The following is a 55,427-nucleotide window of genomic DNA, read 5'->3' as shown; positions in this document are numbered from 1 at the left end:
TCAGCAGAGGTGATGGACTCGCCGTCGACCGCAGTGATGATGTCGCCCGACTTGATGCCTGCGGTATCAGCAGGGCTGCCCGACGTGACTTCGACGACGTAGGCGCCGCTCGAGGCACCGAGGCTGTAGCGCTGGGCAAGAGACGAGGTGACCGTCTGCATCGTGAGGCCGATATAGGGGTGCACGACCTGCTTGCCAGAGATGATCGTATTCGCGACCTCGATAGCGTAGTTCGAAGGAATGGCAAAGCCGATGCCGGCTGATGAGCCGGACTCGGACTCGATCAGGGTATTGATGCCGACAAGCTTGCCCTCGGAGTCGACAAGAGCGCCGCCGGAGTTGCCCGGGTTGATGGCAGCATCGGTCTGGATGAGGTTCGTATAGATCGTGTTGCCGCTCGTGGACTGCATCATCGTGGAGCGGTAGAGGGCAGAGACGATGCCCGTGGAGACGGACTGCTCAAGGCCGTACGGCGAGCCTATTGCCATGACCCACTGGCCCATGACAAGGGAGGAGGAATCGCCGACCTCGATCGGGGTGACGGTTGCGCCTTCGAGGTCTGCCTTGATGACAGCGAGGTCAGAGGACTCATCGGAACCGACGACCGTGGCCGTATAGCTCTGGCCCTCGATCGTGACGGAGATCTCCTCGGCACCGTCGATCACGTGGTAGTTCGTGAGGATGTTGCCATCCGTGTCGAGGATGACGCCAGAGCCGAGGCTCGAAGAGGAGGATGTCGTCACATAGACAGAGGCGACAGACGGCACCGTCTTGGCAGCGACTGCCTCGGCAACCGTGGCATCCTCGGTATCGGCGTTGATCGTGATGTTCTGGGCCGGGCTCGTGCCTGAGGTCGAAGTCTTCGGGCCTGTCTTCACAAGGCCGAATCCGAAGAGGATTGCAACGATTGCGACAGCGCCGATGACGCCGCCGAGGACAGAAGCCAGGACGACACGTCCGCTGCCCTTCTTGGGCGGCTTCTCGTCGCCTGTGCCGCCCTCGCCCGTCCCGACGGGAGAGGGAGCCATATGCTTCGTTTCCTGCACCTGGGTCTCGTCGTAGCCTGGCACGGGAGGCCTTCCGTCATTTTCTTCGCTCATAAGGCTTCCTTTCTGGATGCCGCCTCTCACCCAGAGCAGACGGATCCGAAGGTTTTACGTCAAGGCACTTTGTACCCAAACAGCCTTCTTCCGGGCACACTTGAAAGCCTCGTCCGCATCCAACATCTGAGCGGCACCATACTTCAAGAATGCTGAAAGCTGGGAATCGCTACGAAAAAGCCGGCCACGAGGCCGGCTCTGTACCTGAGAATATGTATCTATCCTCTAAATCTTGAAGAGGTATCCGACGCCACGGACGGTCACGATGTGGTTTGCGACCTGCGGGCCCACCTTCGAGCGGACACGACGGATGTGGACATCGACCGTACGGGTGCCGCCGCAGTATTCGAAGCCCCAGACGCGGTGGAGCAGCGTCTCCCTCGAGTAGGCACGCGACGGATGAGTCGCGAGGAAGGACAGGAGCGAGTACTCCATGAGCGTCAGGTCGACCGGCTTGTCGTCGATGTGGACCTGGTACGTCGCAAGGTTGATCGTCATGTTGTCGATCGTCACGATATCGGCAGGAGCGCCCTCCTCGCCCGGCCACAGAAGCTGCGAGCAGCGGACCTCGAACTCTGCCTCTCCTGCCGTGGAGAGGATGAAGTCCGCCTTGCCCTGGACAGGCATGTGGAGCTGTGCAAGCTTGTCCTCGTCGGTGATGAAGAGGATGGGGATGAAGCCATTGTCCACGACGTAGGCATCGACAGCATTCAGGATGTCCTGGGAGGCGCCGACAACGTCGAGGATGACAAGATCGAACTCATGGCCCGAGGTAATTGCCTGGTTGAACGTATCGGGCGTCGCCAGAAGCGTCGAGACATCCAGCGCGTGGGAAAGTTCGCGCATGCGGTCGTGATGGCGAGTGGTACGCGCGATGAGGAGTATGTTCTTGTGATGCATCGAGACTCACCAATCATCGATATTAAGAACAATCTGACAGTAGTCAGAGAATAGCACACTCATCGGCCAATGGTTTCCCACGAGCTCCCAATGCCCTGAATATAGGCGCAATTATGGTGAATGGGTGCAGCTACCTGCAAAGGAGCTGCACCATATTCAGCTTTTATGCAGCTTCGCTCATACGATCAGAGCGTGCTTCCAAACCACTTCGTCTCGATCTCGTCACGCTTGCCGGAATCGATGACGGCTTGGAGCGCTTCATTCACCGCATCGAGCAGCGCCTGGTTGTCCTTCGACACTGCCATGCCGTACTGGTCGCCCGTCGGAATCTCGATTGCGACGGAGAGGTCTGTGAAGGACGCCGTGCAGAGGTACTTCACGACCGGCAGGTCTGCGCAGGCCGCATCATATTGACCGGCCTGGACGCCTGTGAGCGCCTGGACTGGGTCATCGAGCGCCACGACGGTCGCATTCACGAGGTTCTCCTGCGCCCATGCCTCGCCCGTCGTGCCTGCCTGAGCAGCAACCTTCTTACCGGCAGCATTCAAGGCTTCCTGCGTGGTCTCCGTGCTGTCTGCCTTCGTGACGACGCCGAGGTTCGAGTCGATGTAGGGGTCAGAGAAGGCGATCTCCTTTTCGCGCTCAGCCGTGATCGTGATGTTTGAGACGCCGAGGTCTGCCTTGCCTCCCTGCTTGATGAGCGGAATGATCGTGTCGAACTTCGTGGCATCCAGCCACGTGCTCTCGAGCCCCATCTCTTCGGCAATGGCAGCCATAAGGTCGACCTCGAAGCCCTTGGGCTCCTTCGAGCCCTTGTCGTAGTAGCTGAAGGGCGGGTTTGCCATATCGGAGACCGACGTGAGCTTGCCATCCGTCACAAGGTTGAGCGAGCTGTTCGCGCTCGAAGACGTATCGGCAGCTGCGCTCGCGCTCGAAGATGTGCCGTTGGAAGACGAACAGGCTGCAAGCCCCATCAGGGCAAGGCCGGCTCCCGTACAGAATCCACGCCGCGAAATGTTCATGTTCATAGCCATCTCTCCTTGGGACCTCTGGTCCCCTCCAAGATCTATTTGATGTTTCCAATGAAGGCTGCCGTACGCTCGTTCTTCGGGTGGTCGAAGACCTCTTCAGGCTTGCCCTGCTCGACGACGACGCCGCCTTCCATGAAGACGACACGATCGGCGACTTCGCGGGCAAAGCCCATCTCGTGCGTCACGACGATCATGGTCATGCCCGAGTTCTCGGCGAGGTCGCGCATGACATCAAGGACGCCACGGACGAGCTCGGGGTCGAGGGCCGAAGTCGGCTCGTCGAAGAGCAGCACATCCGGGTGCATGGCAACAGCTCGGGCAATTGCGACACGCTGCTGCTGGCCGCCGGAGAGCTGGGCTGGCTTGAAGTCTGCACGGTCGGCAAGGCCGACCGCCTCAAGCTGCTTCAGGGCCTCCTTCTCGGCCTCTGCCTTCGACTTCTTGAGCACCTTCGTCTGGCCGATCATGACATTCTGCTTCGCCGTGAGGTGCGGGAAGAGGTTGAACTGCTGGAACACCATGCCGAGGTTCTGGCGGAGCTTGCAGACATCGGTGCCCTTGGCCGTGATCTCCTTGTCCTCGATGAGGATGTGTCCTGCCGTCGGAGTCTCGAGCAGGTTGATGCAGCGGAGCATCGTGGACTTGCCGGAACCGGAAGGTCCGAGCACGACGACGACCTCGCCGGGCCAGACATCGAGATTGACATCGCGCAGGACCTGCGTCTCGCCGTCGAACGTCTTGTTCAGATGCTCGATGCGCACGATCGGGTGCTCGCCCTTCTTGAAGGCATGATGCGAAAGAGGCAGGTCATGCTCGAAGGCAAGCTCTGCTGCCTCGTCTGCCGGGAGAGCCGCCGGCACCTGGGGTGCCTGGATGTGGTGGTGCTTAGGCATTGTCGAGACCTTCTTTCAGGGAGTGGGAGCGGAAGGGGGCAGAAAGTGCATCGAGGATGGAGGAAGAGTCCTCGTCCTTTGCCTCCATGTGGCTCGCCCCTGCGTCCACCACAGCTTCGTCCCCGGATGCATCAGAGGCAGCGCGGACAGCTCCGCCCTTCGGACGGGGGCCTCCGCCCGCTTCCGAGCGGGCAAGGCGCTTCTCGACGATGGAGACGACCTTGATGAGCGGCAGCGTGACGATCAGGTAGTAGATCGCTGCCGTCATGTACGGTGTGATGTTGCCGGTGACGGTCGTCAGGTTCTTCGAGTACATCATGAGCTCCATGACGCCGACGGAGGACAGAAGCGAGGTGTCCTTGTAGGCCGTGATGAAGTCGGAGGTGACGGTCGGAAGGACACGGCGGATCGTCTGCGGAAGGATGATGGAAAGCATCGTCTGGCTGTAGTTCATGCCGAGAGACGACGCTGCCTCATACTGTCCCTTCGGGATGGACTGGATGCCAGCACGGAAGATCTCGGCCAGGTAGGCAGAGGAGTTCACGGCCATTGCAATGCCGCCCAGAAGATAGTTGTTCACGTTGATGTTGAGCATCGGCAGGCCGAAGAAGAGGATGTAAATCTGCAGGAACAGCGGCGTGCCGCGCAGGATGTTGATGTAGATGACAGCGATGGCACGCACGACCGTGTGCTTCGAGATCTTCATGAACGCGAAGAGCAGGCCGAGCACGATCGCGAACGGGTAGCAGAGGATGACGATCGTGAGGCAGACGAGCCAGCCGGAGAAGAGCGACGAGAAGGATTCGAGCATGATCTGCGGCTTCAGGAACATGTTGAGGAACGGCACAGAGTTCCATGCCTGGACCCACGCCTGGTTGTCGAGCCAGTTCACGGCTGCCTGGAGCGGCGTATTCGCGATCGTCGTGATGGCAGGCGATGCGGCAAGCTGCTGCTCGCCTGTATCATTGGTATAGGTGCCCGTGACCTGGACGTCTCCGCCCTCGGTCGGGAACTTCATATCCTCGATCTCGAGACGCAGAAGCGAGCCGGAAGCGACAGGCTCTGCGAAGTCGATCTTGATCGTGTTGCCGGAAGGCGTGGCCGTGGCATCGGTCGAGATGCGCTTGAGTCCCTCGAGCACCGTGACCTTCGTGGACGAGCCATTGAATGTGCCATCATCCGGCAGCTGGAGCGTGATCGAGGAGACCTCCTCTCCGTCGTCGACGGTAGCCTCCCAGGTAAGGCGCGTCGCGATGCCGCCGATGACAGAAGATCCGCCATCCTCGTTCGGACGTGCAGTCGCATTCGAGACAGTCAGCGCCTCGGCGGTCATGGGCAGGCAGGCGAAGGCAAGCGCCACTGCTGCCATGATGGCAGCAAGAAGCGCCACAAGCCGCCTTCCGCCTGTCTTCTCTCTCAGTGTCAGATCCATGAAATGAAGCTCCTCTAATGCTCGATGGGGCCTTCGCTCCCGCAAAGACCCCATCGGATTCCTACGTCTATCGAACCTAGATCGTGGTTCCGAACCAGGTAATCTCGAGGTTGTCGAGCGTGCCATCATCCTTGATGGCGGCAAGCGCCTCATTCAGCGCCTTCGTGAGGTTCGGGTTGTCCTTCGAGACGGCAATGCCGTACTGCTCGCCCGTTGCGATCTGCTGAGAGATCTGCAGATCGGTATAGGAGTTGGTAATCATGTTCTCGGAGACCGGCAGGTCGCAGACAGCTGCGTCATAGAGTCCGGTCGAGACGCCCGTGAAGCACTGGACGAAGTCATCGAGCGGCACATAGGTTGCCTTCGTGAGGTTCTCCTGTGCCCAGTCGCCACCGGTCGTGCCGGACTGTGCGCAGATCTGCTTGCCTGCGACATCGAGCTCGTCCTTCGTCGTGGCCGTAGCGGTCTTCGAGACGACGATAGCCTGGTTGGAGTCGAGGTAGGGATCGGTGAAGTCAATCTCCTTCTTGCGCTCGTCCGTAATCGTCATGCCCGTGATAGCGACGTCGGCCTTGCCGCCCTGCTTGATGAGCGGAACGATCGTATCGAACTGCTGGGAGGGCAGCCAGGTGGACTCGAGGCCCATCTTGTCGGCAAGAGCAGCTGCGAGATCGACATCGAAGCCCTTGATCTCGCCCGTGTTCTCATCCATGGACTCGAACGGCGGGAATGCTGCATTGCAGACGCACGTCAGCTTGCCGTCCGTGACGAGCTTGTAGGAACCATCGTCAGAAGAGGAGCTCGAAGAAGAAGACGAGGAGCTCGAAGAGTTCCCGCATCCGGCAAGCATGCCAGCTGCCGCCATTCCACCTCCGATGGCTGTGGAGACCTTGAAGAATTCCCTGCGCGACAGACTGCTCATGATGTATACGACCTTCCTTTTATAGCGAGTATGACCGTGGGAGAAAGCCTATCCCGGACCGTATGTCCATAGCCAAGAGTTTCGGTGTTTCCGCCGCGGATGGAGCAGAATGTATCATCCTTTAACTCAATCTTCATTAAGCGACCTGCGGATATGCCGAATGTAACAGGCATTTTTCTTCATATTTTCACGATTGTATACATGTTTCATCGCGCATTCAGACTCTTTGCCTTCATGCCTTCGCACGTCAGACAGAGAGTTTTACTCTGTCACATTCGTGAAATGTTGGATGCTGAAACCGAATCGAATCCTTTCAGCCAGGAGCTCAGCATTCCTGGCTTCCTATCAAGAATTGAGCTAGTTCCCTTAACCGAAAAGAGGGCAGGCGCCGAAGCGTCTGCCCTCTCCAAGGTTCATATATTCCAAATCCTAGAAGCCTGCGTAGTAGTGCTCGCGCTCCCAGTCCGTGACGGTCGTGTTGTAATCGTCCCACTCGCGACGCTTCTCCTGGACGAGGTAGTCGCAGATATGGTCGCCCAGAACCTCGCGGCAGAAGTCGGACTTCTCGAAGTTGTCACATGCCTCGCGCAGATCTCGCGGCAGGCGCTTCACGCCCTTCTTTGCAAGCTCGGCCTCAGTCGCCGTGATGTCTTCCTGCGTCGCCTCATCCTGGAGCTTGAGCTCCTCCTCGATGCCACGCACGCCGGCTGCGAACGTGATAGCAAGCGCGAGGTAGGGGTTCGCCGTAGGGTCGGGCCCGCGGAGCTCGATCCTCGTGGACTGGTGCTTGCCCGGCTTGTGCATGGGCACGCGGACAAGAGCAGAGCGGTTGCGGTGTCCCCACGTCGTGTAGCAGGGCACCTCCCCCATCGGGCGCATGCGCTTGTAGGAATTGACGGTCGGGTTCGTGATGAGGGTGTACTCCGGTGCATAGCGGAGCACGCCTGCGATGAAGTGGTTGGCAAGCTCGGAGAGATGGTCGGGGTACTTCGAGCTCGGGCCCCAGAACAGGTTGTTGCCATCGTGGTCCATGAGAGACTCATAGAGGAACATGGCAGAGCCCTCGGTCTCCGAGAACGGCTTCGGCATGAACGACGCGAACATGTCGTTCGCGAAGGCCTCCTGCTTGATCACCAGGCGGGCGGTCATGATGTTGTCGGCGCAGCTCCTGGCCTCGGACCAGCGGAGCTCGATGCCGTTCTGGGACGGTGCCTGGGCGTGGAAGGAGTACTCCACAGGGATGGACATGCGCTCGAGCATGAGCGTCGTGTCGCGGCGCAGATCGCGGGCGGAGTCCCACGGCGTGAGGTCGAAGTATCCTGCCTTGTCCTGCGGAATCGGCTTCACGGAATCGCCGAAGTAGAAGTACTCGATGCGCGGAGCTGCGCAGGGCACATAGCCCTTCTTGTCGAGGTCCTCGAAGACACGCGTCAGCACGGCACGCGGATCTCCCTCGAACGGCCGGCGGCCCGGCGTCTTGATGTCGCAGAACATGCGGGCGGCACCATTCTGGCTCGGACGCCACGGCAGCACCTGGAAGGTATCGGGTGCCGGGAAGGCGAGCATGTCGGACTCCTCGAGCTGGGCGAAGCCATCGACGGCCGATCCATCGAAGCCGACGCCCTCATCGAATGCCTCTTCGAGGTCTTCGGGAGAGATCGCGAAGGACTTCAGGTTTCCGAGCACATCGGAGAACCAAAGACGGATGAAGCGGATATCGCGCTCCTCTACGGTACGCAGGACGAAGTCGACATTCCTATCGTTTGACATTATGAACCCCCCGGTCAAGCAGCCATGCTCCTATACGCATGCTTCCGCCACCGAATCTCGTATCCGTTCTGAAACTCTGGCATACACGTGTTTCATCCATGTTTCATGGCAAGAAGCTACGCGGAACCGAAACAAAGGCCAGCTCAAAGCTGCCATTCAGGCTCATACGTCTACCGCTCGCCGAGCGTACAGAATCCACACGGACGGCCATCATACATCAGTTTTTGAAGCGACAGCGAATCTGCGCATCAGCGCCCGTTCTGGACCTTCGGGAGCTTTCCCTCATCGACCGCCTTCTCAGCACGTGCAAGCATATCTTCTGCCGCAGGGCAGGGGCTTCCGGTCGCGGCAGCAGTGCAGGAACCCCTGCTTCCGCACTCGGCGCAGCCGTTCTTTGAGCCTTTGATGAGCGAACGCACAGCAAGGGCAAATGCAAAGACGACCGCAAGTATGATAAGGACGTCTAGAATATTCATAGCAACCCTCCTGATGGAGCCGGAATGGCATCTGTTAGCTACGGGTTACTATACCCTTCTAGGCAGTTCCCGGACGGGGTATGGCCCGGGTCCGGCAAAAGTTCGCATTGGCGCAACGAGGAAAGGAACGCTATGGCAGACGATCAGAACATGCATCTTGTCATCATTCGTCACGGTGAGTCTGAGTGGAACAAGCTCAACCTCTTCACCGGCTGGACGGACGTCGACCTCACCGACACCGGCCGCGCTGAGGCTGCAGCTGGCGGCAAGGCCCTCAAGGAGCAGGGCTATGACTTCGACGTGTGCTACACCTCGCTTCTGAAGCGCGCCATCCACACGCTGAACATCGTCCTCGACGAGATGGACCGCGCATGGCTGCCTGTCCACAAGACCTGGCGTCTCAACGAGCGTCACTACGGCGCTCTCCAGGGCCTCAACAAGGCAAAGGCTGCCGAGGAGCACGGCGAGGAGCAGGTCCTCATCTGGCGTCGTTCCTTCGACGTCCAGCCGCCTGCACTGACGCCGGGCGACGAGCGCGACCCGCACGTCCAGCCGATGTTCCGTGACGTCCCGCAGGAGGACCTCCCCTACACCGAGTGCCTGAAGGACACCATCGCCCGCGCATGGCCGTACTTCGAGCAGGAGATCAAGCCGCAGCTCGAGAGCGGCAAGCGTGTCCTCATCGCTGCTCACGGCAACTCCCTGCGCGCTCTTGTCATGCAGCTCGAGCACCTCACGCCGGAAGAGATTCTCAAGGTCAACATCCCGACGGGCGTTCCTTGCTCCTACACCTTCGATAAGGACTGGAACATCCTCGACAAGCACTACATCGGCGATCCTGCCACGATCGAGGCAAAGATCAACGCTGTTGCCAACCAGGGCAAGGCCAAGAAGTAGTTCATCTCTCAAAGAGATGCCAGGAGCCGGAAGCTTGCACGCTCCCGGCTCCTTTTCTATCTCTCTATCGTGGCGAATGCTGCATCAGACCGTTTTGTCCTGAGAAGCAGCAGGCAGCGTGATTGTGAACGTTGTCCCATGGCCCGCTTCGCTTTCGAGACCAATCGTGGCGCCCGTCACATCTGCTGCCCTCTTCGCCAGTGCCATGCCGAGGCCATTGCCCTTTGTCGCATGCGATGAGTCGCCCTGATAGAACTTCTCGAAGACGCACCGCTTCGTCTCCTCGTCCATGCCGCAGCCCGTGCCTGCGACCGTGACCATGGCCCTGCCTTCGGCTCCTCATGCATCCCGATCGATATCTTCCCATCAGGACACGAGGAGCCGGAAGGCCTGTGCCTTCCGGATCCATTCCTGTCGGATTCCAGGCTGGAGGTCATCTCGGGTGCAGGTCCATATCCTGCCCCGGGCGATACAAGGGCGCAGCCGCCCGGAGCAGCAACTACTCTCTGTTTCTGCTGTCCTTCCTGTCGTTCTTCTTCCCATGCCTCTCGAAGAGCCGCTTCACGGCAAAGATGGCAAGGGCTGCAAGGGCAAACATCCCGAAGATCCAGAACATGACAAAGACTTCCGCAGGACCGGGCATGGCAGCCTCCTATCGCGCGTCTTCTTCTACACTGCTGGTGCAGGGCATGCAGATGGATGCCGATATATATAGCATCTTCAGGCGCTTTTTCAGAACACAAGGCAGCCGCCGGCGATAGGGAGTCGCCGGCGGCTTGATGTCTGCCCTTCATGGCATCGGGGAGAGGGTCCGCTGCCACAAGGGCCGTATCAACGGATCGGATGCTACTGGGCAAGCTTCTGGCCGAGAGCCTTGAGCTCCTCGAGCGCATCGTCTTCAGGCTCGCCGTTCACAGCAACGGCGGAGACGACGTTGACGCCGGCATCTTCAGCCTGGGACTTCCAGGTATCCAGATACTCGCCGCCGCCCCAGCCATAGGAGCCGAAGAGCGCGACAGGCTTCGAGCCAAGCTCAGGCACGCACTCATTCCAGACGGGCTCGAACTCATCGGGCTCGATCTCCTCGGAACCCGTTGCCGGGCAGCCGAAGGCAAAGGCATCGTAGTTCTTTGCATCTGCAGCGGAGAACGAAGAAACTTCGATGGCCTCGGTTCCCGCCCCTTCTGCCACCGCTTCTGCCATGGCCTGGGTATTGCCGCTCTGGGACCAGTAGACGACTGCGACCTTGCTCATGGAATCCTCCTCGGGAAGCGGAGCGCTGCTCCGCGTCGATTTGTTTGCTATGACTAACTTAGCAGAGATGCCAATGTGTTAGCTCCGGTTTACTTGTCTCCATAGACTGTCCACATATGGAAAGAGGGCTGGATGGAAGCCCATCCAGCCCTCCTGGCTCAAACGTATGAGGCTCTTCCCTACTCGGGCAGATGCGAGGTGATGAGGGAAAGCGTCCCCTCGAACTCCATCGTGCCCGCGTCGGCAAGAGCGAGGAAGTGGGAGCCCTTCTTCAAGGGGTAGCGCGTGCCACATACCGTGACCGCGCCTTCGCCTGCATAGACGCTCACGCACATGAACGGCCACTTCTGCTCGATTGACTTCTTCCCGTCGATGCGTACGCGATCGACAACGAACTTCGGGCAGTCCATGAGCTCGGTGACGCCGTCCACCTCAGGAGCGCGCACCTTTCCGTCCTTCGGTGGCACCTGGGCGTAGTCCACGACATCGCAGGACTGGTCGATATGGAGCTGGCGCTTCGTGCCATCCGGCTGCACACGGTCGTAGTCATAGACCCTATAGGTGACATCGGACGACTGCTGCGTCTCGATCACGAGCGTGCCGGCGCAGAGGGCATGGATCGTGCCCGGCAGCACCTCGAAGAAGTCTCCGGTGTGGATGGGGACCTTGTTGAGAAGCCTGTCCCACTCCCCTGCCTCGACCATCGAGCGGAACTCCTCGGCATTCTTGGCATGCTGGCCGATGATGATCTGGGCACCCTCGTCTGCATGCACGACATACCAGCACTCGCGCTTGCCGAGCGAGCCGTTCTCATGCGCTCCGGCATAAGCATCATCCGGGTGCACCTGGACAGAGAGGCTGTCGGAGGCATCGAGGATCTTGATGAGGAGAGGGAAGCGTCCCTGGTCGCCTTCGCAGTTCGCGAAGAGCTCGCGGTGCTGATCCCAGAGCTCGGAGAGGTGCATGCCGTCAAAGGGGCCGCCGGTGATCGTGCAGTCCCCTGCCGGATGGGCGCTGATGGCCCAGCATTCGCCGATCTTCCCATCCGGAATCTTGTAGCCGAACTCGGTCTCGAGCTTCCTTCCGCCCCAGATCTTCGGCACGAAGATCGGCTTCATGAAGACGACGCCCACAGGCGCCGCGGTATATCCTGCCATGCGACTCTCCCTTGTTCCGCAATTGGATGCCACTGCATCCTGCCTGCATAAGCGTAAGGGGCTTGCCGCTGCTATGCAAGCATATTGCACATGTCTTCTTTATTTCTGTACATGTCTTTTATGCCCATATAGGAGAGGCTATCCGGATTGTCTCCAGACAGCCTCGCGGAATGTCCTATGTCTCCAGAGGGCAGGACAGGAGCTTCCCTTCAGCCTGCAACGCCTCTTTCTGCCAAGGTCCTGCTCCTCCAGGCATGGGGCGTCTCCCCCATCGTGTCAGAGAAGGCCTTCGTGAACTTCGAGGGATTCGCATAGCCCACCGAGGAGGCGACCTCTGCAATCGTGAGATCGGTCGTCTTCAGGGTCTCTGCCGCCTGCTTGATGCGGTAGGCACGGTACCACTGATAGATCGGCTGGCCGAAGGTCTCGCGGAACGCTTCCTTGAGCACGGTCGACGAGGTACCGCACATCGTTGCCAAGGTCGTGATCGTAATCGGCGTCGCGAGGTTGCCCATCATGATCTGCTGAGCCCTTGAAGCCAGCTCGACGTGGGAGAGCCTCGTCGTCCTTCTGTGGCCCATGTCCTGGGGCTGTGCAGCCTTCGGATCTGCCTTCGTGAGCAGCTGGAGCGCCTCGACCGCCTTGAGCCGGTACATGCTCTTCGATGCCTCGGCATGGCCGAAGCACAGAAGCTCGAACGTGCCGACGAGCTCGGGGCGAGCCGGCACCACATGGAGCTTCTCCTTCTCATGCGCAAGCGAGCGCACCGCTGAGGGGTCCACCCCGAAGGTCATGAGCACACGCCGTGCCTCGGCACGCATCGCACGTGAAAGGACGATTGCGCAGCCTTTCACATAGCCGACAGGGCACCTGAGCACAAGACGGCGCTCATCGGATGCAGCGATGCCGACCTCGCCGATCTGGACGACGGAAGAGAGCTCGTCTTCACGGTCGAACTCAGCTGAGCCCTGCTTGATGTAGACGATATCGATCGTATCATGGAGGTTCAGGCGCGCTGGCACCTCATAGAACTCGCCCAGAACCTTGCTCTTGAGCTCGAACTGCACAAGCGAGATGCCGGGGAAGAGCTCAACGATCGTCGCTTCTCCACGCGTGCCGTCATCTGCTGCGACCTGGTAGTGGACCGTGCTCGCGGCACGATGTGCCTCGTTCGTGAGCGAGAAGCTCGTGACAGGCTGAGCGCTGTTCCAGGCACGTGGCTGGTTCGTATCGTCCATCACAGGCTCCTTTCCAGCCGGTCGCGGATCGTGACGCAGGCAAGGCTCACCGCAGAGGCGAAAAAGACTGCATCGAGAAGTTCCATAAGGTGTGCTCCCAACATAGCAGAAGCGCTGCCGCTGTGGTGCGGCAGCGCTTTGCCAAACACGTACGGTGACTAGGCGACGTCTGCATCCAGCGTCGTCAGGATCTTGTCTTCTTCCTTGTCCCACTTCGGCATCGGCTTGAAGAGCTGATAGAGGATGAGAGCCAGAAGCACGAACGCGACGACGGTCCAGAAGCCGAAGTTGCCGAGAACGAAGAGCTCCCAGAGCTGGTTGATGATGCAGCCGACAACCCAGGCGAAGCCGCACTCATAGCCGATTGCGAACCAGAACCACTTGGGGTCGTTCATCTGGGAACGGATCGTGCCCATTGCTGCGAAGCACGGAGCGTCGAGCATGTTGAAGGCGACGAAGGCGCACATGGCACCGGCGTGAAGGACGCCAGCAGGATCGGTGAACATGGCAGCGAAGCCATTCCACATCGTGACGGAGTTCTCCGTTGCATCGCCCAGGCCATAGAGCGAGCCGAACGTGCCGACGAGGTTCTCCTTTGCGATGAGGGCGGAGATGGACGCAGCAGTTGCCTGCCAGTAGTCGCAGCCGAGCGGCGCGAAGATGAAGCCAAGAGCGTTGCCCACAGCAGCGAGCAGCGAGTAGTCCATGTAGTCGTCGCCGGCGCCTTCCATGCCCTCGAGGAAACCGAAGGAACCGGAGCCGCCTTCCCAGGAAGCGAAGCCGAAGCGCGAGAGCACCCAGATGCCAACAGCTGCGGCGAAGATGATCGTGCCTGCCTTCTTGATGTAGGCGCTCACACGCTCCCACACATGCAGCCACCAGGAGCGGATGGACGGGAAGTGGTAGTTGGGAAGCTCCATAACGAAGGGAGCAGGCTCGCCTGCGAAGGGCTTCGTCTTCTTGAGCATGATGGCGGAGATGATGATGGCAGCAAGGCCCATGAAGTAGAACATAGGCGCGACCCACCACATCGTGGAGCCGCCGGCAAGGACGCCCATCACAAGAGCGATGATCGGGGTCTTTGCGGAGCACGGAATCATGGTCGTGAGCATGGCCGTCATGCGGCGGTCTTTCTCGTTCTCGATCGTCTTCGTGGAGAGGACGCCCGGAACGCCGCAGCCAGAGGAGACGATCATCGGGATGAAGGACTTGCCAGAGAGGCCGAAGCGGCGGAAGACGCGGTCCATGACAAAGGCAACACGGGACATGTAGCCGCAGTCCTCAAGGAAGCAGAGAAGCACGAAGAGCACGAACATCTGCGGGATGAAGCCAAGGACGGAGCCCACGCCGCCGATGACGCCCTCGACCACAAGGGAGATCACGACGTCGGATGCGCCGGCTGCCGTGAGGGCATCCGTCACAGCGTCAGGGATGGAAGGAACGAAGCCATCGTAGTCGGCAGGATCGGGCTCGTCTGCCATGCCGTCGACAGCCGTCTCGAAGTCTGCGAGCGTGACCGCATCGATCGCATCGACCGTCTGGCCGGCAGCTGCAACAGGGTTGCCATCAGAGTCGAGCGTCGTGATCACATTGCCGTCGGTATCGGTGTAGTTGCCATCCTCGTCCGTCGTCGGGACGTCCGTGGCAACGACACCTGCTGCACCTGCTGCTTCCTCGAAGTCAGCGATCGTGACTGCATCCTCGTCTGTCGGATCCTCGGCGTCGATGGCCTCCTGGACACCATCGGTGTCGACGCCTGCAGCGTCAGCTGCTGCGATGTAGCCAGAGATCTGGTCGGCGTAGTGGTTGTCGGTCCACGCCTCGTTGTCCTCGTCGTAGGCATCCTGGCCAGCGGCGCTCACGAAGAAGCCGTCGCCGAAGAGCTGGTCATTGACCCAGTCCGTGGCAGCCGTGCCGACCGTGCCGATTGCGATGTAATAGACAAGGCAGATGACAGCGACGAAGATCGGGATGCCGAGCCAGCGGTTCGTGACGATGCGGTCGATCTTCTCGGACGTCGAGAGCTTCTTCGGTGCCTTCTTGACGCAGGACGCCATCACATCGGCGATCCAGTCATAGCGGTCGGACGTGATGATGGACTCGGCGTCGTCGTCGCGCTCCTTCTCGAGTGCAGAGATGACCTTCTCGCAGGCGTCGAGCTCGGCCTTGGAGAGGCCAAGGGGCTTGATGGCCTGGGCATCGCGCTCGAAGACCTTGATCGTGTACCAGCGGAGCTCTTCAGGCTGTGCCTTGCGCTCGATCGTCTTCGAGATCTTGCCCAAGGCCTCTTCGACCTCAGGAGAGAAGCACTTCGTGCCCGCAGTCGCCTTGCCAGCCTTGGCTGCAGCGATGGCCTGCTTCACGAGCTCGTCGAGGTTCTTGCCGTGGAGAGCGGAGACCTCGACCACAGGCACGCCGAGCATCTCGGAAAGCTTCTTCGTGTCGACGACGTCGCCGCGCTCCTTCAGAAGGTCGCACATGTTGAGGCCGACGACGACCGGACGTCCTGTCTCCAGGACCTGGGTCGTGAGGTAGAGGTTGCGCTCGAGGTTCGTGACGTCGATGAGGTCGATCACGGCATCAGGACGATCTCCGAGAAGATAGTCGCGGGAGACGACCTCCTCAGGAGAGTACGGGGAGAGGGAGTAGATGCCCGGCAGGTCGACAAACGTCACGTTCTTGTCTTCTCGCCAGTCTGCCATCTTCTTCTCGACCGTGACGCCCGGCCAGTTGCCGACATAGCCGTTCGATCCGGTCAGCTCGTTGAAGAGCGTGGTCTTGCCGCAGTTCGGGTTTCCTGCAAGACCGATATAGATGCTATCCGCCATTTCCTGCCTTCCTTGTGGAGCGAATATGGTGCCACGCTGTGCCCACCTGTTAGCCAAATGCTACTTTGTTGGAAACAATTGTTAGTTATGGCTTACTTGTTGGGCAAATAAAAAGGGGGTCTCCCCCTAGCGCTCTCCGTCTGCGACGTCCTTGACCTCGACGCAGGCAGCCTCGTCCTTGCGGACGGAAAGCTCGTAGCCACGCACGGTGAGCTCGATCGGGTCGCCGAGAGGTGCCACCTTCTTCACATAGACATCGGTGCCCTTGGTGAGGCCCATGTCCATGATGCGGCGCTTGATTGCGCCCGTGCCCGTGAGCTTCGCGACCGTTGCGCTCTGCCCTACCTTCACGTCTCTCAGAGTTGGCATTATGCTCCTTCCATCAAGCTGCAGAAAAAATCCTGCTGCCCTTAATACACAGAGATGTGTGATGTCATCGTCCTGTTGAGGCCGAACGTCGCACCCTTGACAGAGACGATGCAGTCGCCGTTCACGCGGCTCACGACCTTGACTTCAGCTCCCTCGATGAAGCCCATCTCAGCAAGATGCTGCCTGAGCTCCTTCGAGCCACGGACCTTGGAAACCACGGCCGTCTGTCCCGCTTCCACCATGGACAGCGGCAGGTTTGCCGCGGAGACATGGGATGCCATGTTCTGGCCTGCACCTATCCGTGCCATATCTACCTCCATGCGTGTCCTTTCTTGGTCGCAGCAGGATGAGTCTGGTCCTGCGGTCCCCAAAGTTATACGGAGTTGATTTACGCAAAGAGTATACCGCTGCAAACTCATCTGGAAGGGATAAATTGTGAGATTGGTCGAACTTTTTTGCTCCAATAAGCCACATATCCTGCCAGATGGGCCACTCCATGAGGCCAAATATGACCGTCTGCCTGCCAGAATATGCCGCAGGCAGAAAAATTCTTTCCTTTTTGGCCACCTCTCCAGGGCGCACCCACACGTTGCAGGTGCGCCCTGGAGGACGCACGCATAGACATCCGGAACATTTCTGGCCATATGCCTCAGGTCCAGCGAAGATGCAGGACAGCTTCCCGGCAAGAAGGTGGCACAGCGGAAGGCGCGGCTTCGCTTGCCGACGAATTCTTGCGTTCTCCGATGGATCGAGCTGCCAGGCTGAAATGATTCCAAACTCAGCTTAGACAGCAGCTCCGGCGGAAGCCATCAATGGCTGCCCAGAGATAGAGGACATCTTTTCCAAAGGAGCTCAGACGCCTGCCTTATCAGCCCCCAGCCCTTGCAGAAAAGGAGGACAGCCATGAGGCCACAGATACGCACCTTCGACAGACGCGATGCTCTATCCCTGACAGTCATGCTCATCTCGACAGCTGCCTCAATTGTCTACTGGTTCTTCTTTGCCGGCCAGGCAGCATACACGTACAACGCCTTTCCCGATGCTCTGTATCGCTACCTCATCGAGCCTGTGATGCTGGGGTCGGCTGCATTCTTCCTTGCAAGCCATCTCCATGCACGCATCGCAGCCAAAGCATCAACGCTCCATGCAGCCAAGACCGTCTGCCTGCTCCTGGTTGCCGTCTATATCGTCTGCCTCGGTGCGGTCATAGCGTTCGGGACAGCGATGGCATACGAGCTGCTCGTGGCCTTCATGGGGTATATGCAGGTGCTCCTGCGCTTTGCTCCCGTCTTCATAGGAGCGATCCTGGGCATCAGGATGGCTGAGAGATAGCACATGCTGGCAGCCATGCTCTCGTTCATCCTCGGGCATCGTCTTCTTGCGTGCTGGCAGGCATGGCGCATAAGGAAACGCTCCCCTTCCCGGAGGAAGAGGAGCGCTGATGAAGTATATGTCTGGGAAAACCTCACCCGGTGTTCTGGAGGCCTGCGGCAACTCCGGAGACAGTGCAGAGGATAAGGAAGATGAAGCGCTCCTTCTCCTCGGGTGTGAGCTTCTCGGACTCGTCCTCGCGCCTCAGGCGGTCAAGCGCCTTCATCTGCATGATCGAAAGCGCATTCACGAACGGCAGACGTGCACGGACAACCGGGCCGAGGACGCGGCGGTGCTGGAGCGGCTCATCCTCGTTGAGGATGGCAAAGACCCACTTCTTCGTGAGCGCGAGCTCGTCCATGACCATCTCGGAGAGCTCGGGCCTGTTGCCGAGGCCCATGTACATCCAGGCGATGCGCTCGTCGGTCTTGGCAAGAGACATCTCGATGTTGTCGATGAAGGTCTGGAAGAGCGGCCACTCCGCATAGGCATGGCGGAGAGCATCGAGGTCCCCGAAGGCCTCGCAGGCGCTTCCCAGGCCGTACCAGGCAGCGAGGTTGATGCGTGCCTGGCTCCAGCTGAAGATCCAGGGGATCGTGCGCAGGTCGTCCAAGGACTTTGCACCGAGGCCACGCTTGGCAGGACGTGAGCCGATAGGCAGAAGACCAATCTCGGCAAGCGGCGTGACACAGCTGAACCACTCGGCAAAGCCATCCTGGTTCAGGAGCTTGAGGTAGGTCTCGCGCGATTCCTTCTCGAGCTCTGCGGCCATATCGTGGTACTTCTCGGTGTAGATCGTATTGATCTTGCCGATCTCAGGCGAGGAGTGCATGAGCGTTGCTGCTGCGACAGACTCGACATGGCGGCGGGCAAGCACAGGATTGCCGTAGCGGGCAAAGATGACCTCGCCCTGCTCCGTGAGCTTGAAGCAGCAGTTGACAGAGCCTCTCGGCTGCGCGAGCACAGCGTGGTTTGCCGGGCCGCCGCCACGGCCGACAGCACCGCCACGGCCATGCATGAGGACAAGGTCGATGTTGTTGGCCTGGGCCCAGTCGGCAATCTCCTTCTGTGCCTTGTGGAGCACGAGGGTAGCCGAAGTCGGGCCTGCATCCTTCGAGGAGTCGGAGTAGCCGAGCATGACCTCGAGACGGCGGTTCGTCTGGGCAAGGCGCTTCTTCACGTCGGGGAGCTCGATGATCTGGGAGAGCGTCGTGACGGCGTTCTCGAGGTCCTCGACCTGCTCGAAGAGCGGAATCACATCGAGCGTCGGGACGTCCTTCTCATGGGCGAAGGAGAGGCGTGCCAGCTCATAGACATCTGCCACGTTCTGGGCGCTCTTCGTGAACGAGATGATGTAGCGGCGTGCAGCCTCGACGCCGTTCTTGCGCTGGATGGCACCGATAGCGCGGAACGTGTCCACGACTTCGCGCGTCATCGGCTGCAGCTGGCCTGTGCGGCCATGCTCCTTGAGGTCGGCAAGGGCGCGGGAGTGCACGACCGAGTGCTGGCGGAACTCCATCTGCACCATGTTGAAGCCGAAGGTCTCGGTCTGCCAGATGAGCGTCTGGAGAAGGCCATATGCCTCACGGACAGCGCCTGCCTCGACAAGCGAGTCCTGCACGACGCGCAGGTCTCCCAGGAACTCATCTGCATCTGCATACATGAGGTCTGCCGTGCGGGCAATCGTTGCACGCAGGCGCTCTGCCATGACGAGCATGACAGCACGGTGGAGCTCCGAGACAGAGATCAGCATCACACGGTTGCAGAGCTCTTCGTTCATCTCGAGCTGGTGGCTCCAGAGATTCTGAAGCGCTGCAGAGGGCTTCGTCGAGCCGCCTTCCATCGTGAGCGCACGGCCGACATATTCCGTCGCGTCGGCAAGCTTCGTGAGCATATGCACGCGGAACTTCTCTGCGACCTTGCGGCTCACCTTGGCCGTGACATTCGGGTTGCCATCGCGGTCAGACCCGATCCAGGAGCCCAGACGGAAGAAGGCTGGGCAGACCGGCTTCACGGTACCGGCCTTGCTTCCAAGCTCCCAGTCATCGAAGCGGCGGTAGACCTTCGGGATCATCTCGAAGAGCGTCGAATCGAAGATATCGATGATGGTGTCAGCCTCTTCGACCGGCGTCGGCTTCTTCGCAGCGATGGGAGACGTGCGGAAGAGCGAGTCAATCTCCTGGAGCATGCGGCGCTCGTTCTCCGCAAGCTCCGTGCCGCCCAGAGATGGCCTCTCTGCAAGAAGGTCTGCGATGCGGCGGATCTTTGCGGTCACAGCCTTGCGGCGTGCCTCGGTCGGGTGCGCCGTGAAGACCGGGTGGAACTCGAGACGGTTCAGGAAGGAGTCTGCCTTGTCCTTGCCGACCTCTTCGATCAGGCGGTGGTAGGAAACCGTGATCTCGTTCACGGGGTCTTCGGCAGAGTCCGTCGGCACGACACGCTCGCGGCGACGGAGCGAGCTCACACGGTAGTCTTCCTCAGCGATATTCGCGAGATGGAAATACGTCGCGAAGGCACGCGTCAGATACTGCTCCTCCTCGAGCGTCAGCTTGTCGATGAGGCGCACAGCCTGCGTATAGGCTTCGTCCTTGTCTGTCTCGGAGATGTCTTCGTCATTTGCATGGACCATGTACTCGAGCAGAAGATCGAAGCTGCTGCAGAGCTTGGGATCGTACTCCTTGAGGACGCGCCTCGTCAGACGCAGGAACAGCTCCATGTTGTGGCGGAGCTCCTGGGGAATGCGGACCTCGGACAGGGCGGAAGCGGCAGCAGCACGCTCATTCGAAGCGTTCCTCTGTGCCTGCGCTTCCCAATGGGAATCAAATTGGGGCATGTACTACCTCCCACGTAGAGATTCACGCCGTTCACGGAAAATTCTATCACCAGAACATTCCAGAATTATTTCGTGACGCACCCCACAGACTCCTGACAAGGCCGACACATTGCACGGAAAAAGCCAGCCAGGACAGGTGTCCCAGCCGGCTTTGCATACATCTTCTGTCTTGCTCCTACATGAGGCGCAGGGAGACTTCCTTGAGCTGTGCCATGGAGACCTCGGACGGAGCATCGCTCATGAGGTCGGAGCCGGAGCTCGTCTTCGGGAATGCCATGACTTCCCTGATGGAGTCAGAGCCCGTGAGCAGCATGCAGACACGGTCGAGGCCGAGTGCGAAGCCGCCCATAGGAGGCGCACCATAGGTGAGTGCCTCCATCAGGAAGCCAAACTGGGCCTTCGCGCGCTCAGGCGTGAAGCCGAGCTTCTCAAGGATCTTCTCCTGGAGCTGTGCGTTGTGGATACGCATGCCACCGCCGCCAGCCTCGTAGCCATCCATGACGAAGTCATAGGTGTGCGAGCCGATTGCAAGAGGATTGGTGTCGAGCAGGTCGATCTGGTCCTCATTCGGCTGCGTGAACGGCTGGTGCTCGGAGTCGAGGCACTTCCTGTCCTCGTCCCAGTGGAACAGCGGGAAGTTCACGACCCAGAGGAAGTCATGGCCTTCGCGCTTGATATCGAGGGCATCAGCCATGTGGTTGCGCATGCCGCCCAGGATCTCGTCTGCATGGAGACGGTCTGCCACGGCGAACATCACGAGGTCGCCCGGCTCGACGTCCATCTCCTTGCGGAGTGCTGCCATCTCCTCATCGGAGAAGAACTTCACGATCGGGCTCGTGACGGAGCCATCCTCGCGGAAGGCAATGTAGGCAAGGCCCTTGGCACCGAAGGTCGCTGCCACATCGGCGAGACGGTCGATCTTGGCGCGGGGCCACTTGCCGGCGCCCTTGGCATTGATGGCCTTGACATACTGGCCCCCGGTCTGCGCAGCAGAGGCGAAGAGCTTGAACTTCGACTGGCCGAAGATCGGCGTCACGTCGTGCAGCGTCATGCCGAAGCGGGTATCCGGCTTGTCGATGCCGTAGGTATCCATGGCATCCCAGTACTCGATGCGGCGCAGCGGCAGCTGCATCTCGACGCCCATGGCGCCGAAGGCATCCTTCAGCACCTCTTCGAGCTCGCCCATGACATCGTCCTGGGTGACGAAGCTCATCTCGACGTCGACCTGGGTGAACTCAGGCTGGCGGTCTGCACGAAGGTCCTCGTCGCGGAAGCACTTGGCGACCTGGCAGTAGCGCTCGACGCCGCCGACCATGAGGAGCTGCTTCAGGAGCTGCGGAGACTGCGGCAGGGCATAGAAGTGGCCCGGCTGCGTGCGGCTCGGCACGAGGAAGTCGCGGGCGCCTTCCGGCGTGGACTTGAAGAGGGCCGGAGTCTCGACCTCCATGAACTCATGCTTGTGCAGCGCCTCGCGGATCGCGAACGTGAAGTCGGAGCGCAGCTTCAGGTTGTGCATCATCTTCGGACGGCGCAGGTCGAGGTAGCGGTAGCGCAGGCGCACATCCTCGGCTGTATCCACGTGGTCCTCGATCTGGAACGGGGTCGTCTTCGAAGTGTTCAGGACCTCGATCGTGGAGACGAGCACCTCGATCTCGCCCGTTGCGAGCTTCTCGTTTGCCATGCCCTCAGGACGCTCGCGCACGGTGCCCGTGACAAGGATCGGCCACTCGGTACGGATGGTCTCGGCCGTATGGAAGGCCGTGCCGCCGGAGTGCTCAGGGTCGAACGAAACCTGCGTCATGCCCTCGCGGTCGCGCAGGTCGACGAAGATGAGACCGCCGTGGTCCCTTCTGTGCCACACCCATCCTGCAAGCGTGACTTCCTGGCCGATGTCTGATTTGCGCAGCTCCCCGCAGGTGCGGGTATGCATGCTGTGCTGGTCCATATGAGATATCCTCTCATCTGTGCCGTCCCGTGCCGTAACGGACGGCTCCCGACAGATGGCGCGGGGTGCGTAGACAGCGTCCCCGCACACGCGTCGGCCATTGTACTCCAGAAGGCAGGACGGCCGCGGCGAGCCTCACGGAACGTTACCAGCCTGCCACGAAATTCCAGAGAGCGCATGGCTGCCCGATGCTCCTCCGGCGCTCCCCTCTCATGCATAAGCTGGGAGATTCATTCAGGAAGCTGCTCCACCAGGATGCGCTCATGCGTCCAGACGCTACCGTCTGCCTGCCTTTTTGCGCATGAGTGGGGAAAATGCTAGCCTAGGTGCGTAGATTTTCTTGTGGATAAGGACTGAGACCATACGAGGCCACAGGTCCAGGGAGGCAGTCCATGGCATACGCAGCAGCGATATTCGATCTCGATGGGACGCTCCTCGATACGCTCGACGACCTCTATGACGCGGTGAACTATGCGCTTGGCCTCTATGAGCTGCCGCTCAAGAGCAAGGATGAGGTCCGCTGGGCCATCGGCAATGGCATCCGCAATCTCGTGCGCACCTGCCTTCCGAAGGACGCCGATGAAGGCACGTTCGAAGAGGTCTTCGTCGCCTTCAAGAGCTACTACCGCGAGCACTCGATGGACAAGACCCGCCCCTATCCGGGCATCGCAGCCGTGCTTCGGCACCTCCGCACACGCGGCATCCGCTGTGCCGTCGTCTCGAACAAGGCAGACGCTGCCGTCCAGACACTCATCGACCACTTCTTCCCCGGCGAGTTCGATGCAATCGTCGGCGAGCGCGAGGCAGAAGGCATCCGCAAGAAGCCGGCACCCGATACCGTGAACGAGGTCATGCGTGTCCTCGGCATGAAGAAGAAGGATGTCGTCTACATCGGCGACTCCGAGGTCGATATCGAGACCGCCGCAAACGCCCAGTGCGACTGCATCGCCGTGACCTGGGGCTTCCGCGTCCGCGAATTCCTCGAGGACAAGGGGGCGCCTGTTCTTGCCGAGACGCCGGAGCAGCTCGAGCACCTCATCACCGGCGAAGGGCTCGACGGCACGGCCGCTGCCTGATCTGGCCGCATCCATTCAGATTCTCTTGCATTTCGCGTAGCGCCTTTGGCGATTATCAAAAGCGCCGTAAAACCCCTGTCTTTAGGCATGGGGATATAAGGCGCATCGCCGCAGACGATATTAGATAGGGATCCATGGTATAATCCTTCCATGGACTACAAGAGCAACAACAACGTCGTCTACAGCTGCAGGTACCACGTGGTCTTCTGCCCGAAGTACCGCCGCCCCGTGCTCGTGGACGGCGTGGACGAGCGCTTCAGGCAGATAGCGCGGCAGGTCGCGGACGAGCTCTCCTTCGAGATCATAGAGATGGAGGTCATGCCGGACCACGTCCACATGCTCCTTGAGGTGGACCCGCAGCTCGGCATCCACAGGGCCGTGAAGCGCCTCAAGGGCAGGACCAGCCACGACCTGAGGGAGGAGTTCCCCTGGCTCAGGAAGAGGCTGCCCTCGCTCTGGACGAACAGCTACTTCGTCTCCACCGTGGGCGGCGCCCCGCTTGCGGCCGTCAGGCGGTACATCGAGAGCCAGAAGAACGTGTGACCCATCATGGACATGACGTTTGAATACAGGATCTACCCGAGCGCTGCCCAACGCGTGCAGCTTGCCAGGACCTTCGGATGCTGCCGGTGGGTCTACAACCGAGTGCTCCAGATGCGGAAAGAGGAATACGAGCGGGACAAGAAGACCCGATCCATCAATTCCTATATCACGCAGATACCCATCTGGAAGAAGGACGAGGCCCCTTGGCTTGCCGAAGCGGACTCCATGGCCCTGCAGCAATCCCTGCGCGATCTCGACAAGGCGTACAAGAACTTCTTCAGAAGCCCTGGAAGGGTAGGGTTCCCCCGGTTCAAGTCGAAATCAGGTGCAAGACAGAGCTACCGCACCAACAGCATCTCGATCGTGGACGCCCGCCATGTGAAGCTTCCGAAACTGGGGAGCGTCAGGGCGAGAATCACCCGGCCCGTCCGGGGGCGGATCCTCTCCGCAACCGTCAAGAAGGTACCCTCCGGCGAATATTTCGTGGCCGTCTGCTGCACGGACTGCCCAGAACCGGATATGCCGCAGGGTGACGTCGAGGTCATGGGCATAGACGCCGGCATCCGCTGCCTGATGGCCCGCTCGGACGGCGAGGTGGTTGCCAGCCCCAAGAGCCTCACCAAGTCAGAGAAGAGATTGGCCCGCGAGCAGAGGAGGCTCTCCAGGAAGAAGAAGGGTTCGAAGAGGCGGGCCAGGCAGCGGGTCCGGGTGGCCCGCATCCATGAGAAGATTGCGAACCAGAGGAAGGACGCCATCCACAAGGCCACGACGGAAGCGGTGCGCGAGAGCCAAGCCATCGCCGTCGAGGACCTGAACGTGAAGGGCATGGAGAAGAACCGCCGCCTTGCCAGGGCCGTGGCGGACGCAAGCATGTCAGAGATGATCCGCCAGCTCCAGTACAAGTGCGCCTGGTACGGGCGTGCCTTCGTGAAGGTGGGGAGGTTCTACCCGTCCAGCAAGACGTGCTCGTGCTGCGGCTACGTGAACAAGAACGTCGTGCTTGGGGTCGAGAGCTGGACATGCCCCGAGTGCGGGGCCCGCCACGACCGAGACCTCAACGCGGCGAAGAACATCGCCGCCGAGGGCGCGAGGCTGCTGGCGGAGGGAAACGGTACCGCAGGGCTTGCGGGAACCGGGGGCGCGCGAGTGCCCCGAACGCTCGTGGAGCAGGCGTAAGACCCATCCCCGCGAAAGCGGGGAAAGGCTATCTGCTGTGAAGCGAGAATCCCCTGGCTCTAGCCATGGGGAGTGTCAATCGGTGAGGGCGCTATTTCCGTCACTGGCCCAAGCGGATGTATGAGTTTGTTCAAGGAACGGTATAGTGAGTGCAAGCACGTTGGGTCTGGCCCTTCGACGAAAGGACATGCCATGGGAAAGAGAGCATCCGAGGCACTCGATATCAATTACGATCAGCTGGCTGACTACCTCCACAGCCATCACTCCGTCTACATGAAGATCGATAGCAAGGTCTACTACCTGACCGACGTGAACTACGAAGCATGGCGCGCACAGGACACCAGCCAGCGCAACGAAAAGGGCCACTACATCGACTGCTCCGATCTCGTTGACACTGTGGACGAGTTCCTGGCACTTCCGTTCGTCGGCGGAAAGACGATCAAGGACGTCTTCGACGGCGCCACGTTCTATGCCTCCATCAAGGGAGACAAGGAGTAGACACTCCAGACCCAAGACATGCAGCAGGGCCCGCCAGATGGCAGGCCCTGCTTTTTCATGCCATCGTCTCATGAGAAAGGGCGCCTTCCTTCCGGAGGGCGCCCTTCGAAGCATCAGGTGCTACTCGGCCTTCGGTGCCGTCGGCAGATCTTCCGGATGCACGCCGTCATCTGCGTACTCGAGGTCGTGGATGAGGCCACGGAACTCGTTGTCGACCGCGTTCTTGTGCGGAGAGCGGGCCGCATAGCGGTGAACGGCTGCTGCCGACTTGTTGATTGCGACGAGGGTGCCGGCGCCTGCGACGCAGCCGCCCGGGCATGCCATGCCCTCGAGCAGGTATCCCTGATACTTGCCCTTGACGGCGTCCTTCATCATCTTCCTGCATTCCTCGAGGCCGCCAGCCTGGGCCGTCTTGACCTCGGCATCAGGATGGTCGCGCTTGATGACGTTCACGACAGCATTCGCGACGCCGCCTGCGACAGCGAAGTTCCTGCCGTCCGTGGATGCGACATCGAAGTCGGACTTGTTGTCGTCGGCAAGTGCGAGGTAGTCGATGCCACGTGCCTCCATCATGCCGGCCATCTCCTCGAACGTGAGGACGAAGTCGACCTCGGAACGCACGGAGCGGCGCATGGCCTCGAGCTTCTTTGCGGAGCACGGCCCCACGAAGACGATCCTTGCCTTCGGATGCTGGGAGCGCACCATGCGTGCCGTCAATGTCATCGGCGTCAGTGCCATCGAGATGCAGTCGGCATACTTCGGGAACTCCTTCTTTGCCATCGAGCTCCAGGCCGGGCAGCACGACGTGCCCATGAACGGCAGCTTGTCAGGCACCTCCTCGAGGAAGTCCTCTGCCTCCTGGACGGAGCACAGGTCGGCACCGAGTGCGACCTCCTCGACGCCGGAGAAGCCGAGGAGCTTGAATGCCTCGCGGAGCTTGCCGACATTGCCCTTGCCGCCGAACTGGCCGACGAAGGCAGGGGCGACGATTGCGATGACCTCCTGGCCTGCCAGGATGGCCATGGCGACCTGGACGATCTGGGACTTGTCTGCGATAGCGCCGAACGGGCAGTTGATGAGGCACTGGCCGCAGGCAACGCACTTGTCCTGGTCGATCTCTGCGTGTCCCTGTGCATCGGAGCCGATGGCATGCATGCCGCAGGCGTCAGCGCACGGGCGCACGTAGTGATAGATGGCATGGTACGGGCAGGTGCGGGCGCACATGCCACAGTGGATGCAGAGGTCCTGGTCGATGAAGGCCTTCTTGTCCTTGAAGGAGATGGCCTTCTTCGGGCAGATCTCGCGGCAGGGGTGCGCAAGGCAGCCCTGGCACATGTTCGTGACCTCGTAGATGTTGTCCTTGCAGGCATTGCAGGCGAACTTGATCACGTTGATCAGAGGCGGCTCGTAGTAGTGCTCAGGACCTGCGGCATCAGCGAGGCCATCCGAGATATGCGCCGGCCTGTCGACGCCCTGGAGCGAAAGGCCTGCAGCCAGACGGATGCGCTCCGAGACGATGGCACGCTCGAGGAACACGGACTCGCGGTAGGTGGCCACGTCTCCCGGAATGATCTTGTACGGCAGCTCCTCGAATGCCTTGTCGAAGTCAGCAAGCGTCCAGTTCGGATTCCTGCCGTTGTCGTAGATGACTTTTGCTACTTCGCGGAATACGGACCGGCGGATTGCCGTCAGGTTCGTATAGACGCCACGCATGGTGTCAGCCATGAATGCCCCTCTCCGAGCATTGGAACAGATTTACGTTGCTTCCCTGTTTCCAAGTCTACCGAACTCAGGAAGGCAAAGCGTGCTCAAGGATGCAAAAACCTGCACTTTCCAGCTTGGCGTCTCATCGTTTCCGCGACTCCCATGCTGCGAGTGCACGCTCTATCTCGCTGCCTCCGAAGAGCGAACGGAAGCTCTCAGGCACAGGGGCCGTGGCGGAGAGCTTCTCCCCTGTCACAGGATGGACAAACGACTCCCGCCAGCAGTGGAGCTGAAGGCCGAAGCGCTCGTGTCTGCCCTTCGGCAGAAGGTCAAAGCCGGGTACCGCGGGCCCGCCTCTCATCCCGTAGAGCGCATCCCCCAGGATCGGGTATCCCTCAGAGGCCAGATGCACGCGAATCTGGTGCTTCCTGCCGGTGCCGAGCGAGACGAGGGCAAGCGTGAGGCCGCCCTTCCGAATGAGCCCCCAGACCGTGGTCTTCGCATCCTTGCCGGAAGGAGAGACGCGCATGCGTCTTGCATCGTGGCGGTCGCGCCCGACAGGCGCTGCAATCACATGCGGCCCTTCAGGCAAAGATCCCCGCACGCAGGCCAGATAGAGCTTCTCCATTGCATGCCCTGCGACAAGCGTGTCCAGGCCTCCCTGAAACTCCGGGGCAAGCGAGAAGAGGATGCACCCTGTCGTATCCTCATCGAGCCGCTGCACAGCCTGGGCAGAGGCGCTCCTGCCTTCTTCCTCAAGATGCTTCCTGACACGTGCTGTGAGCGTATCCGTCTTGCCGCCTGTCCCATCCGAATGCACGAGGATGCCAGAAGGCTTGTCGGCGCAGAGCAGGAATGCATCCTCGAAGAGGATATCGGCAGCACGCGCTGCTGCAGCCGGCGCATCGGGACCTTCTGCTGCGTCCTTCCTGAGGACAAGCTCGACCAGATCTCCTGCATCCAGAGCATCTGCTGGCCTGAGCAAAGCTCCATTTCTTGCAAGACGCCTCTCCTCAAAGATTGCCTTCCTCTGCGTCTTCGAGACGCCGGCAGCCTCGAGGAGCGCATCTGCTGTCACGTCCGCATCCACAACGAATGAGACCCTTGCGTCATCAGCCTCGGCGATATGGTACGGACGCATATCCTTATCCCTCATGGTGCATCTCTCCCACTTCTTCGGCGAGCGTCCTGTAGAAGGCTTCTGTCGCGCTCCAGATATGGTCTGCCTTCCTCCAGGCAACGTTGATCCAGTAGAGCGCCTTGTCTCCGAGATGGATGAGCCGGACCTGCGTCTGCTCCTCCTCTGAAAGAGAGGAGAAGACGAGCCTCCTCGGGCAGAAGAAGGCACCTGCCCCCTTCGCACAGAGGTCGAGCAGGGTCTCTGTATTGGACGAGGTGACCTGGATCGTCGGCGTGATGCCCGACTCGCGGAAGGCCTGGCGTGCCAGATCTCCCGGAATGTCGCGTTTGCCCAAGAGCAGGAACGGGCAGTCGGCAAGAGGCTGGAGCGTGCCCTTCCTCTCCACCTCAGCTACGACCTCATCCTCATGGCCCTGATAGAGCTTCGAGAGGAGCTCCTTTGCAACGACAAGCACGACCTCCTCCCGGTAGAGATCCTGGACAGAAAGGCCAGGGATATCCTTTGGCACGGTCGCAACAATCAAGTCGAGCTGCCCTGCCTGAAGGCTCTCGATGAGCTTCTCGTTCTCCTCCTCGACGAGGTCCACCTCGATGCCGGGGCGCCTGCGCTGGTAGGCAGCAATCGAGCGGGGCATGATGAAATGGGAGCGGGTCGAGGCGATGCCGACACGGAGAAGGCCACGCTCATCTCCTGCGATGTCCTGGAACTCCTGCTGCATCGAGCGCTCGAGGTCCTGCATCCTGCGGGCATAGCCCAAGAAGACCCCGCCCGCATAGGTGAGCTCGAGCGGCACCTTGCGGATGATGAGACGGACGCCGAGCTCATGCTCGACGCCTGCGATATGAGCCGAGAGCGTCTGCTGGGTGATGCCGAGGCGCGAGGAGGCCTTCGTGAAGCTGCGCTCCTCTGCAAGCGCAATGAAGTAGCTCATGGTAGAGAAGTTCACAGAGTCTCCTTGCCTCTATGCAGACAGTGCCTCATTCCATGCGTCCTGTTTCCGACAGCAGAGAGACGGACTGTCTGTGACCTGCGGAAACGTGCCCGAAACAAAGGAACTGTCGAGTTACTAGATTTCTTTGTATTCATAACCGAATATAACAGTTGGACTCATTGTTTCAAGGGTCCTATCCTGCTTTTCGCGCTCAGGAAAGAAATGCTCTCAGGAAGGTCCGCCATGACAGAATCCATCGTACTCGCCGTCTTTGCCGCGATGCTTGTCGCAGGCATTGCAGCTGGCGTGCCCATCGTCTGGATCCTCGTAGCGGGCCTTGCCCTTTTCTCCGGCTATGCGCTGAAGCAGGGCCACAGCGTGCGCGAGGTAGCGCACATGGCAGGAAGTGGCATGAAGTCTGTCCGCGATGTCCTCATCCTCTACCTCATTGTCGGCATGATGTGCGCGGCATGGAGGGCTTCGGGCACGATCCCCTATACCGTGAGCGTCTGCGCAAGCCTCATGACCCCTGGCATCTTCATCCTCATGACCTTCCTTGCCTGCTGCCTCATGTCCACCCTCATGGGCACCTCGACCGGCACCGCTGCGACGATGGGCGTCATCTGCATGACGATCGCATCGGCAATGGGTGCAGACAAGGTCCTCACAGGCGGCGCAATCCTTGCCGGCTCCTTCTTCGGCGACCGCATGAGTCCGATGAGCGGCTCTGCCCTCCTCGTTGCCGGCCTCACGAAGACCGAAGTCACGAAGAACGTGCTCAGGATGGCAAAGACAGCTGCCGTGCCCTTCGCGCTCACTTGCCTCATCTATGCAGCCTTCGGCTTCACGACGCAGCACGCCTCCTCGATGCCGCAGATGGCATCCATCTTCTCCCGCTCGTTCCACATGGGCTGGGTCCTTGCCATTCCTGCCCTTGCAATCGTCGTCCTCTCGCTCATGCGCGTTCCCGTCAAGAAGACGATGCTTGCATCGCTCGTGCTTGCCTGCATCATCTGCATAGCTGTCCAGGGCGTGGCACCTCAGGATCTTCCAGGCCTCCTCATCTTCGGCTATACGTCGACGGACCGCACGATCGCCTCGATGCTTGATGGCGGAGGGGTGCTGTCAATGATGAACGTCGCTTCGATCATCCTTGTGAGCTCGACCTACTCGGGCATCTTCGATGGGACGGGGCTTCTGCGTGGCGTCTGCTCGAAGGTCTGGGAGCTCTCGAAGCGCTCGACGCCCTTCCTCGGCGTCCTCGTGACGAGCTTCATCGCGAACTGCATGGCCTGCAACCAGACGCTCTCGATCATGCTGACCGACCAGATCTGCCGCCCGACCGAGGGCACCGGCACCGCACTTGCCCTCGACCTCGAGAACAGCGCAGTCGTCCTTGCCGGCATCATCCCCTGGAGCCTCTCCTGCGTGGCTGTGCTCTCCTTCATCGGCGCCCCTTCGACCTCGGTCGTCTTCGCCTGCTTCCTCTACCTCCTGCCGCTCTGGACGCTCCTCATCTCCTATGCGGTGCACCACGACAAGAGCTTCGTGAAGAAGACGCCAGGCCAGCTCCTTGGCCTCACGACGGACGACGTGGCACAGCCGGCACAGCTTCCGCTTGCTGCCTAGCACGTCCTAACCAGAGCATCTATTGCCTGCAGCCTCTCCGGCACGTCCGGGGAGGCTGCATTGCTCTCAGCTCCCTTGCCTTGCAGAGGGGAACTCCATCTCGGCTCCCATCCTCTCCTGGAACAGGAGAGCTGGCAGGAGCAGGCCTGCTCCCCCCTCTCTCTCCGAGACGAGCAGGAGCAGACAGGACGAAGCAGGCTCTTCAAGGGCCAGGGCATCGCCTCTGCCTCCAGAAATCCTTTCCAGGCACGAAGCAGCCTCTGCTGCCTATTGCCTCAGCCGGTCCTCCTTCTATGCACATGAAGGCGCCCTCCGGATGCAATCAGTCCGGAGGGCGCCTTCAAAGCTTGTACGGCTCTTCCTGGGGGAAAGGAGGAAGCCAGGAAGAGGGGCTATGCGCGGGTGGAGCGGACGATCTCGGCCGCTTCCTTCGTGAGGGCGAGCATCTCGTCGAAGCGGTGCTCGCGGATCATCTGGGGCTTGACCATCCAGGTGCCGCCGCAGGCGATGATGGCAGGATCTGCGAGGTAGGCTGCGAGGTTCTGGGCATTCACGCCTCCTGTCGGCATGAACCTATGGCCCACAAAGACGGAGGCAAGCGCCTTGATCGTGGCAAGGCCACCGTACTGGGCAGCCGGGAAGAACTTCGTGACTTCGAGGCCCTTGTTCACAAGAGCGGTGACCTCGGTCGGGGTGACGCCTGCCGGAATGATCGGAACCTTGTTGTCGAGACACCACTCGACGACGTCCATGTTGTAGCCCGGCGAGACGATGAACTTGGCGCCTGCATCGACAGCGCGCTTTGCCTGCTCGACGGTGAGCACGGTGCCAGCACCGGCCATGATGTCAGGGCACTCGTCTGCCATGATCTTGATCGACTCGGCGGCGGCGTCCGTGCGGAACGTCACCTCGGCAGAAGGAAGGCCGCCCTCGACGAGGACCTCGGCAAGCGGCTTTGCGTCCTCTGCCTTGTCCAGCACGACGACAGGCACGACACCCATCTTCTCGACATTCTCGTAGAAAGAATCCATGTAAGACATATCTGTCTCCTCACTTGTTTTCTAGCGGCTGACCCTGAGACCTGCACCCTTTGCAGCTACCGCTGCGATATCCTCTGCCGTGGCGAAGTTCGAATCGCCCTTGATCGTGAGCTTCAGGACGGATGCGGCAATCGCGTAGGATGCAGCTGCATCGTAGTCCATCCCGTGAAGCAGGGCGTGGATGAGGCCTGCTGCGAAGGCATCGCCTCCAGCGACCCCCTCGAGCACATGCATGTGATGCACCGAAGAGAAGTGCGCCTTCCCGTCTGCATAGATCATGCCCATCCAGTCGGAGTCCTCGACGGAGCGGATGTCGCGGATGACGGAAGCGACCATCTTGACGCCGTAGGTGTGGACAAGCTCGTCTGCAATCTGGACGTAGGCATCCTTCTCCTCGATGCCCGTGGCAAGGGAGCCCGAGCCATAGGAGATGCCAAGGCAGGAAGGGGCATCCTCGTCGTTTGCGATGCAGATATCGACGAGCGGAAGGGCACGCTTCCAGAACTTCTTTGCCTCGTCCGGCGTCCAGAGCTTGCGGTAGTTGAGGTCGGCGACGGTCACGATGCCGTGCTTCCTTGCAGCCGCCAGTGCCTCATAGGCGGACTCTGCCATCTCCGGGCACACAGCCGGCGTGACGCCGCTCACATAGAAGACGCTGACACCGTCGAGAATCTTGTCCCAGTCGAAGTCCGTGTGGGATCCGAGATTCATCGCGGAGTACTTGCGGTCATAGACGCAGCCATTCGAGCGCTCGGAAGCGCCGATCTCGAAGAAGTAGCTGCCGAGACGGTCGCCCTTGCGCACGACGCGGCTCACGTCGACGCCGTAGGCAGAAAGGCTCCTCAATGCGCAGTCGCCGATGCGGCTTTCCGGCACGATGGAGACGAATGCTGCATCATCCTTCTGATATGCCAGAGAGAACGCGACGTTCGCCTCTGCCCCGCCATACCGCACATCGAACGAATTTGCCTGCTCAAGGCGTAGATGATCGGGAGGCGACAGCCTCATCATGATCTCTCCGAAGGTCAGAACCTTGCCTTCAAGCTTCATGCTCCATCCTTTCCGGCGCAGATCCGCCTGCCCCTCTGGGCTCCTGCGGCTCTGTCTCTCTCAACGATTCCAAATCTAGCATGTTAGTTATCCGTTGTATAGAGGAAATCTGGCCAGATGGAGGAAATCTATGCGAACGGATATTCAGGAGCTGCCTCAGCTGCAGCCCACGTCTTTCCTGCTGACGCACAAGTAATTGCCCGAATGCCGCCGTTTGGCCGACAGATGCAGCTCTCTCTATTTCTTGGATGCTAGTTTGCGTGGTATGCTAGCCAAGAAAGGTACGAGAGGAGATTCCATCCATGGCAGGGACGACAGAGCAGGTCGAAGAGCGCCAGGAAGCAGCCGAGCTTCCCGACAAGCAGCAGGACGAGGCATATGAGCGCCTGAAGCGCGGCATCATCGAGTTCGAGTATCTTCCCGGACAGCGCCTCTCTGCCAAGGATGTGCGCGAGACCTTCGGCGTCGGCAGGACGCCGGTACGCGAGGCAATCGTGCGCCTGCAGCAGGAAGGCCTTGTCTATACGAAGGCCAAGAGCGGCAGCTATGTCTCCCTCATCGATATGGATGCGGCCAAGAGCGCCCATTTCCTGCGCCTCAATATCGAGCGTCCTGTCGTGCGCGAGGCAGCAGCACGCTGCACGGAAGAGAGCCTCTCGGGCATGCGCGCCACGATCGAAGCGCAGAAGGCAGCCGTCAGGAGCCATGACCAGAGGGCGTTCTTCGATGCAGACAACGCGATGCACGAAGCGATCTATACGATTGCCGGCAGGACCTACGAGTGGGCCTGGCTTGCACGCGGCGCTGTCGACCTCGACCGCTTCCGCTGGCTCCATGTGAAGGCACGCGGCCTCGGCTGGCAGTCCATTCTGGACGAGCACGAGCAGCTCCTTGGCGCCCTCGTGCACCACGATCCCGAAGAGGCAGCCTACCTCGTCGAGCACCATCTCCATGTGATGCTCGACGAAAAGGAAGAGGTCCTCTCTGCCTTCCCCGACTACTTCAAGAACGCAGAGGACCAGACGGCCTAGAGGACGCCTTCGAGCACAAGGAAAGCCACCACAAGCAGGATGGCGCCTGCCGCCCAGAGCGCATCGGCCGGACGGAATGCGAGCGTGTCGGGCACGATATAGTCCCCCTCGAAGCCGCGGCAGCGCATGGCATCCGAGGTCGTCTTCGCTGCCCGCTGCGCCTTCAGGAGCACGACGCCGCCGACTCCGCCCAGGGCGCTTCCCTTCTCGTGGTTCCTGCCAACGCTTCGCATCTTCAGGGATCCGAGCACCTCGAGCGCCGTCTGTCCGAGGTCATAGATGCTCTTCAATGCCAGCTCGACAGTCAGGATGAAGACATTCGGCACATGGAAGGCGCGAAGCGCCCCGGTGAGCTCGGAGAGCGGCGTCGAGAGCGCCACGATCATTGCGATCGAGACCGAGACGAAGACCTTCGTGCCGATAAGAAGCGCCGAGCTCGCCTGTCCCAGAAGGATGGCTGGAAGCATCAGGAGAGCACTCAGGATGGCTGCTCCCGCAGATGTCTTCAAGCAGCGCGAAAGCGCCTTCTGCGGCAGCAGCGCCATGCGCACGAGCGTGACAGCAAGAAGCAGAAGCGTGAACGCGAAGTTCGTGGCACAGGAGCCGAGGATGATGGCAAGAAGGCCAAGCGCGAGCTTCACGGGAGCAGAGGGAGAGAGCGCCCAGGGCCTGCCTCCATCAAGCCTCAGGCGTGCCAGGACCCCTGCCACGGCCTCCATGCTCTTGCGTATGAATGAATCCCTGTCAGCTGCAGGCTCGTAGCGCTCATCTGTCAGCAGCCACTCAGGCAGCTCCCGTGCCTCTTCCCTATCGCGTGCCAAAATCGGCCTTCTGCTTTCCTCCTGCTGCGAGAAGCCGGAACACGATCACGAGCACGGCGGCGCCAATCACGGCAGAAAGGACATAGCCAGCCCAGTCTGGAAGTGCCCCGAACGAATAGTCAGGAATGAGCGCCTCCCACATCCAGCCAGAGGAAAGGCCTTGAGGTGCATAGCCGACCGCAGCGCTCACGTCTTCGGGCGCCCATTCTCCCCACGCATCGCCTTCGGCCAGAAGGCCGAGCGGCACAAGCACGATGAGGGCACACATCAAAGCTGCCATCGCCCTGCTCGAGCGGGAGGCGTCCTTGTCCGTCGCACCGAGCCCCTCGATTCCGAAGGAAGGGGCAGCCTTCCTCACATAGGCCAGGATGCCAACAGTGAAGATTGCCTCGGCAGCGCCCGCCACCGTGAGGTGCCCCGCAAGCATCGCAGGGACCGAGACCCAGAGCGGATAAGGACAATAGAGCGCGTTGCCGGCAGCATCCGTGAAGAGGAGGGGCTGGATGCCGAACTCGATGCCAGCACAGAGCGCCGCTGCGTTGATTGCGACGTAGGAGGCAATGCCTGCAGCCACAAGCTCGGATCTCAACGAGGACGCACCCTTCTTCTTCCGGTGCATGAGCCAGGTATAGATGCCATACCCCACCTGCGGCAGGATGAAGGCCATGTTGAAGCAGTTCGCGCCGAATGCCAGAATCCCGCCATCGCCGAAGAGGATGGCCTGGAGTGCAAGCGCAACCGAGAGCGCAATCGTCGCTGCCCAAGGGCCAAAGAGTATCGCGATCAGGGTGCCGCAGACGGCGTGCCCTGTCGTGCCTCCGGGAATCGGCACATTGAACATCATCGCGAGGAAGCTGAAGGCAGCAGCGAGGCCCAGAAGAGGCATCTTGTTCTTCGGCACGGTCTCGCGCACGCGCCTTGTGGCATGGACCCAGACGGGGACCATGGCAGCGGTGAGCACGCCACAGGTCGAAGGGCTCAGATAGTTCTCGGGGATATGCATGGGAAGCCTTCCTGCCTCACGATATGACTGTTTCTTTATAGCAGAAGAGCGGAGCCAAAGCTCGGCGCCGACACGCCTGTGCAATGAAGGAGCTGCCACTCCTTATGTAAAAAGGCTCCCATCCGAAGACGGGAGCCCCGCTGAATCATCTGTCTGCGCTCTTACGCGAGGCGTGCCTTCACGGCATCCGCCAGGCTCTCGAAGGGCACCTGCACCTGCTCGTGCGTATCCATATCGCGCAGCGTCGCCTCGCCTGCTGCGACCTCATCCGGACCGATAACGACGCAGAGACGTGCATGGAGCTTGTCTGCCTGCTTGAACTGGCTCTTGAGCGAGCGTCCCTGGTAGTCAGCCTCCGCACGGACACCGGCGTTCCTCAAGGCGAGCGTCGCCTTGAAGACAGCCTCGCGCTCCTCTGCCGACGTGCCTGCCACATAGATGCATTCAGGCTCCGGCGTCTCGAGCGTGCTGCCCTGGGCAGCAAGCGCAAGCGCGATGCGCTCGAAGCCCACGGCAAAGCCGATGCCCGGCGTCGGCTTTCCGCCTTCGAGCTCCATGAGGCCATCGTAGCGGCCGCCGCCACCGATAGCGCCGACGCCGGCATCGGTCGCCTCGACCTCGAAGACCGTGCGCGTATAGTAGTCAAGGCCGCGCACGAGCGTCGGATCCTCGACGTAGGCAACTCCTGCCTCGTCGAGGTACTTCTTGACCTTCTCGTAGTGCTCGCGACAGTCGTCGCAGAGGTTGTCTGTCACGAGCGGTGCGGACTTCATGACCTCGCGGCAGTGGTCATTCTTGCAGTCGAAGCTCCTGAGCGGGTTGATGTCGGCACGCTCGAGGCAGTCCTCGCACATCTCGTCCTTGTGGTCCAAGATGAACTGCCGCACCTTCTCGCGGTAGGCAGGACGGCAGGCTGCATCGCCCATCGAGTTGATCGAGAGCCTGAGCTTCGAAGGATCGAAGCCGAGACGCTTGTAGAACTCCATGAGCATGATGATGCACTCGGCATCGGCTGCAGGATCTGCCGCGCCGAGCCATTCGACGCCGACCTGGTGGAACTGGCGCAGGCGTCCCTTCTGCGGACGCTCGCCACGGAACATCGCTTCCGCATACCAGAGCTTCGCAGGCGCCGCTCCCTGCGGCACGAAGTTGTTCTCCACAGCTGCACGCACGACGCCTGCCGTGCCTTCCGGCCTCATGGCCATGCGCTGCTTCGGCTTGAGTCCCTTCTCCGTGCCTGCCTCGAGCAGGTTCTCGAAGAGGGCGCCAGAGACGACGCGGAACATCTCCTTGCGCACGACATCCGTCGACTCGCCGATGCCGTGGACAAAGGTATCGACCTGCTCGATGGCAGGCGTCTCGATCATATCGAAGCCATAGGTGCCGAAGAGGTCGCGTGCAACATCCTGCATATGCTGCCAGCTGCGCATGTATCCGCCATAGAGGTCCTCGGTACCCTGAATCTTCTGTGCCATCAAAGGCTCCTTCCTGCATGCTGAAGCATGCTCTCAGCCGTGGCCACAAACAGAGGAGCTCCTGCTTCCTGCCTTCCACGGCCGCTCGCAAGTATAGCGCTTTCGCCTCATTCCCCCCATCATGCACGATGCCTGCCCCACATGAGGGACAGGCATCGACAGCAGAGCGATCTTTCCTGTGCCTCTACTCGGCGTGCGCGCCGCCAGGGATCTCGCCGCCGCAGTGCGGGCACCTCGTGGCGCCTTCCTTGACCTCTTCGAGGCAGTGCGGGCACTTCGGTGCCTTCTTCTCGACCTCTTCCTCCTTCGTATGGAAGAGCTTGTCCTCTGCCTCCTTGAAGCGGTTCATGGCCTTGACCATGCAGAAGACGATGAAGGCGACGATGAAGAAGTTGATGACAGCCGTGATGAAGGCACCGAAGTCGATGGAGGTGCCCGGCACGACGAGGCCCGTGACCTCGGCGCCGCCGCCGGAGATGAAGGAGATCAGAGGATTGATGATGTTCGTGCAGAGCGATGTCACGATGTTCGTGAATGCACCGCCGATGATGATGCCGACTGCCATGTCCATCACATTGCCGCGGGACACGAACTCCCTGAATTCCTTGATGAAGCTGCCCATGCTTGCCTGCCCTTCGATTCGGGTTCCTTTCGTCCCTCAACTGTATGGCACTTTTCAGCTAAGAGTCACGACAAATCGGGACAGTTTCCGAGGGCAGGCAGGAAATTCCTCTGCGAAAAAGGCGTCCTGCCGAAGCAGGACGCCTTGAATGCGCAATGGCCTGAGAAGCTAGTCGACCTTGATCTCGTGGACCCAGCCGAACTTGTCCTCGATCTCGCCGGACTGGATGCCAGTGAGCGTCTCGCGGAGCTTCTTCATGACAGGGCCGACGTGATCCATGCCGTAGACGATCTTCTCGTCGCCGTTGTCGACCTCGCCCACCGGGGAGATGACAGCTGCGGTGCCGCACATGCCGCACTCGACGAAGTTGCCGATCTCGTCGAAGCGTACCTGGCGCTGGACGACCTTCATGCCGAGGTAGTGCTCAGCCACATCAACGAGCGAGCGGCGGGTGATGGACGGCAGGATGGAGTTCGTGGCGCTCTTCGGAACGACGAGCGTGCCCTCCTTGTCGACGAACAGGAAGTTCGCGCCGCCGGACTCCTCGACGTAGGTGCGGGTCTGGGGATCCAGGAACATGTTGTCCGCATAGCCTGCCTTGTGCGCCAGGACAGACGGATAGAGCGACATAGCGTAGTTCAGGCCAGCCTTGATGTTGCCGGTGCCGTGGGGTGCTGCACGGTCGTACTCGGAGACCTGCACCTTGACCGGCTTCACGCCGCCCTTGTAGTAAGCGCCGACCGGCGTCACGAGGATGCGGAACTGGTACTCGTCAGCAGGCTTGACGCCGATGACGTCGCCCGTAGCGAACATGAGCGGGCGGATATAGAGCGTTGCGCCCGTGCCGAAAGGCGGCACCCAGGCTGCATTGGCACGGACGACCTCGTCGACTGCCTCGACGAAACGGTCCTCAGGGAACGGCGGCATCACGATGCGCTCTGCGGAATCGTGCATGCGGTGGGCGTTCTGATCGGGACGGAAGCAGACGACACGGCCATCCTTGGTCGTATAGGCCTTGAGGCCCTCGAAGACCTCCTGGCAATAGTGCAGAAGGCCGGCGCACTCGGAAAGCGTGACAGTGTGGTCAGGGGTAAGGCCGCCCTCGTCCCAGGCACCATCCTTATAGTTCGAGACGTAGCTGTAATCGGTCGGCTGATATGCAAAGCCAAGGCTCTGCCAGTCGATATCCTTCTTCTGAACCATGACACGCTCCTCACGCAATCGACTCGGGAGCCAGCCCTTCTTGCCCGGCTCCGATTGTGTGAAGAGTCTACAACCGTAACCATAATGTGGCGGTAGGTGGAACAGCCCTGAAACAAAGACGGCACTTCACCTACATCTCAGTGCCCTGCCATCAAGTTCCTCATGGCCACGCAGGTTCCGCCATTTTCCACAGCTGCCCTGCTACGATAGTCCAAACATCAGAAAGGATCTGCCCATGCGCATGTTCAGGAACGATTATTCGGAAGGTGCCGCCCCAGAGGTGCTCCAGGCTCTCATCGACACGAACGAGGAGCAGTGCCCCGGCTACACGGAAGGAGATATCCACTGCGAGTGTGCCCGCGCGCTCATCCGCAAAGCGGTCGGCCTTCCCGATGCTGCGGTCGAGTTCTGTGTCGGCGGCACTTCGGTCAACCTCATCGCAGTCACCGGCATGCTCCGTGACTGGGAAGGTGTCATCGCAACCCCGCTTGCCCATATCGCGACACATGAGACCGGAGCTGTCGCAGCAGCCGGCAGGACGATCCTGCTCACTGACGATACAGACGGATTCGTCTCCCCTGACGCTGCAGAACGCATCTGGGAGCGCCAGTGCGCAGGAGGCAGGCATATGACAAAGCCGGCGCTCATCTACATCGCCGACACGACCGAGATCGGCGGCGTCTGGTCCCACGAGCGCTTCTTTGCGCTTGCAGACTGGGCAGACGCCCATGATATCCCGATCTATGTGGACGGCGCACGTCTTGCAAGCGCCCTCGAAGCCCGGGACGCGGACCTTGCGCTCGAAGACATCGCGAAGCGCGCGGCCGCCTTCACGCTTGGCGGCACGAAAGATGGGCTCCTGTTCGGAGAGGCGCTGGTCTTCACGGACGAACGCCTCAAGGAAGCGTTCCCCTATGTCCAGAAGGAGCGCGGCGGCCTCATGGCAAAAGGAAGGCTTCTGGGCGTCCAGTTCGAGCGCGCCTTCACGCCGGACGAAGACGGAGACCTGCCCTGGCTCCGCTATGCGCGCCAGGCGAACAGAAGCGCAGCGCGGCTCTTCGAAGGCCTCTCCAGGCTCGGCTTCGAGCCCTATGGCGGACACGATTCGAACCAGCTCTTCTTCTATGTGACAGAAGCAGAAGAGCTTGCCTTCCGCGGTGCCTGCGGCGCCGAGACGATCTCCGTGCTCCCCGATGGCAGAAGGATCATCCGCTTCGTCACGAGCTGGGCTACGAAGATGGAGGATGCAGACGAGCTTTCCGCCTTCGCCTCCACTCTCAGGAGCCGAGGATGAGCGTCTCGGACAGAAAGAGGCTCTCCTCTGCCTATGCCGTCTTTGCCCTTGCAGTTCTCAGCTGTGCCCTCTGGGGATCTGCGATTCCTGCGATCCGCATCGGCTATGCACTCCTCGGCATCTCCTCTGCCGACGTTGCGGACCAGCTCGTCTTTGCCGGACCGCGCTTTGTCCTGGGCGGCATCATCGTCTATGTCCTCCAGGGCGCAAGGACTGGCAGCTGGCACGCCACCCCAGCCGAGCTTCGCGCTGCTGCCCAGATCGGATTTTTCCAGGTCTTCGCCCAGCAGCTTCTGGGATATGTCGGCCTTGCCCATGCAACAGGCGTCTCAGGCTCCATCGCGTCGGGTGCAGGCGTCTTCATGATGCTTCTGGCCTCCTGCTTCGTCTTCCGTCTGGAGAAGATGACCCTGAACAAGGCCCTGGGCTGTCTCTGCGGCTTTGCCGGCCTTCTGGTCGCGACCGGAGGCATCGGGCAATCCAGCCGCTTCGGCTGGGGCGAGACCCTGATGCTTGCCTCCTCCGTCGCAGGTGCGGCAGCGACCGCGCTCATGAGGAAGAAGGCACAGTCAGAGGACCCTCTCAAGCTCTGCGGCCTCCAGTTCATGCTGGGCGGAGCCTGCCTTCTGGCGGCGGGGCTCATCCTCGGCGGCAGGCTCGAGATAGCCACCTTCGCAGAGCTTGCGGTCCTTGTCTGGCTTGCGGTGGTATCCGCTGTCGGCTTCTCTTCGTGGAGCCTTCTTCTCAGGGACAACGATATCTCCCGCATCGCGCCCTACCAGTTCCTGATTCCTGTCTTCGGCGTCGCGCTCTCGCTCGCGACGATCGGCAGCGAGGGCACGCCTGTCGGCCCCGCAACGGCGCTTGCCCTTGTCCTGATTGCAGCAGGAATCATCCTCGCAAACAGAAGACCTTCCTGCGCATCATGAAGAGGGCTCCCGGCAGATGCCGGAAGCCCTCCCGCTCTTCCTTGGGCCTCCCTCAGGCTTCGGGGAACACCTTGTCGAGGTTCTCGCGGACGATGTCGCAGCTTCTCCTCATGGCACGGCGCTCATCGTAGGTGAGGTCAATCTCGAGCACCTGCTCGACGCCCTGGTCAGACAGGATGCACGGCACGCCGATGGAGATGCCGGACTCGCCGTACTCGCCTTCGAGGTGAGCCGACAGAGGGATGACAGCACGCTCGTTGTGCAGGATCGACATGATGATCTGGCTCACGATGGAAGCGATGCCGAACTCCGTGCAGCCCTTGCCCTTCACGATGCGGCTGCCGGCCTCCTTGACCTGCTTCTTGATATCGTCGAAGTCGAGCTGCGCCTCTCCGCCTTTCCTCATCGACAGGTACTCGCGCAGCTGGATGCCGCCGACGGAGATGTGCGACGTCGGAATGAACGACGAATCGCCGTGCTCGCCCATGCAGAAGGCATTGACCTGGCGCGAATCGACGCCGATCTCGCGGCCGATGATGCCGCGCAGGCGGGCAGAGTCGAGTGCCGTACCCGTGCCGAACACGTGGCCGCGCGGCAGCTTCATCGTGCGGTACAGGTACTCTGCAACGATATCGGACGGGTTCGAGACGGAGATCAGGATGCCCTGGAATCCGGAGTCGCGAATCTGGGGGACGATGCCGTCCAGGACCTGCATCGTGGCGCCGAGCATCTCGAGACGGGTCTGGCCCGGCTTCCTGCTCCTGCCGGCAGTCATGATGACAAAGTGGGCATCGGCGCAGTCGGAGTAGTCTCCGGCGCGGATCGTAAACGACTCGCCGAGGCCGCTAGCGAGATCCTGGAGATCCATGGCCTGGGCCTCTGCTGCCTCGCGGTTCACGTCAATGAGGACGATCTGGTTCACGAGGTGACGGAACATCAGGCAGAGCGCGCAGTGCGAACCGACGCGACCAGCGCCGACGATCACGACCTTGCGGGTATGCATCTTCTTCTCCATGGAGCAACATCCCTTTCCGATAGAAACAGGCAGGCATCGCCGCCTGTACAGATAGCTTCCACCGTGGCCACGATAGCACGCTGGAAGCGCCCCCGTGGCCAGATGCGCACGTAGAGCCGTCTGCCGATTAATTCAGCCCTTCGGGAAATTTCTCCGCTTACCAGATCAGAGCTCTTTCACCTGCACGCCCAGGATCGCAAGGACAAGCGGCGCCTGGCCGAGCGAGACAGAAGCTCCCTTGAGCTCTGCAAACGTATCGGAGATGCGGATGCCGTCGATCGTGGAGGATGAGAGGTCGCATCCCTTGAGGCTCGTGCCGAAGAGCTCGGCACGCGTGAGGTCGGCATCTTCAAATGCAAGGCTTTTCGCCTTCATATGGTCGAGGCTTGCCTCCCGAAGTGCGGAAGAGACGAACTTCACATGCCGTGCCTTCGACTCGGAAAGGTTGGCATAGCCCAGAAGGCACGATCTGAACGAGACGCGCTCGATATAGGACCCATGGAAGTCTGCTCCCGTGAAGCGGCAGTCAGAAAGCCTGCAATCACGCAGGAAGCTTCTTGCCATATGCGCACCCGTGAAGTCGCAGGACGAGAACGTGCAGCCATCGAAGCTTGCCCGCGCCCAGCGGGTATCTGCAAACGAGACCTGGCGGAACGTGCAGCGCTCGAACTCTGCATGGCCAAAGGATCCGGAAAGCGTCTCGCACGCAAACACGCAGCCGGAGATGTCGGCATCCTCTGCCATGAGGAGAACGTCCAGGCTCTCCCCTTCTTCCTCGTCGAAAAGATCGTCCATCTCGTCTGCCACGCGGCTCATGCTGCCTCCCTGCTGTCCTGGACGTACAGCATATACCAAGCAGCCGCCAGACAAGGACGGAGGGGCGCTCGCGCACCCCTCCAGAAACTCTCTCTGTGTCCCGCAATCACGCAGACTTCATGACAATGGAGCGGACAACGCCTGCCACCGCATCGATGGAGTCCAGGCACTCCTCCATGCGGTCGAAGATCCTGAGCCATCCCACGATATGGCCTGGTCTCGACTCCTTCTCTTCCTGGAAGAGCTTCCTCACGCCGTTCTCGTATACGGAATCTCCCTCATCCTCGATGTGTCCCATCGAGATGGCTATCTGCATGCATTCCGGATCGTCCTTGTAGTGCGGAAGCCGGTCAATCATCTCATGCATCTGCTTGGCAGCGATGAGCGTGAGCTCTGCCATCTGGACAGCCTCTGAGCGCATATGGGAGACGTTGAAGAGATCGAGCCTCGTCGAGACGCCCTTCATGTTGTCGACGACGTCGTCCATCTTGAGGGCAAGGTCCATTACATCGTTTCTGTCGAACGGCGTGATGAAGGACGTATAGAGCTCCTTCATGATGGCCTGGACGCGCTGGTCGCATTCCGACTCATGGAGCTTCATCTGCGGAATCATGATCTCCGTCTCGGGATAGCCGCGTATCAGCTTCTCATAGTCGACTGCGCACTCCTCGATCGCAGCTGCAAAGTCCTTGAGCTTCGTGTAGAACGGATCTTCTTTCTTCATGCGGGCCATGGGCCACCATTCCTTTCGAGATAGGGATTCGCGTCTAGAACCACAGGAGGAAGAGCTTGGCGAGGACAAAGCCGATGATGCCGCAGCCCGGGAACGTGAAGAGCCAGGTGTAGACCATGTCCTTCGCAATGGCCCAGTTCACGGAACGCACGTCCTTGGCAGCGCCGGCGCCCATGATCGCGGCGGTCTTCGTATGGGTCGTCGAGACCGGAAGGCCGGTGACCGTGGCAATGAAGAGCGAGGCCGTTGCAGAGACAGAGGCGGCAAAGCCCTGATACTTCTCGAGCGTCACCATCTCCATGCCGACCTTCTTGATGATGCGCTTGCCGCCCACGGCCGTGCCGAGCGCCATGACGCCGGCACAGAGGACCTCGATCCAGAGCGGGAAGCCGCCAAGGTCCGAGATGCTCGTGCCTGCAGAGAGGGCGATGGCAAGCATTGCCGTAGACATGAACTTCTGGCCATCCTGTGCGCCGTGCATGAGGGCAACGCCCGCTGCACCTGCAATCTGCATCGTGCCAAAGAAGTTGTTGGCCCGTCTTCGGTCTGCATGCCGGCAGGCATAGGGGATGATCTTCGCGATGGCCCAGCCTGCAAGATAGCCGAGCACGGTCGAGAGCACGAGGCCGTAGATGACCTTCGCCCATTCAGAGAAATTGACGCCTTCGACGCCGCCCGAGACAGCGATGGCAGCACCGGTGAGTCCTGCAATCAGGGCATGGGATTCGGAAGTGGGGATGCCGAAGATCCAGGCACCGACACCCCAGGCAACGATGCCGACCGTGGCTGCAGCCAGGGCGATGAGCGCTGCATGGGTATCGCCACCGAAGTCGACCATATCGGACATCGTGTCTGCCACGGCTGTCGAGATCATGGTCATGGCTACCAAGCCTACGAAGTTGCAGGCAACGGACATGGCAATGGCATGCTCGACCTTGATCGAGCGTGTGCCCACCGGCTCTGCAATCGCATTCGCGGCATCCGTCGCGCCATTCACGAAGATGGTGCCGAGAACGAGGATGATCACGAGAGCGAGGAAGGGGTTGGCCGAGACCAAAGCAAGGAACTGCGAGAAGGTAATCAAAGGTTGCCTCCACGGGCTTCATCCATCCGCATGTAAAAGTGCAAAAAGCGGCTTACGTAATGGAATTGTACGCATTGCGTAAATCCATCGTAAGCCGCTCGCCGATACCTTACACTCCGCTGACAAAAGAAGTCAGAGCTTCTGCCTTCGCTGTTCCGCCCCTACTATCCCAGCGCCACATCGAGGACCATCATGACGACAAAGCCAAGGGCAAAGGAGATGGTCCCCCAGTTCGAATGCTCCCCTTCGCTCATCTCCGGGATGAGCTCCTCCACGACGACATACATCATGGCGCCTGCTGCAAAGGAGAGAAGGACCGGCATCGCCGAGACGATGACCGAAGAGGCCGCCACGGTGATGATGGCGGCAATGGGCTCGACCGCGCCGGAAAGGACGCCGAGCGCAAACGTCTTAGCCTTGCTCATGCCTTCAGCACGAAGCGGCATGGAGACGATGGCTCCTTCCGGGAAGTTCTGGATAGCGATGCCCAGCGCCAAGGCAGCAGCGCCTGCAAGCCCGACGCCGGCAGAGCCTTCGAGGACCGCTGCCATGACGACACCTACCGCCATGCCTTCAGGGATGTTGTGGATCGTGACCGCAAGCACGAGCTTCGTCGTGCGGGAAAGGCCAGATTTCACGCCCTCCTCCTGTCCATCGAGATGCATGTGAGGTGTCAGCGTATCGAGGATGAGAAGCAGGGCCATGCCGAGAAGGAAGCCTATCGCGCAGGGAATGAAGGCAAGGCTTCCGAGCGTCTCTTCCGCCTGCTCGAGTGCCGGGGCCAGGAGGCTCCAGAACGAAGCTGCAACCATGACGCCAGCCGCAAAGCCCCCGAGGATGCGCTCCGTCCTCTCGGAGAGCCCGTCCTTCATGAAGAAGACAAGCGCCGCACCGAGGCTTGTGCCAGCAAACGGAATGAGGATATAGCCAAGCATCTCTGGTGTCATTTCACGTCCTCCTTCGTGCCTTCCTTCTTCTCCTGTGCATCAAGATATTCTATATAACGCTCTCCCCAGCTGCCCACCGCATCGAGCACCGGCTGGAAGGTCTGGCCAAGCTCCGTGAGCTCATACTCCACACGAGGAGGCACCTCGGGATAGACGGTCCTCTTCACCATCCCTTCTGCCTCGAGCTGCTTCAGCTGCGAAGAGAGCGTCGAGTGCGTAAGCTGCGGCATCCTGCTCTGGAGCTCCGAGAACCGGAGCGTCCCTTCGCTCAGATGATGCAGGATCACGATCGTCCACTTCCCCTGGAGCACCCACTGTGCCGTCACGAAGGGGCAGGTGCCGAAATGCTCTGGCTTCTGTCGTGCCATATCCATCTCCTTTCTGCCATAGGTATCTGAAAACATACCAGGTAGCGAGAAAAAACAGTATTGCTATCGCTTTAGTGTCATTTATAGTACAGGACAACAAGCAAGTCCAGAATTGATACCTGGAAGCGAGATGGTACTTATGAGCACGACCAGCACCGAAACACGCCAGCCCGCCCTCTTCATCGGACACGGCGACCCGATGATGGCACTCAGGCATGACGCAATCTCGGAAGGCCTGGCCTCTGTCGGCGAGCGCCTCAAGGCACACCATCCGAAGGCAATCCTCGCCGTCTCGGCCCACTGGTTCACGCGCGGCACGCTCGTGCAGTCAGACCCGACACCCCGCCAGGTAAACGACATGTACGGCTTCCCGCCTGAGCTCTACGCAATCCACTACCGTCCCTCTGGCTCGAAGGAGCTCACCGAGCGCGTGCTCGAGCTTCTGGGAGATGATGTCGCTGTCGACGATACCTGGGGCATCGACCACGGCGTCTGGACGCCGCTCCATCACATGCTGCCTGAGGCAGACATCCCGGTGGTCGAGCTCTCCGTGAATGGCCTCAAGAATGCCAAGTACGCCTATGAGGTCGGACAGAAGCTCAGCGCCCTGCGCGATGAGGGCTTTGTCGTCCTGGGTTCCGGCAATGTCGTGCACAACCTGCGCGAGGCCGACTGGGAAAACCCGCATGGCACGCCTCAGAACCTCCGCTTCGACGATGCAATCCTCGAGGCTGTGAAGAAGCGCGACGATGACGCTGTCATAGACTTCGAGAAGCTCCCTGAGGCAGCCTACGCCGTGCCGGCGCCAGACCACTTCCTGCCGCTCGTGACCGTCCTCGGCGCAGCCCAGGGCGAGGAGGCAGAAGTCTTCAACCATATCCAGAACCTTGGCTCGATCAGCATGACAAGCTACGCGTTCGGGCTCTGAGAATCGGGAATATAGCAAGAAAGGGGCCGCAATGCGGCCCGAAGGAAAGGAATGATCACCATGGCAGAACCGAAGATCTTGATCGTTGTGGGAACGCTCCGCAAGAACGGCTTCAACGAGCAGCTTGCAGAGAAGATCGAGAAGCTCCTCGAGGGCAAGGCAGAGGTCTCCCGTCTCGACTATGCCGACCTTCCTCTGATGAACCAGGACCTCGAAGACCCTGAGCCTGAATCCGTCAAGCGCATCCGTGACGCCGTACGCGAAGCCGATGGCATCTGGTTCGTGAGCCCGCAGTACAACGGCTCCTATCCGGGACACATCAAGAACCTCGTCGACTGGCTCAGCCGTCCGCTTCCGGGCCAGGGCCGCGACTCTGTCGTCATTGCCGGCAAGAAGGCAACGGTCTCCGGTGCCGGTGGCCGTACCGCCACAGCCGAGATGCGCGAGATGCTCGACAAGCTCCTGCGCTTCGTCGGTGTCCTCGTTATGGAAGAGGGAGAGGCTGGCATCGCCCTCTCCGGCGAGTCCTGGGGCTCCGGCAAGCTTGTCCTCGGCCCTGCTGATGAAGAGGCGCTCGAGGCCCAGGCCAACACGTTCCTCGGCTTCCTCGAGGCATAGAAGCAAGGCCTCTGGCTCAATGACAGGAGGGTCCGCTGCATGCGCTGCAGCGGACCCTCCTTCTTCATCTCTGGAGCTCAGGCTCAGTGGATCATGTTCGTCATGTGGTAGCTCTCACGCTCAGGAAGCCCATAGCGCTCGCGTCCGAGCTCGATCGACCTCATGAGGAAGACCATGTTGCGGGCGAGGTTTCGGGCAACTGCCATGCCTTCCTCATCCTCAGCAGCCTCTCCCCTCTTCTGGCCGAAGACGTCGGTCCAGTAGCTGCCCGAGGCGACTGGCATGCCGGAGATCGTGAAGTACTTGTAGAGCTCATCGAGCGTTGCCACGGTGCCAGCACGGCGTGCGACGGCGATGGCGCCGCCGACCTTCATCCGCTTGTCGAAGTGCGTGCTCATGAAGAGGCGGTCGAGCACGGCAATAATGGTCGCGTTGGCCGAGGCATAGTAGACAGGGCTGGCGACGACCAAGCCCTCTGCCTCCTCGAACTTCGGCGCAATCTCGTTCACGACGTCGTCGTAGACGCACTTGCCGGTCTTTGCGCATCCTCCGCATGCCATGCATCCGCGCACGGCCTTGCTGCCGACAGCGATCTCTTCTGCCTCGACGCCTTCTGCAGCAAAGATCTTCTCCATCTCGGAAAGCGCAAGCGCCGTGTTGCCATGAACACGCGGGCTTCCGTTCAGAAGCACGACCTTCATGTTCCCTCTCCTTCCAGGAAGGCCCCCTCGCCTTCCCGCAGTTCCTAGAATTCCGAAACCTTCTTGCCCGCCAGGATCTCTTCGAGCCTGTCGTGGTCGCCCTGCGTCTTCAGGAGCCTCCGGTAGCGCGAAGCCAGGTCCTGCACGGCGTCGCGCTGGCCGGTGGCAACTGCCTTCTCGAGCGCACGCATGAGGGCGCACTTGCCGGTCTCGCTCGGACCGTAGTGCTCCCCCGCACGCCTGAGGCGGCGCTTCGCCTCCTTGGAGTCGATGCTTGCAAAGACGCCAGGATGATGGAGCCCCTCATCGAGCTGCGCAAGCATCGGATCCACATCGGCGAGTTCGTGGTCGGTATCGAAGTCCTTGAAGGCAACGAGGTGTGCGACGCCGAGCGGAATCCTCTGGGTGTGGATCAGGTTGAGCGCGCGGTAGAAGTGGTAGCCCGCCATATCGATATCGCGGGCAATCAAGGGATAGGTACGCTCCAGTTCCTTCTCGAGCTCATCCTCGTCGCGCTTCATATCGAGGAAGGATGCACGCCTCAGATGAATCTGCGCATTCCAGGGATCCCAGCGAAGCGCCTTTGTCGCTGTGTCGAGGCCTTCGTCGGCACGGTCGAGGTAGTAGAGGCAGTCTGCCTTGAGCTCCCGGCCCAGTGCCTGGACGCCGAGCGATGGCATATACCCATCCGGCTTGAATGAGGCATCCGTGAGCTGTGCCAGCTCGATATCGACCTCGTCCTTGAAGTCATAGACCGAAGGATCTGCATCGGGGCCCTTGTCAGCCAGGTCGTCGAGCACCGTGATCAAGGGCTCGAGCGTATCGAGCGCCAGCTCATAGTGCTCGCGCTGGAACTGGCCTGCCGCCTTCTGGAGCCGGTCCATCTGCTGGAGCGCGAAGACCTGGAGCATCTCCTGAGACTGCTCAGGCGTCATGTGCTCAGGATCGGGGATGGCAAAGCCATCCTCTCCGCGCTCTGCAGCTGAAGGATTGATTGCGTTGTCGAGCTTGGCACGCTCGCGCTCGCGTTCCTTCTTTGCGGCCTCCTGGGCCTTCCTGGCCTCGATCATCTGATTCTGGGCATCTATATCTGCCTTCGAGCGCACCTGGATGCCGTGAAGCTTCTTCGTGCCGCCCTGGGGCTGTCTCAAATCTGGCATGTCTCTCCCTTGCTGGTCCATCCATCAGAGAGAAGCGTACCCGAAGATGGGCGGCTGCAAAGACGTGATGAGGAAGCGCACAGAGAGGCCACGCTCAGTCTGCATCTTCCCCGATATGGACGATCCTGCCGCCGTGGCCTGCTGCAGCAAGACGGTGCGAGACCGATATCGTGGTCCTGCCCTCCGCTGCTGCATCGAGGGCGGAGAGCACCTGCGCTTCAGTTGCCGGATCGAGATGCGATGTCACCTCATCGAGCAGCAGAAGCGGCGGATCGAAGACGATGGCGCGGGCAATGCCCAGAAGCTGGAACTGGCCTTCCGAGAACGTACCCTGCGTGCAGGGCGTCGCCAGGCCCTCTGGCAGGGCAAGAACGCTCTCCCAGAGGCCGACGTGCTCGAGCGCTGCCTTCGCCTGCCCTTCTGTGACGCGCGGATCTCCCAGCGTGAGCTCGTCCAAGACTGTGCCCTGGATCCTCCTGAATCCCTGCTCCACATAGCCCAGAGTCTTCCTGCGCTCATCAGCTGCAAAGCTTCCCGCAGGCTCGCCGAAGACAGAGACTGTGCCGCTATCCGGCTGGTAGAGGCCCATAACGAGATTGAGCACGGTGGACTTGCCAGCACCGGTGCGTCCCATCAAGGTGACGCGCTCGCCCGGCGCAACGCTAAGCGAGAAATCCTCGAGCACCGGCACATCCTTCTTGTAGCCGAAGGTCACATGCGAGAGTGCGACAGCTGCTTGCCTGTCTTCCGCGCCTGTCTTTTCCGGAAGCTTCTCCTCCGGAGCCTCGAGGAGCTCTCCGATGCGGGAGATGGCAGCTCCTGCATCCTGGATGGACTGGATCTCCATGCCGATATCGGAGATGGGCGTGAAGACGTTGCCGACGTAGCTGATGGCCGTGACAGCGCCGCCGACACTGACACCGAAGAATGCTGCCCAGGCACCACCCGAGCCGGCAAGGCCCATCATGAGAGCAATGACAAGAGAGGAGAGGGAGATGACAACAGGAGAGTACACGGCATCGCAGAAGTTCGAGCGGGTCTGCGCCGCAAACCCGTCATCCACCGCCTTGCCGTAGCGGCCTTCCATGAAACGCTCGGCTCCCATGAGCTGCACCATGCGAAGGCAGCGCAGGGTCTCTGGAATCTGCGCGCTCTCGCGGGCGATGGCAGAACGCGCATCGCGCCGTGCCTCTCTCGTCGTCTTCTGGATCCAGCGTGTCCAGAGCGCCACCACAGGAAGCGCGATGAGGACCAGGATGCCGAGGCCGGTGCTTTCAAGGAAGATGGCAATGACGATGCCTATGACCTGAAAGACATCGGTGATCATGCCGACAATGCCAGAGGCGAAGAGTGCCTCGATTGCATCCACATCGTTCACGATGCAGGCAGAGATCGCTCCTGCGTCATGCTCATGGAAATAGGCAGCAGGCAGCCGGTCGAGCTTTCCTGCCATGGCAGAGCGCAGCTTATGGGTGACCTTCTGGCCAAAGACCGCAATGGCTGCTTCCTGGCCAGCTCCTGCCAGGCCCTGACCGAAGACCGCCGCGACATAGAGGATGGCAAGCGTGAGCACGGAGGCATTCTTCGCCACGAGCTCGTCGACGATGAGGCCGAGGATATAGGGCGGCAGGAGCGCCAACACGATGGAGGCTACGATCACAGCAATGAGTGCCGCGGTGAGCAGCACATGCTCCTTCATGCAAGAGACGAAGACAGCACGTACCGGATGCGTCTTTCTTTCGTATGCCTTCTCCATCATGCCTCGCCTCCTTCCGAGACCTCGAAGAGCGCACGATAGGCAGGGCACGTCCCCATAAGCTCTTTATGGGTGCCGACAGAAGCCTTCCCGTCTGCCAGGCAGACGATCTCGGAGAGCTCGGGGAAGTGTGCAAGGCGGTGCGATATGAGGATGACAGCCGTGCCGCCCTCCTTGGCCCAGGACTCCAGATTGCGGAATGCCTCATCCTCTGTCGCCGCATCGAGCGAGGCGAAGGGGTCGTCGAGGATGCAGACGGGACGTCTGTTGCAGAGCGTACGTGCAAGGCCAAGGCGCTGCCGCTGGCCTCCCGAGAGTCTGCTTCCGCCTTCGCCGACAAGGGTCTTCTCCCCTTCAGGCAGAGCCTTGACCTCATCTGCAAGGCACGCTTCCTGAAGCGCTCGAGTGGCATCTGCATCGCTTCCGAGACAGACATTGTCTTCAATCGTGGCATCGAGGAGCTCAGGGTCATGCCCCAGGATGGAAAAGACGCCCTCTCCCTGCGGCGTGACCGTGCCCTCATGAGGGAGCTCTCCTGCTATGCAGCGAGCAAGACAGCTCTTGCCCGAGGCGACAGGACCGCAGACGCCGACAATATCGCCCGGCGCCACAGCAAATGACACGTCCTCAAAGAGCGGCTCCTGCCCCTCCCAGCCAAAGCCCAGGTGCTCGATCCTGATGCCGGAAGGCTCAGCTGCCTTCCGCTCTTCCTCCTCATGCTCTGACAGGTAGCCTTCGATGCGCTTCCAGGAGACCTGGGCTATCTGCACCGCATTGAAGAGCTTGGCTGCATGGGAGGACTTCACGGCGAGCTTCAGGAACACGGAGACATACATCGTAAATACTGCGATATCCCAGGTACCCGAGACGACGTTCTGGGCACCGAGGATGAAGATCGGCAGCACGCCCAGAAGCGCTACTGCCTGGTAGAGCGGCATCAGGGATGCAGAGAGCACATTGGCCTTGGCCTCTGCCTTCTCGTAGCGCGTGAGCTCATCCTCGAAGAGATGGTCACGCACCTCTTCAAGGCCGAAGATGCGGTAGGTCAGCGCTCCTTCTGCCCTGTCGAGAGCCGTGGCAGACATGGCAGAGACTTCCTTCTTCGCCGTTGCCACGGCGCCTGTCACGACACCCTTGAGCCGTGCCGCCAGGATATAGGAGACCGGCGGAAAGATGAGTGCAAGGAGCGTGATGCGCACATCCTGCGCAAACAGCACGACAAGGTAGCTGATCATGACCACACCGGTATCGAAGAGCTCGGTCGTGAACTTGCGCATGCCCTCGACGCAGTCATCCACATCGGAGAGCGCCTTGGTCATGACCTCGCCGCGCTCGGATTCGGTCTTTGCAATCTTGCCGGAAAGGAGATTGCGGTAGAGCGTCTTCTTCATGCGGCGGTCCACATCGTTTGCGAACCTGCGCACATAGAGGCGCTTGAGTGCCCTCATGCCCTGCACGAAGGCGATGGCCAGGACATAGAAGAGGCAGAGCCGAAGCATCGAGGAGGCATCGGAGAGATCTTGGAGGATATCTGCCAGGCACTGTGCCATGAGGCCCTCGAGCCAGGGACCCAGGACCATGCCAACGTTGTAGAGGATGCCTGTGAACGTGACGACGAGAAGCGTCTTCCACTCATCACGGAAATACGTGAGGATGGAGGCCTTCTTGTCTCCTGTTCCGGTGCCCAACGATATCGCCTGCCAAATGACAAGAACTGAAATGGAGCTGCAAGGAAAGCCTACCTTAGCACGCAAAGATAAACAGGAGGCAAAAGCACCAGAATCTGGCGCTCAAGACGCTGCTTCTGCTGAGACGGGTATATAGGCACTTGTATATCACTCAGACAGAAAGCTGATTTCTGCCTGCTGCATCAAGGAGGCAGCATGGAGACTGAACCGCTGCGTGACAAGAACGGCCTCACCGAGGAGGAGTTCCTGGCCGCCTATTCGCCGAAGAACTATCCAAGGCCCTCGCTCACGGCAGATATCTGCGTCTTCAGGAAGAAGGAGGGCAACCTCGAGCTTCTGCTCGTGAAGCGCGGCGGACACCCCTTCCTGGGATGCTGGGCAACCCCTGGCGGCTTCGTGAACCCGAAGGAGACGGCAGACGAAGCGGCGGCACGCGAGCTCGAAGAGGAGACGCATGTGGCAGGTCTCGCCCTCGAGCCGGTAGGACTCTTCAGCACACCAGGCAGAGACCCGAGAGGCTGGACAATCTCCTATGCCTTCTGCGCCCTCGACGACACTGGCGCCATCGCGAAGGCAGGAGACGATGCTGCCAAGGCCATCTGGTTCAAGGTCACACCGAGCCAGAAGGCTGGCAGGACGACGCTTGCGCTCGATGCAGGAGATGCCCATCTCGAGACATCCTTCGCAACTCAGGAAGCCCCTGTCACAGGAAGGCTCCGCCCGAAGGATGTGGAAGGTCAGGGCCTTGCCTTCGACCATGCAGAGATCATAGCTGCGGCCTGGCTGACGCTTCCTGAGAACGTGAGGTCCTGGCGTGCAGACCTTCTCCTATGATGCGGCGATCCAGGCAGTGCCTGAGAAGGGTGGTGCCTATGTCGCCTTTCCCTGCGATATCCGTGCACTCTTCGGCAAGGGACGCCTCAAGGTCCATGCAACCTTCGACGGCGTCCCCTACGACGGCAGCGTCGTGAACATGGGCGTGAAGAACGATGACGGAACGATTTGCTACATCATCGGCATCCGCAAGGACATACGGAAGGCCATCGGCAAGGAGCCGGGAGATACGGTCCACGTGGAGATCGTGCCTGCATAAGATCAGATGATAGAGATAGATATAGAAGAAGGGAGCCTGCCTGAAAGCAAGCTCCCTTCCGCATGCCTGCAATATCCGTCACTCCGCAGCGTACCAGATTGAGAAGGTGCGCCTATTGATCGGCGGCCCTCACGATTAGTGTCCAAACAGCTCATCATGGCTTCCAGTTCGCTCAAAGAATGCAACCTTATCGTTGGATGACCATATGACAAGCCAGTCACCTGCATTCGCGACATGGCACTCCTTGCGCCCCTCCCAATTGCCTGAGAGAGTATGCATACTATGGCGACGTCTCAGCTCTTCAAGCGTGTCAGGAGTGTTCTCGACAACAAGGCCGATGACCTTCTCAAGCTCAGACAGATCCCATCCGCGCCTTCTAGCTTTCTTCTTGAGGTCTCGTCTGAATGCTTTCGAATAGTCAGCAGTGAGCCGAGTCATCACTCCATCGCCGATTCGATGAGGCTATGAGCGTCCGTGAACCTGCCCGGTTTTCCGGAAGCCAGAAATGCATTGCCCTCCGCAATGGCATCAGAGCTTTCAGCATTCGGCTCTTCAGGCGCAAATGTCAGCGGAATGCGGTGTGTGTTGACCATCTGCTTGTAGAAAGCACGCGTAACCGAAGAGAGATCGAGACCATAGTATTCAGCAACTTCCGACGCGTCATGCTTGAGATTCTCATCGAGACGTATGGTAAGTGTGGATGAAGCCATCATTACTCCTTCCAAATGGCGTGTATGTACATCTATATATTTATGTCATTACATTCTATGCCATATATACTGCCCTCATCGGACAATACATATTCATTCAAATCGGATAAATGGCTGAGGACCTCCGGCATAACCGCAGGAATTCCTGTCGCCGCTCCGCTGCATCATATGGATGAACGGCTGATGCATCCGGAGGATCGGGGGACGAGATGGCGAAGGGTCATGCAG

At 60.4% G+C, this 55,427-nt stretch carries 54 protein-coding genes (1 of these 54 running past the window's edge); 14 read left to right on the top strand and 40 right to left on the bottom strand.

Going from position 1 to position 55,427, the window contains the following annotated elements; genetic code table 11:
- The 8 genes from VXJ24_RS08375 to VXJ24_RS08340 form a co-directional block, all read right to left on the bottom strand.
- Positions 1 to 1,100: the 5' portion of a S1C family serine protease gene (locus VXJ24_RS08375; protein ID WP_330972479.1), read on the bottom strand. The gene continues 235 nt to the left of window position 1, outside the view; the window shows 1,100 of its 1,335 coding nt (coding positions 1-1,100); its start codon is at positions 1,098 to 1,100; its stop codon lies off the left edge, out of view.
- Positions 1,101 to 1,325: 225 nt separating this feature from the next.
- Complete coding sequence (locus tag VXJ24_RS08370) at positions 1,326 to 2,000, bottom strand: response regulator transcription factor (RefSeq protein ID WP_330972478.1); 675 nt, start codon at positions 1,998 to 2,000, stop codon at positions 1,326 to 1,328.
- Between the two features lie 185 nt (positions 2,001 to 2,185).
- Complete coding sequence (locus VXJ24_RS08365) at positions 2,186 to 3,028, bottom strand: ABC transporter substrate-binding protein (protein ID WP_330972477.1); 843 nt, start codon at positions 3,026 to 3,028, stop codon at positions 2,186 to 2,188.
- 38 nt (positions 3,029 to 3,066) lie between these two features.
- Positions 3,067 to 3,924: an amino acid ABC transporter ATP-binding protein gene (locus VXJ24_RS08360; protein WP_330972476.1), complete on the bottom strand. Its 858-nt coding sequence runs from the start codon at positions 3,922 to 3,924 to the stop codon at positions 3,067 to 3,069.
- A complete protein-coding gene (locus VXJ24_RS08355; RefSeq protein ID WP_330972475.1) occupies positions 3,917 to 5,356 on the bottom strand; it encodes an ABC transporter permease subunit in 1,440 nt (479 codons plus the stop codon). Before VXJ24_RS08355 ends, VXJ24_RS08360 begins: the two co-directional genes overlap by 8 nt.
- 76 nt (positions 5,357 to 5,432) lie before the next feature.
- Positions 5,433 to 6,278, bottom strand: coding sequence for a transporter substrate-binding domain-containing protein (locus VXJ24_RS08350; protein WP_330972474.1), 846 nt, complete (start codon positions 6,276 to 6,278; stop codon positions 5,433 to 5,435).
- 429 nt (positions 6,279 to 6,707) lie between these two features.
- The gene (locus VXJ24_RS08345) at positions 6,708 to 8,048 is read right to left on the bottom strand and encodes a glutamine synthetase family protein (RefSeq protein WP_330972473.1); all 1,341 of its coding nucleotides are present in this window, start codon (positions 8,046 to 8,048) and stop codon (positions 6,708 to 6,710) included.
- 248 nt (positions 8,049 to 8,296) lie between these two features.
- Positions 8,297 to 8,524, bottom strand: coding sequence for a FeoB-associated Cys-rich membrane protein (locus VXJ24_RS08340; protein ID WP_330972472.1), 228 nt, complete (start codon positions 8,522 to 8,524; stop codon positions 8,297 to 8,299).
- A gap of 132 nt (positions 8,525 to 8,656) precedes the next feature.
- Here VXJ24_RS08340 and gpmA point away from each other — a divergent pair, with 132 nt between their 5' ends.
- Entirely contained in the window at positions 8,657 to 9,421 is a 765-nt protein-coding gene (gpmA, locus tag VXJ24_RS08335; RefSeq protein ID WP_330972471.1) for a 2,3-diphosphoglycerate-dependent phosphoglycerate mutase, read from the top strand.
- A gap of 84 nt (positions 9,422 to 9,505) precedes the next feature.
- On the opposite strand, the gene VXJ24_RS08330 is transcribed toward gpmA, so the two are convergent.
- From VXJ24_RS08330 to VXJ24_RS08295, 8 genes are all read right to left on the bottom strand, one after another.
- Positions 9,506 to 9,742, bottom strand: a complete 237-nt coding sequence (locus VXJ24_RS08330) for a sensor histidine kinase (RefSeq protein WP_330972470.1) — start codon at positions 9,740 to 9,742, stop codon at positions 9,506 to 9,508.
- 178 nt (positions 9,743 to 9,920) lie between these two features.
- Entirely contained in the window at positions 9,921 to 10,064 is a 144-nt protein-coding gene (locus VXJ24_RS08325) for a hypothetical protein (protein WP_330972469.1), read from the bottom strand.
- A 203-nt stretch (positions 10,065 to 10,267) separates the two neighbouring features.
- Positions 10,268 to 10,675, bottom strand: a complete 408-nt coding sequence (locus VXJ24_RS08320) for a flavodoxin domain-containing protein (RefSeq protein WP_330972468.1) — start codon at positions 10,673 to 10,675, stop codon at positions 10,268 to 10,270.
- A gap of 179 nt (positions 10,676 to 10,854) precedes the next feature.
- On the bottom strand, positions 10,855 to 11,832 hold the full coding sequence (locus VXJ24_RS08315; protein ID WP_330972467.1) for a type I phosphomannose isomerase catalytic subunit: 978 nt from the start codon (positions 11,830 to 11,832) through the stop codon (positions 10,855 to 10,857).
- Positions 11,833 to 12,041: 209 nt separating this feature from the next.
- On the bottom strand, positions 12,042 to 13,070 hold the full coding sequence (locus VXJ24_RS08310) for a helix-turn-helix domain-containing protein (RefSeq protein WP_330972466.1): 1,029 nt from the start codon (positions 13,068 to 13,070) through the stop codon (positions 12,042 to 12,044).
- A gap of 158 nt (positions 13,071 to 13,228) precedes the next feature.
- Positions 13,229 to 15,898 carry a ferrous iron transporter B gene (gene feoB / locus VXJ24_RS08305; protein ID WP_330972465.1) on the bottom strand — a complete coding sequence of 890 codons (2,670 nt, stop codon included), beginning with the start codon at positions 15,896 to 15,898 and terminating at the stop codon, positions 13,229 to 13,231.
- 126 nt (positions 15,899 to 16,024) lie between these two features.
- A complete protein-coding gene (locus tag VXJ24_RS08300) occupies positions 16,025 to 16,267 on the bottom strand; it encodes a FeoA family protein (protein ID WP_330972464.1) in 243 nt (80 codons plus the stop codon).
- Positions 16,268 to 16,308: 41 nt separating this feature from the next.
- Positions 16,309 to 16,587 (bottom strand): FeoA family protein, encoded by a 279-nt coding sequence (locus VXJ24_RS08295; RefSeq protein WP_330972463.1) that lies wholly within the window; start codon positions 16,585 to 16,587, stop codon positions 16,309 to 16,311.
- Between the two features lie 583 nt (positions 16,588 to 17,170).
- Here VXJ24_RS08295 and VXJ24_RS08290 point away from each other — a divergent pair.
- Complete coding sequence (locus tag VXJ24_RS08290; protein ID WP_330972462.1) at positions 17,171 to 17,599, top strand: hypothetical protein; 429 nt, start codon at positions 17,171 to 17,173, stop codon at positions 17,597 to 17,599.
- Between the two features lie 133 nt (positions 17,600 to 17,732).
- Here VXJ24_RS08290 and VXJ24_RS08285 read toward each other — a convergent pair whose 3' ends face one another.
- Together VXJ24_RS08285 and aspS are read right to left on the bottom strand one after the other, a co-directional pair.
- Positions 17,733 to 20,471: a phosphoenolpyruvate carboxylase gene (locus VXJ24_RS08285; protein ID WP_330972461.1), complete on the bottom strand. Its 2,739-nt coding sequence runs from the start codon at positions 20,469 to 20,471 to the stop codon at positions 17,733 to 17,735.
- Between the two features lie 175 nt (positions 20,472 to 20,646).
- Positions 20,647 to 22,416, bottom strand: a complete 1,770-nt coding sequence (gene aspS / locus VXJ24_RS08280) for an aspartate--tRNA ligase (protein WP_330972460.1) — start codon at positions 22,414 to 22,416, stop codon at positions 20,647 to 20,649.
- A 392-nt stretch (positions 22,417 to 22,808) separates the two neighbouring features.
- Here aspS and VXJ24_RS08275 point away from each other — a divergent pair, with 392 nt between their 5' ends.
- From VXJ24_RS08275 to VXJ24_RS08260, 4 genes are all read left to right on the top strand, one after another.
- Positions 22,809 to 23,492: an HAD family hydrolase gene (locus tag VXJ24_RS08275; protein WP_330972459.1), complete on the top strand. Its 684-nt coding sequence runs from the start codon at positions 22,809 to 22,811 to the stop codon at positions 23,490 to 23,492.
- Between the two features lie 150 nt (positions 23,493 to 23,642).
- The gene (gene tnpA, locus VXJ24_RS08270; protein WP_330972458.1) at positions 23,643 to 24,035 is read left to right on the top strand and encodes an IS200/IS605 family transposase; all 393 of its coding nucleotides are present in this window, start codon (positions 23,643 to 23,645) and stop codon (positions 24,033 to 24,035) included.
- 6 nt (positions 24,036 to 24,041) lie between these two features.
- Positions 24,042 to 25,211, top strand: a complete 1,170-nt coding sequence (tnpB, locus tag VXJ24_RS08265; RefSeq protein ID WP_330972457.1) for an IS200/IS605 family element RNA-guided endonuclease TnpB — start codon at positions 24,042 to 24,044, stop codon at positions 25,209 to 25,211.
- 192 nt (positions 25,212 to 25,403) lie between these two features.
- Complete coding sequence (locus VXJ24_RS08260; protein ID WP_330972456.1) at positions 25,404 to 25,709, top strand: CDP-alcohol phosphatidyltransferase; 306 nt, start codon at positions 25,404 to 25,406, stop codon at positions 25,707 to 25,709.
- 120 nt (positions 25,710 to 25,829) lie between these two features.
- Here VXJ24_RS08260 and VXJ24_RS08255 read toward each other — a convergent pair whose 3' ends face one another.
- From VXJ24_RS08255 to VXJ24_RS08245, 3 genes are all read right to left on the bottom strand, one after another.
- A complete protein-coding gene (locus tag VXJ24_RS08255) occupies positions 25,830 to 27,434 on the bottom strand; it encodes a 4Fe-4S dicluster domain-containing protein (protein WP_330972455.1) in 1,605 nt (534 codons plus the stop codon).
- Between the two features lie 121 nt (positions 27,435 to 27,555).
- On the bottom strand, positions 27,556 to 28,569 hold the full coding sequence (locus tag VXJ24_RS08250) for an RluA family pseudouridine synthase (RefSeq protein WP_330972454.1): 1,014 nt from the start codon (positions 28,567 to 28,569) through the stop codon (positions 27,556 to 27,558).
- On the bottom strand, positions 28,559 to 29,500 hold the full coding sequence (locus VXJ24_RS08245; RefSeq protein ID WP_330972453.1) for a LysR family transcriptional regulator: 942 nt from the start codon (positions 29,498 to 29,500) through the stop codon (positions 28,559 to 28,561). Before VXJ24_RS08245 ends, VXJ24_RS08250 begins: the two co-directional genes overlap by 11 nt.
- A gap of 228 nt (positions 29,501 to 29,728) precedes the next feature.
- On the opposite strand from VXJ24_RS08245, the gene VXJ24_RS08240 reads away from it, so the two are divergent.
- Positions 29,729 to 31,114 carry a Na+/H+ antiporter NhaC family protein gene (locus VXJ24_RS08240; RefSeq protein WP_330972452.1) on the top strand — a complete coding sequence of 462 codons (1,386 nt, stop codon included), beginning with the start codon at positions 29,729 to 29,731 and terminating at the stop codon, positions 31,112 to 31,114.
- Positions 31,115 to 31,506: 392 nt separating this feature from the next.
- Here the strand turns inward: VXJ24_RS08240 and eda are convergent, their stop codons facing one another.
- Complete coding sequence (eda, locus tag VXJ24_RS08235) at positions 31,507 to 32,145, bottom strand: bifunctional 4-hydroxy-2-oxoglutarate aldolase/2-dehydro-3-deoxy-phosphogluconate aldolase (protein ID WP_330972451.1); 639 nt, start codon at positions 32,143 to 32,145, stop codon at positions 31,507 to 31,509.
- A gap of 30 nt (positions 32,146 to 32,175) precedes the next feature.
- On the bottom strand, positions 32,176 to 33,204 hold the full coding sequence (locus tag VXJ24_RS08230) for a sugar kinase (RefSeq protein ID WP_330972450.1): 1,029 nt from the start codon (positions 33,202 to 33,204) through the stop codon (positions 32,176 to 32,178).
- Positions 33,205 to 33,506: 302 nt separating this feature from the next.
- Between VXJ24_RS08230 and VXJ24_RS08225 the strand changes: the two genes are divergently transcribed.
- The gene (locus tag VXJ24_RS08225) at positions 33,507 to 34,235 is read left to right on the top strand and encodes a GntR family transcriptional regulator (protein WP_330972449.1); all 729 of its coding nucleotides are present in this window, start codon (positions 33,507 to 33,509) and stop codon (positions 34,233 to 34,235) included.
- Here VXJ24_RS08225 and VXJ24_RS08220 read toward each other — a convergent pair.
- The 5 genes from VXJ24_RS08220 to VXJ24_RS08200 all read right to left on the bottom strand — a co-directional run bounded on the left by VXJ24_RS08220 (position 34,232) and on the right by VXJ24_RS08200 (position 39,377).
- Positions 34,232 to 35,056: an energy-coupling factor transporter transmembrane component T family protein gene (locus VXJ24_RS08220; RefSeq protein ID WP_330972448.1), complete on the bottom strand. Its 825-nt coding sequence runs from the start codon at positions 35,054 to 35,056 to the stop codon at positions 34,232 to 34,234. The genes VXJ24_RS08225 and VXJ24_RS08220 overlap by 4 nt on opposite strands.
- Positions 35,043 to 36,059: a cobalt transporter CbiM gene (gene cbiM / locus VXJ24_RS08215; protein WP_330972447.1), complete on the bottom strand. Its 1,017-nt coding sequence runs from the start codon at positions 36,057 to 36,059 to the stop codon at positions 35,043 to 35,045. Before cbiM ends, VXJ24_RS08220 begins: the two co-directional genes overlap by 14 nt.
- A 161-nt stretch (positions 36,060 to 36,220) precedes the next feature.
- Entirely contained in the window at positions 36,221 to 37,534 is a 1,314-nt protein-coding gene (hisS, locus tag VXJ24_RS08210) for a histidine--tRNA ligase (RefSeq protein ID WP_330972446.1), read from the bottom strand.
- A 184-nt stretch (positions 37,535 to 37,718) separates the two neighbouring features.
- On the bottom strand, positions 37,719 to 38,156 hold the full coding sequence (gene mscL / locus VXJ24_RS08205; RefSeq protein WP_330972445.1) for a large conductance mechanosensitive channel protein MscL: 438 nt from the start codon (positions 38,154 to 38,156) through the stop codon (positions 37,719 to 37,721).
- 168 nt (positions 38,157 to 38,324) lie between these two features.
- Complete coding sequence (locus tag VXJ24_RS08200) at positions 38,325 to 39,377, bottom strand: branched-chain amino acid aminotransferase (protein ID WP_330972444.1); 1,053 nt, start codon at positions 39,375 to 39,377, stop codon at positions 38,325 to 38,327.
- Between the two features lie 217 nt (positions 39,378 to 39,594).
- On the opposite strand from VXJ24_RS08200, the gene VXJ24_RS08195 reads away from it, so the two are divergent.
- Both VXJ24_RS08195 and VXJ24_RS08190 read left to right on the top strand, forming a co-directional pair.
- Positions 39,595 to 40,653, top strand: a complete 1,059-nt coding sequence (locus VXJ24_RS08195) for a threonine aldolase family protein (protein WP_330972443.1) — start codon at positions 39,595 to 39,597, stop codon at positions 40,651 to 40,653.
- On the top strand, positions 40,650 to 41,582 hold the full coding sequence (locus tag VXJ24_RS08190; protein WP_330972442.1) for a DMT family transporter: 933 nt from the start codon (positions 40,650 to 40,652) through the stop codon (positions 41,580 to 41,582). Before VXJ24_RS08195 ends, VXJ24_RS08190 begins: the two co-directional genes overlap by 4 nt.
- A 52-nt stretch (positions 41,583 to 41,634) precedes the next feature.
- On the opposite strand, the gene VXJ24_RS08185 is transcribed toward VXJ24_RS08190, so the two are convergent.
- From VXJ24_RS08185 to VXJ24_RS08160, 6 genes are all read right to left on the bottom strand, one after another.
- Positions 41,635 to 42,597: an L-lactate dehydrogenase gene (locus VXJ24_RS08185; RefSeq protein WP_330972441.1), complete on the bottom strand. Its 963-nt coding sequence runs from the start codon at positions 42,595 to 42,597 to the stop codon at positions 41,635 to 41,637.
- A 165-nt stretch (positions 42,598 to 42,762) separates the two neighbouring features.
- Complete coding sequence (locus VXJ24_RS08180; RefSeq protein WP_330972440.1) at positions 42,763 to 43,413, bottom strand: pentapeptide repeat-containing protein; 651 nt, start codon at positions 43,411 to 43,413, stop codon at positions 42,763 to 42,765.
- Between the two features lie 106 nt (positions 43,414 to 43,519).
- The gene (locus VXJ24_RS08175; protein ID WP_330972439.1) at positions 43,520 to 44,146 is read right to left on the bottom strand and encodes a DUF47 domain-containing protein; all 627 of its coding nucleotides are present in this window, start codon (positions 44,144 to 44,146) and stop codon (positions 43,520 to 43,522) included.
- Between the two features lie 34 nt (positions 44,147 to 44,180).
- Positions 44,181 to 45,230 carry an inorganic phosphate transporter gene (locus VXJ24_RS08170; protein ID WP_330972438.1) on the bottom strand — a complete coding sequence of 350 codons (1,050 nt, stop codon included), beginning with the start codon at positions 45,228 to 45,230 and terminating at the stop codon, positions 44,181 to 44,183.
- A gap of 164 nt (positions 45,231 to 45,394) precedes the next feature.
- On the bottom strand, positions 45,395 to 46,177 hold the full coding sequence (locus VXJ24_RS08165) for a ZIP family metal transporter (protein WP_330972437.1): 783 nt from the start codon (positions 46,175 to 46,177) through the stop codon (positions 45,395 to 45,397).
- Positions 46,174 to 46,545 (bottom strand): winged helix-turn-helix transcriptional regulator, encoded by a 372-nt coding sequence (locus tag VXJ24_RS08160; protein ID WP_330972436.1) that lies wholly within the window; start codon positions 46,543 to 46,545, stop codon positions 46,174 to 46,176. The genes VXJ24_RS08165 and VXJ24_RS08160 overlap by 4 nt, the downstream gene beginning before the upstream one ends.
- A gap of 139 nt (positions 46,546 to 46,684) precedes the next feature.
- Here VXJ24_RS08160 and VXJ24_RS08155 point away from each other — a divergent pair, with 139 nt between their 5' ends.
- Together VXJ24_RS08155 and VXJ24_RS08150 are read left to right on the top strand one after the other, a co-directional pair.
- Positions 46,685 to 47,473 carry a dioxygenase family protein gene (locus VXJ24_RS08155; RefSeq protein WP_330972435.1) on the top strand — a complete coding sequence of 263 codons (789 nt, stop codon included), beginning with the start codon at positions 46,685 to 46,687 and terminating at the stop codon, positions 47,471 to 47,473.
- A gap of 60 nt (positions 47,474 to 47,533) precedes the next feature.
- Positions 47,534 to 48,091, top strand: a complete 558-nt coding sequence (locus VXJ24_RS08150) for an NADPH-dependent FMN reductase (RefSeq protein WP_330972434.1) — start codon at positions 47,534 to 47,536, stop codon at positions 48,089 to 48,091.
- Between the two features lie 83 nt (positions 48,092 to 48,174).
- Here VXJ24_RS08150 and VXJ24_RS08145 read toward each other — a convergent pair whose 3' ends face one another.
- From VXJ24_RS08145 to VXJ24_RS08130, 4 genes are all read right to left on the bottom strand, one after another.
- A complete protein-coding gene (locus VXJ24_RS08145; RefSeq protein WP_330972433.1) occupies positions 48,175 to 48,792 on the bottom strand; it encodes a flavodoxin family protein in 618 nt (205 codons plus the stop codon).
- A gap of 44 nt (positions 48,793 to 48,836) precedes the next feature.
- Positions 48,837 to 49,952 (bottom strand): hypothetical protein, encoded by a 1,116-nt coding sequence (locus VXJ24_RS08140; protein ID WP_330972432.1) that lies wholly within the window; start codon positions 49,950 to 49,952, stop codon positions 48,837 to 48,839.
- A gap of 94 nt (positions 49,953 to 50,046) precedes the next feature.
- Positions 50,047 to 51,711 (bottom strand): ABC transporter ATP-binding protein, encoded by a 1,665-nt coding sequence (locus VXJ24_RS08135; protein WP_330972431.1) that lies wholly within the window; start codon positions 51,709 to 51,711, stop codon positions 50,047 to 50,049.
- Positions 51,708 to 53,396, bottom strand: coding sequence for an ABC transporter ATP-binding protein (locus tag VXJ24_RS08130; RefSeq protein ID WP_330972430.1), 1,689 nt, complete (start codon positions 53,394 to 53,396; stop codon positions 51,708 to 51,710). The genes VXJ24_RS08135 and VXJ24_RS08130 overlap by 4 nt, the downstream gene beginning before the upstream one ends.
- Before the next feature lie 195 nt (positions 53,397 to 53,591).
- On the opposite strand from VXJ24_RS08130, the gene VXJ24_RS08125 reads away from it, so the two are divergent.
- Positions 53,592 to 54,230, top strand: a complete 639-nt coding sequence (locus VXJ24_RS08125) for an NUDIX domain-containing protein (protein ID WP_330972429.1) — start codon at positions 53,592 to 53,594, stop codon at positions 54,228 to 54,230.
- Positions 54,211 to 54,489 (top strand): DUF1905 domain-containing protein, encoded by a 279-nt coding sequence (locus VXJ24_RS08120; RefSeq protein ID WP_330972428.1) that lies wholly within the window; start codon positions 54,211 to 54,213, stop codon positions 54,487 to 54,489. Before VXJ24_RS08125 ends, VXJ24_RS08120 begins: the two co-directional genes overlap by 20 nt.
- A 135-nt stretch (positions 54,490 to 54,624) precedes the next feature.
- Here VXJ24_RS08120 and VXJ24_RS11505 read toward each other — a convergent pair whose 3' ends face one another.
- Both VXJ24_RS11505 and VXJ24_RS08115 read right to left on the bottom strand, forming a co-directional pair.
- Positions 54,625 to 54,927, bottom strand: coding sequence for a type II toxin-antitoxin system RelE/ParE family toxin (locus VXJ24_RS11505; RefSeq protein WP_430623816.1), 303 nt, complete (start codon positions 54,925 to 54,927; stop codon positions 54,625 to 54,627).
- The gene (locus tag VXJ24_RS08115) at positions 54,927 to 55,199 is read right to left on the bottom strand and encodes a type II toxin-antitoxin system RelB/DinJ family antitoxin (protein ID WP_330972427.1); all 273 of its coding nucleotides are present in this window, start codon (positions 55,197 to 55,199) and stop codon (positions 54,927 to 54,929) included. Before VXJ24_RS08115 ends, VXJ24_RS11505 begins: the two co-directional genes overlap by 1 nt.
- Positions 55,200 to 55,427 lie beyond the last annotated feature (228 nt).

Origin of the sequence: Olsenella kribbiana, assembly GCF_036408795.1 — a bacterium.
Taxonomy (GTDB): Bacteria; Actinomycetota; Coriobacteriia; order Coriobacteriales; family Atopobiaceae; genus Olsenella_L; species Olsenella_L kribbiana.
The sequence above is the reverse complement of the archived record's forward strand: the minus strand, read 5'-3'. Positions and strand labels throughout refer to the sequence as shown.

What these genes read in the sequence shown, in the direction of transcription:
- VXJ24_RS08175 (WP_330972439.1), bottom strand. Translation starts at nt 44,146, where the DNA reads ATGGCCCGCATGAAGAAAGAAGATCCGTTCTACACGAAGCTCAAGGAC.
- VXJ24_RS08165 (WP_330972437.1), bottom strand. Translation starts at nt 46,177, where the DNA reads ATGACACCAGAGATGCTTGGCTATATCCTCATTCCGTTTGCTGGCACA.
- VXJ24_RS08260 (WP_330972456.1), top strand. Translation starts at nt 25,404, where the DNA reads ATGGGAAAGAGAGCATCCGAGGCACTCGATATCAATTACGATCAGCTG.
- VXJ24_RS08370 (WP_330972478.1), bottom strand. Translation starts at nt 2,000, where the DNA reads ATGCATCACAAGAACATACTCCTCATCGCGCGTACCACTCGCCATCAC.
- VXJ24_RS08300 (WP_330972464.1), bottom strand. Translation starts at nt 16,267, where the DNA reads ATGCCAACTCTGAGAGACGTGAAGGTAGGGCAGAGCGCAACGGTCGCG.
- VXJ24_RS08180 (WP_330972440.1), bottom strand. Translation starts at nt 43,413, where the DNA reads ATGAGCCGCGTGGCAGACGAGATGGACGATCTTTTCGACGAGGAAGAA.
- VXJ24_RS08310 (WP_330972466.1), bottom strand. Translation starts at nt 13,070, where the DNA reads ATGGACGATACGAACCAGCCACGTGCCTGGAACAGCGCTCAGCCTGTC.
- VXJ24_RS08150 (WP_330972434.1), top strand. Translation starts at nt 47,534, where the DNA reads ATGGCAGAACCGAAGATCTTGATCGTTGTGGGAACGCTCCGCAAGAAC.
- tnpA (WP_330972458.1), top strand. Translation starts at nt 23,643, where the DNA reads ATGGACTACAAGAGCAACAACAACGTCGTCTACAGCTGCAGGTACCAC.
- eda (WP_330972451.1), bottom strand. Translation starts at nt 32,145, where the DNA reads ATGGATTCTTTCTACGAGAATGTCGAGAAGATGGGTGTCGTGCCTGTC.
- VXJ24_RS08140 (WP_330972432.1), bottom strand. Translation starts at nt 49,952, where the DNA reads ATGCCAGATTTGAGACAGCCCCAGGGCGGCACGAAGAAGCTTCACGGC.
- VXJ24_RS08225 (WP_330972449.1), top strand. Translation starts at nt 33,507, where the DNA reads ATGGCAGGGACGACAGAGCAGGTCGAAGAGCGCCAGGAAGCAGCCGAG.
- VXJ24_RS08350 (WP_330972474.1), bottom strand. Translation starts at nt 6,278, where the DNA reads ATGAGCAGTCTGTCGCGCAGGGAATTCTTCAAGGTCTCCACAGCCATC.
- VXJ24_RS08185 (WP_330972441.1), bottom strand. Translation starts at nt 42,597, where the DNA reads ATGGAGAAGAAGATGCATACCCGCAAGGTCGTGATCGTCGGCGCTGGT.
- aspS (WP_330972460.1), bottom strand. Translation starts at nt 22,416, where the DNA reads ATGGACCAGCACAGCATGCATACCCGCACCTGCGGGGAGCTGCGCAAA.
- VXJ24_RS08115 (WP_330972427.1), bottom strand. Translation starts at nt 55,199, where the DNA reads ATGGCTTCATCCACACTTACCATACGTCTCGATGAGAATCTCAAGCAT.
- VXJ24_RS08365 (WP_330972477.1), bottom strand. Translation starts at nt 3,028, where the DNA reads ATGAACATGAACATTTCGCGGCGTGGATTCTGTACGGGAGCCGGCCTT.
- VXJ24_RS08160 (WP_330972436.1), bottom strand. Translation starts at nt 46,545, where the DNA reads ATGGCACGACAGAAGCCAGAGCATTTCGGCACCTGCCCCTTCGTGACG.
- VXJ24_RS08295 (WP_330972463.1), bottom strand. Translation starts at nt 16,587, where the DNA reads ATGGAGGTAGATATGGCACGGATAGGTGCAGGCCAGAACATGGCATCC.
- VXJ24_RS08135 (WP_330972431.1), bottom strand. Translation starts at nt 51,711, where the DNA reads ATGATGGAGAAGGCATACGAAAGAAAGACGCATCCGGTACGTGCTGTC.
- VXJ24_RS08155 (WP_330972435.1), top strand. Translation starts at nt 46,685, where the DNA reads ATGAGCACGACCAGCACCGAAACACGCCAGCCCGCCCTCTTCATCGGA.
- VXJ24_RS08320 (WP_330972468.1), bottom strand. Translation starts at nt 10,675, where the DNA reads ATGAGCAAGGTCGCAGTCGTCTACTGGTCCCAGAGCGGCAATACCCAG.
- VXJ24_RS11505 (WP_430623816.1), bottom strand. Translation starts at nt 54,927, where the DNA reads ATGACTCGGCTCACTGCTGACTATTCGAAAGCATTCAGACGAGACCTC.
- VXJ24_RS08240 (WP_330972452.1), top strand. Translation starts at nt 29,729, where the DNA reads ATGACAGAATCCATCGTACTCGCCGTCTTTGCCGCGATGCTTGTCGCA.
- hisS (WP_330972446.1), bottom strand. Translation starts at nt 37,534, where the DNA reads ATGGCACAGAAGATTCAGGGTACCGAGGACCTCTATGGCGGATACATG.
- VXJ24_RS08285 (WP_330972461.1), bottom strand. Translation starts at nt 20,471, where the DNA reads ATGCCCCAATTTGATTCCCATTGGGAAGCGCAGGCACAGAGGAACGCT.
- VXJ24_RS08330 (WP_330972470.1), bottom strand. Translation starts at nt 9,742, where the DNA reads ATGGTCACGGTCGCAGGCACGGGCTGCGGCATGGACGAGGAGACGAAG.
- VXJ24_RS08340 (WP_330972472.1), bottom strand. Translation starts at nt 8,524, where the DNA reads ATGAATATTCTAGACGTCCTTATCATACTTGCGGTCGTCTTTGCATTT.
- VXJ24_RS08190 (WP_330972442.1), top strand. Translation starts at nt 40,650, where the DNA reads ATGAGCGTCTCGGACAGAAAGAGGCTCTCCTCTGCCTATGCCGTCTTT.
- VXJ24_RS08290 (WP_330972462.1), top strand. Translation starts at nt 17,171, where the DNA reads ATGAGGCCACAGATACGCACCTTCGACAGACGCGATGCTCTATCCCTG.
- gpmA (WP_330972471.1), top strand. Translation starts at nt 8,657, where the DNA reads ATGGCAGACGATCAGAACATGCATCTTGTCATCATTCGTCACGGTGAG.
- VXJ24_RS08355 (WP_330972475.1), bottom strand. Translation starts at nt 5,356, where the DNA reads ATGGATCTGACACTGAGAGAGAAGACAGGCGGAAGGCGGCTTGTGGCG.
- VXJ24_RS08345 (WP_330972473.1), bottom strand. Translation starts at nt 8,048, where the DNA reads ATGTCAAACGATAGGAATGTCGACTTCGTCCTGCGTACCGTAGAGGAG.
- VXJ24_RS08125 (WP_330972429.1), top strand. Translation starts at nt 53,592, where the DNA reads ATGGAGACTGAACCGCTGCGTGACAAGAACGGCCTCACCGAGGAGGAG.
- feoB (WP_330972465.1), bottom strand. Translation starts at nt 15,898, where the DNA reads ATGGCGGATAGCATCTATATCGGTCTTGCAGGAAACCCGAACTGCGGC.
- VXJ24_RS08275 (WP_330972459.1), top strand. Translation starts at nt 22,809, where the DNA reads ATGGCATACGCAGCAGCGATATTCGATCTCGATGGGACGCTCCTCGAT.
- VXJ24_RS08195 (WP_330972443.1), top strand. Translation starts at nt 39,595, where the DNA reads ATGCGCATGTTCAGGAACGATTATTCGGAAGGTGCCGCCCCAGAGGTG.
- VXJ24_RS08230 (WP_330972450.1), bottom strand. Translation starts at nt 33,204, where the DNA reads ATGAAGCTTGAAGGCAAGGTTCTGACCTTCGGAGAGATCATGATGAGG.
- mscL (WP_330972445.1), bottom strand. Translation starts at nt 38,156, where the DNA reads ATGGGCAGCTTCATCAAGGAATTCAGGGAGTTCGTGTCCCGCGGCAAT.
- VXJ24_RS08255 (WP_330972455.1), bottom strand. Translation starts at nt 27,434, where the DNA reads ATGGCTGACACCATGCGTGGCGTCTATACGAACCTGACGGCAATCCGC.
- tnpB (WP_330972457.1), top strand. Translation starts at nt 24,042, where the DNA reads ATGGACATGACGTTTGAATACAGGATCTACCCGAGCGCTGCCCAACGC.
- VXJ24_RS08325 (WP_330972469.1), bottom strand. Translation starts at nt 10,064, where the DNA reads ATGCCCGGTCCTGCGGAAGTCTTTGTCATGTTCTGGATCTTCGGGATG.
- VXJ24_RS08315 (WP_330972467.1), bottom strand. Translation starts at nt 11,832, where the DNA reads ATGGCAGGATATACCGCGGCGCCTGTGGGCGTCGTCTTCATGAAGCCG.
- cbiM (WP_330972447.1), bottom strand. Translation starts at nt 36,059, where the DNA reads ATGCATATCCCCGAGAACTATCTGAGCCCTTCGACCTGTGGCGTGCTC.
- VXJ24_RS08145 (WP_330972433.1), bottom strand. Translation starts at nt 48,792, where the DNA reads ATGAAGGTCGTGCTTCTGAACGGAAGCCCGCGTGTTCATGGCAACACG.
- VXJ24_RS08250 (WP_330972454.1), bottom strand. Translation starts at nt 28,569, where the DNA reads ATGAGGGATAAGGATATGCGTCCGTACCATATCGCCGAGGCTGATGAC.
- VXJ24_RS08360 (WP_330972476.1), bottom strand. Translation starts at nt 3,924, where the DNA reads ATGCCTAAGCACCACCACATCCAGGCACCCCAGGTGCCGGCGGCTCTC.